General features: G+C 64.8%; 56 protein-coding genes, 1 pseudogene and 1 riboswitch (1 of these 58 cut by a window edge). Of the genes and pseudogenes, 28 read left to right on the forward strand and 29 right to left on the reverse strand.

Translation table 11 applies throughout. From position 1 onward, the window contains the following. Window positions 1-296: 296 nt before the first annotated feature. The 6 genes from FMZ75_RS02390 to FMZ75_RS02410 all read right to left on the reverse strand — a co-directional run bounded on the left by FMZ75_RS02390 (window position 297) and on the right by FMZ75_RS02410 (window position 3,953). Window positions 297-509, reverse strand: coding sequence for a hypothetical protein (locus FMZ75_RS02390; RefSeq protein WP_166141179.1), 213 nt, complete (start codon window positions 507-509; stop codon window positions 297-299). Window positions 510-583: 74 nt separating this feature from the next. Next, window positions 584-862 carry a hypothetical protein gene (locus tag FMZ75_RS02395; RefSeq protein WP_166141180.1) on the reverse strand — a complete coding sequence of 93 codons (279 nt, stop codon included), beginning with the start codon at window positions 860-862 and terminating at the stop codon, window positions 584-586. A 9-nt stretch (window positions 863-871) separates the two neighbouring features. Beyond that, entirely contained in the window at window positions 872-1,876 is a 1,005-nt protein-coding gene (locus FMZ75_RS02400) for a DUF2806 domain-containing protein (RefSeq protein ID WP_166141181.1), read from the reverse strand. Window positions 1,877-1,909: 33 nt separating this feature from the next. Beyond that, a complete protein-coding gene (locus tag FMZ75_RS21860; protein ID WP_255461768.1) occupies window positions 1,910-2,041 on the reverse strand; it encodes a hypothetical protein in 132 nt (43 codons plus the stop codon). Window positions 2,042-2,754: 713 nt separating this feature from the next. Continuing rightward, the gene (locus FMZ75_RS02405; RefSeq protein WP_166141182.1) at window positions 2,755-3,447 is read right to left on the reverse strand and encodes a site-specific integrase; all 693 of its coding nucleotides are present in this window, start codon (window positions 3,445-3,447) and stop codon (window positions 2,755-2,757) included. Between the two features lie 131 nt (window positions 3,448-3,578). Continuing rightward, complete coding sequence (locus tag FMZ75_RS02410; RefSeq protein WP_166141183.1) at window positions 3,579-3,953, reverse strand: integrase arm-type DNA-binding domain-containing protein; 375 nt, start codon at window positions 3,951-3,953, stop codon at window positions 3,579-3,581. Window positions 3,954-4,388: 435 nt separating this feature from the next. Here FMZ75_RS02410 and FMZ75_RS02415 point away from each other — a divergent pair, with 435 nt between their 5' ends. From FMZ75_RS02415 to FMZ75_RS02430, 4 genes are all read left to right on the forward strand, one after another. Beyond that, window positions 4,389-5,357 carry a hypothetical protein gene (locus tag FMZ75_RS02415; RefSeq protein WP_166141184.1) on the forward strand — a complete coding sequence of 323 codons (969 nt, stop codon included), beginning with the start codon at window positions 4,389-4,391 and terminating at the stop codon, window positions 5,355-5,357. After that, window positions 5,354-5,566 (forward strand): hypothetical protein, encoded by a 213-nt coding sequence (locus FMZ75_RS02420; RefSeq protein ID WP_108918327.1) that lies wholly within the window; start codon window positions 5,354-5,356, stop codon window positions 5,564-5,566. The genes FMZ75_RS02415 and FMZ75_RS02420 overlap by 4 nt, the downstream gene beginning before the upstream one ends. 98 nt (window positions 5,567-5,664) lie before the next feature. Then, complete coding sequence (locus FMZ75_RS02425; protein ID WP_108918328.1) at window positions 5,665-5,976, forward strand: hypothetical protein; 312 nt, start codon at window positions 5,665-5,667, stop codon at window positions 5,974-5,976. Window positions 5,977-6,102: 126 nt separating this feature from the next. Further along, window positions 6,103-7,194, forward strand: a complete 1,092-nt coding sequence (locus tag FMZ75_RS02430; RefSeq protein ID WP_108918329.1) for an Mrp/NBP35 family ATP-binding protein — start codon at window positions 6,103-6,105, stop codon at window positions 7,192-7,194. A gap of 54 nt (window positions 7,195-7,248) precedes the next feature. On the opposite strand, the gene FMZ75_RS02435 is transcribed toward FMZ75_RS02430, so the two are convergent. Next, window positions 7,249-8,574, reverse strand: coding sequence for an OmpP1/FadL family transporter (locus FMZ75_RS02435; RefSeq protein WP_166141185.1), 1,326 nt, complete (start codon window positions 8,572-8,574; stop codon window positions 7,249-7,251). A 228-nt stretch (window positions 8,575-8,802) separates the two neighbouring features. Then, window positions 8,803-8,904: riboswitch (TPP riboswitch) on the forward strand. Between the two features lie 71 nt (window positions 8,905-8,975). On the opposite strand from FMZ75_RS02435, the gene thiC reads away from it, so the two are divergent. From thiC to cysG, 9 genes are all read left to right on the forward strand, one after another. Further along, window positions 8,976-10,808: a phosphomethylpyrimidine synthase ThiC gene (gene thiC / locus FMZ75_RS02440; RefSeq protein ID WP_166141186.1), complete on the forward strand. Its 1,833-nt coding sequence runs from the start codon at window positions 8,976-8,978 to the stop codon at window positions 10,806-10,808. A gap of 55 nt (window positions 10,809-10,863) precedes the next feature. Then, complete coding sequence (locus FMZ75_RS02445; protein ID WP_166141187.1) at window positions 10,864-11,826, forward strand: tetratricopeptide repeat protein; 963 nt, start codon at window positions 10,864-10,866, stop codon at window positions 11,824-11,826. Window positions 11,827-12,040: 214 nt separating this feature from the next. Continuing rightward, window positions 12,041-12,283, forward strand: a complete 243-nt coding sequence (locus FMZ75_RS02450; protein WP_108918333.1) for a hypothetical protein — start codon at window positions 12,041-12,043, stop codon at window positions 12,281-12,283. A gap of 331 nt (window positions 12,284-12,614) precedes the next feature. Then, on the forward strand, window positions 12,615-13,157 hold the full coding sequence (gene mog, locus FMZ75_RS02455) for a molybdopterin adenylyltransferase (RefSeq protein WP_108918582.1): 543 nt from the start codon (window positions 12,615-12,617) through the stop codon (window positions 13,155-13,157). A 106-nt stretch (window positions 13,158-13,263) separates the two neighbouring features. Then, window positions 13,264-14,079, forward strand: a complete 816-nt coding sequence (dapB, locus tag FMZ75_RS02460) for a 4-hydroxy-tetrahydrodipicolinate reductase (RefSeq protein ID WP_166141188.1) — start codon at window positions 13,264-13,266, stop codon at window positions 14,077-14,079. Between the two features lie 39 nt (window positions 14,080-14,118). Next, window positions 14,119-14,739, forward strand: a complete 621-nt coding sequence (locus tag FMZ75_RS02465) for a 2,3-bisphosphoglycerate-dependent phosphoglycerate mutase (RefSeq protein ID WP_108918584.1) — start codon at window positions 14,119-14,121, stop codon at window positions 14,737-14,739. 32 nt (window positions 14,740-14,771) lie between these two features. Then, window positions 14,772-15,395, forward strand: a complete 624-nt coding sequence (locus tag FMZ75_RS02470; RefSeq protein ID WP_166141189.1) for an alpha-ketoglutarate-dependent dioxygenase AlkB — start codon at window positions 14,772-14,774, stop codon at window positions 15,393-15,395. Between the two features lie 166 nt (window positions 15,396-15,561). After that, the gene (locus FMZ75_RS02475; protein WP_166141190.1) at window positions 15,562-15,960 is read left to right on the forward strand and encodes a cytochrome c-554; all 399 of its coding nucleotides are present in this window, start codon (window positions 15,562-15,564) and stop codon (window positions 15,958-15,960) included. Between the two features lie 202 nt (window positions 15,961-16,162). Next, window positions 16,163-17,569 carry a siroheme synthase CysG gene (gene cysG, locus FMZ75_RS02480; protein WP_166141191.1) on the forward strand — a complete coding sequence of 469 codons (1,407 nt, stop codon included), beginning with the start codon at window positions 16,163-16,165 and terminating at the stop codon, window positions 17,567-17,569. Between the two features lie 4 nt (window positions 17,570-17,573). On the opposite strand, the gene FMZ75_RS02485 is transcribed toward cysG, so the two are convergent. The 3 genes and pseudogenes from FMZ75_RS02485 to recQ form a co-directional block, all read right to left on the reverse strand. After that, a complete protein-coding gene (locus FMZ75_RS02485; RefSeq protein WP_166141192.1) occupies window positions 17,574-17,777 on the reverse strand; it encodes a TonB-dependent receptor in 204 nt (67 codons plus the stop codon). Between the two features lie 448 nt (window positions 17,778-18,225). Further along, a pseudogene (locus FMZ75_RS21450) lies at window positions 18,226-18,618 on the reverse strand (PepSY domain-containing protein); the annotation flags it as partial. Continuing rightward, the gene (gene recQ / locus FMZ75_RS02495; RefSeq protein ID WP_166141193.1) at window positions 18,507-20,312 is read right to left on the reverse strand and encodes a DNA helicase RecQ; all 1,806 of its coding nucleotides are present in this window, start codon (window positions 20,310-20,312) and stop codon (window positions 18,507-18,509) included. The gene recQ and the pseudogene FMZ75_RS21450, both read right to left, overlap by 112 nt. A gap of 165 nt (window positions 20,313-20,477) precedes the next feature. Between recQ and FMZ75_RS02500 the strand changes: the two genes are divergently transcribed. From FMZ75_RS02500 to FMZ75_RS02510, 3 genes are all read left to right on the forward strand, one after another. Beyond that, window positions 20,478-22,718 (forward strand): multicopper oxidase family protein, encoded by a 2,241-nt coding sequence (locus tag FMZ75_RS02500; protein WP_166141194.1) that lies wholly within the window; start codon window positions 20,478-20,480, stop codon window positions 22,716-22,718. A gap of 154 nt (window positions 22,719-22,872) precedes the next feature. Further along, window positions 22,873-24,423 carry an NAD(P)H-hydrate dehydratase gene (locus FMZ75_RS02505; RefSeq protein ID WP_166141195.1) on the forward strand — a complete coding sequence of 517 codons (1,551 nt, stop codon included), beginning with the start codon at window positions 22,873-22,875 and terminating at the stop codon, window positions 24,421-24,423. 159 nt (window positions 24,424-24,582) lie between these two features. Further along, window positions 24,583-25,101: a DUF1269 domain-containing protein gene (locus FMZ75_RS02510; protein ID WP_166141196.1), complete on the forward strand. Its 519-nt coding sequence runs from the start codon at window positions 24,583-24,585 to the stop codon at window positions 25,099-25,101. A 25-nt stretch (window positions 25,102-25,126) separates the two neighbouring features. Here FMZ75_RS02510 and FMZ75_RS02515 read toward each other — a convergent pair whose 3' ends face one another. From FMZ75_RS02515 to FMZ75_RS02525, 3 genes are all read right to left on the reverse strand, one after another. Continuing rightward, window positions 25,127-27,133, reverse strand: coding sequence for a DNA/RNA non-specific endonuclease (locus tag FMZ75_RS02515; protein WP_166141197.1), 2,007 nt, complete (start codon window positions 27,131-27,133; stop codon window positions 25,127-25,129). Between the two features lie 86 nt (window positions 27,134-27,219). Beyond that, window positions 27,220-27,996: a glycerophosphodiester phosphodiesterase family protein gene (locus FMZ75_RS02520; protein WP_166141198.1), complete on the reverse strand. Its 777-nt coding sequence runs from the start codon at window positions 27,994-27,996 to the stop codon at window positions 27,220-27,222. 3 nt (window positions 27,997-27,999) lie between these two features. Further along, window positions 28,000-28,485: a RidA family protein gene (locus tag FMZ75_RS02525; protein ID WP_166141199.1), complete on the reverse strand. Its 486-nt coding sequence runs from the start codon at window positions 28,483-28,485 to the stop codon at window positions 28,000-28,002. 263 nt (window positions 28,486-28,748) lie between these two features. Here FMZ75_RS02525 and FMZ75_RS02530 point away from each other — a divergent pair, with 263 nt between their 5' ends. Next, on the forward strand, window positions 28,749-29,612 hold the full coding sequence (locus tag FMZ75_RS02530; protein WP_166141200.1) for a cell envelope integrity EipB family protein: 864 nt from the start codon (window positions 28,749-28,751) through the stop codon (window positions 29,610-29,612). Between the two features lie 49 nt (window positions 29,613-29,661). Here FMZ75_RS02530 and FMZ75_RS02535 read toward each other — a convergent pair whose 3' ends face one another. Then, entirely contained in the window at window positions 29,662-30,012 is a 351-nt protein-coding gene (locus FMZ75_RS02535; RefSeq protein WP_166141201.1) for a hypothetical protein, read from the reverse strand. A 36-nt stretch (window positions 30,013-30,048) separates the two neighbouring features. Next, window positions 30,049-30,996, reverse strand: a complete 948-nt coding sequence (locus FMZ75_RS02540; protein ID WP_166141202.1) for an aspartate carbamoyltransferase catalytic subunit — start codon at window positions 30,994-30,996, stop codon at window positions 30,049-30,051. A 179-nt stretch (window positions 30,997-31,175) separates the two neighbouring features. Between FMZ75_RS02540 and FMZ75_RS02545 the strand changes: the two genes are divergently transcribed. Then, window positions 31,176-31,667, forward strand: a complete 492-nt coding sequence (locus FMZ75_RS02545; RefSeq protein ID WP_166141203.1) for an SH3 domain-containing protein — start codon at window positions 31,176-31,178, stop codon at window positions 31,665-31,667. 54 nt (window positions 31,668-31,721) lie between these two features. Here FMZ75_RS02545 and FMZ75_RS02550 read toward each other — a convergent pair whose 3' ends face one another. Next, window positions 31,722-32,558: a bifunctional 2-polyprenyl-6-hydroxyphenol methylase/3-demethylubiquinol 3-O-methyltransferase UbiG gene (locus FMZ75_RS02550; protein WP_158271797.1), complete on the reverse strand. Its 837-nt coding sequence runs from the start codon at window positions 32,556-32,558 to the stop codon at window positions 31,722-31,724. Between the two features lie 370 nt (window positions 32,559-32,928). Here FMZ75_RS02550 and FMZ75_RS02555 point away from each other — a divergent pair, with 370 nt between their 5' ends. From FMZ75_RS02555 to nadC, 6 genes are all read left to right on the forward strand, one after another. Continuing rightward, the gene (locus tag FMZ75_RS02555; RefSeq protein ID WP_166141204.1) at window positions 32,929-33,852 is read left to right on the forward strand and encodes a class I SAM-dependent methyltransferase; all 924 of its coding nucleotides are present in this window, start codon (window positions 32,929-32,931) and stop codon (window positions 33,850-33,852) included. Then, window positions 33,849-34,916 (forward strand): glycosyltransferase family 4 protein, encoded by a 1,068-nt coding sequence (locus tag FMZ75_RS22090; RefSeq protein WP_108917207.1) that lies wholly within the window; start codon window positions 33,849-33,851, stop codon window positions 34,914-34,916. The genes FMZ75_RS02555 and FMZ75_RS22090 overlap by 4 nt, the downstream gene beginning before the upstream one ends. A 232-nt stretch (window positions 34,917-35,148) precedes the next feature. Next, window positions 35,149-36,240, forward strand: coding sequence for a quinolinate synthase NadA (gene nadA / locus FMZ75_RS02565; protein ID WP_166141205.1), 1,092 nt, complete (start codon window positions 35,149-35,151; stop codon window positions 36,238-36,240). A gap of 51 nt (window positions 36,241-36,291) precedes the next feature. Further along, the gene (locus FMZ75_RS02570; protein WP_108917205.1) at window positions 36,292-36,927 is read left to right on the forward strand and encodes a DUF4202 domain-containing protein; all 636 of its coding nucleotides are present in this window, start codon (window positions 36,292-36,294) and stop codon (window positions 36,925-36,927) included. Window positions 36,928-36,931: 4 nt separating this feature from the next. Continuing rightward, window positions 36,932-38,452 (forward strand): L-aspartate oxidase, encoded by a 1,521-nt coding sequence (locus FMZ75_RS02575; protein ID WP_166141206.1) that lies wholly within the window; start codon window positions 36,932-36,934, stop codon window positions 38,450-38,452. 85 nt (window positions 38,453-38,537) lie between these two features. Next, a complete protein-coding gene (gene nadC / locus FMZ75_RS02580) occupies window positions 38,538-39,395 on the forward strand; it encodes a carboxylating nicotinate-nucleotide diphosphorylase (protein WP_142861561.1) in 858 nt (285 codons plus the stop codon). 79 nt (window positions 39,396-39,474) lie between these two features. Here the strand turns inward: nadC and FMZ75_RS02585 are convergent, their stop codons facing one another. The 3 genes from FMZ75_RS02585 to FMZ75_RS02595 form a co-directional block, all read right to left on the reverse strand. Then, window positions 39,475-40,056: a carbonic anhydrase gene (locus FMZ75_RS02585; RefSeq protein WP_142861562.1), complete on the reverse strand. Its 582-nt coding sequence runs from the start codon at window positions 40,054-40,056 to the stop codon at window positions 39,475-39,477. A 108-nt stretch (window positions 40,057-40,164) separates the two neighbouring features. After that, window positions 40,165-41,811 carry a copper resistance D family protein gene (locus FMZ75_RS02590; RefSeq protein WP_166141207.1) on the reverse strand — a complete coding sequence of 549 codons (1,647 nt, stop codon included), beginning with the start codon at window positions 41,809-41,811 and terminating at the stop codon, window positions 40,165-40,167. Between the two features lie 3 nt (window positions 41,812-41,814). Continuing rightward, complete coding sequence (locus FMZ75_RS02595) at window positions 41,815-42,186, reverse strand: copper resistance CopC family protein (RefSeq protein WP_142861564.1); 372 nt, start codon at window positions 42,184-42,186, stop codon at window positions 41,815-41,817. Between the two features lie 150 nt (window positions 42,187-42,336). Between FMZ75_RS02595 and FMZ75_RS02600 the strand changes: the two genes are divergently transcribed. Together FMZ75_RS02600 and FMZ75_RS02605 are read left to right on the forward strand one after the other, a co-directional pair. Next, the gene (locus FMZ75_RS02600; protein ID WP_142861565.1) at window positions 42,337-43,263 is read left to right on the forward strand and encodes a glycine--tRNA ligase subunit alpha; all 927 of its coding nucleotides are present in this window, start codon (window positions 42,337-42,339) and stop codon (window positions 43,261-43,263) included. An 80-nt stretch (window positions 43,264-43,343) separates the two neighbouring features. Further along, window positions 43,344-43,745, forward strand: coding sequence for a hypothetical protein (locus tag FMZ75_RS02605; protein ID WP_142861566.1), 402 nt, complete (start codon window positions 43,344-43,346; stop codon window positions 43,743-43,745). Between the two features lie 4 nt (window positions 43,746-43,749). Here the strand turns inward: FMZ75_RS02605 and FMZ75_RS02610 are convergent, their stop codons facing one another. From FMZ75_RS02610 to FMZ75_RS02625, 4 genes are all read right to left on the reverse strand, one after another. Next, window positions 43,750-44,307, reverse strand: a complete 558-nt coding sequence (locus FMZ75_RS02610; RefSeq protein ID WP_166141208.1) for a gamma-glutamylcyclotransferase — start codon at window positions 44,305-44,307, stop codon at window positions 43,750-43,752. 164 nt (window positions 44,308-44,471) lie between these two features. After that, the gene (locus FMZ75_RS02615; protein WP_166141209.1) at window positions 44,472-45,761 is read right to left on the reverse strand and encodes a capsule biosynthesis protein; all 1,290 of its coding nucleotides are present in this window, start codon (window positions 45,759-45,761) and stop codon (window positions 44,472-44,474) included. A gap of 76 nt (window positions 45,762-45,837) precedes the next feature. Next, window positions 45,838-46,872, reverse strand: coding sequence for a hypothetical protein (locus FMZ75_RS02620; RefSeq protein ID WP_142861569.1), 1,035 nt, complete (start codon window positions 46,870-46,872; stop codon window positions 45,838-45,840). A 268-nt stretch (window positions 46,873-47,140) separates the two neighbouring features. Then, entirely contained in the window at window positions 47,141-47,398 is a 258-nt protein-coding gene (locus tag FMZ75_RS02625; RefSeq protein WP_166141210.1) for a hypothetical protein, read from the reverse strand. Window positions 47,399-47,744: 346 nt separating this feature from the next. Between FMZ75_RS02625 and phaR the strand changes: the two genes are divergently transcribed. Then, window positions 47,745-48,359, forward strand: a complete 615-nt coding sequence (gene phaR, locus FMZ75_RS02630) for a polyhydroxyalkanoate synthesis repressor PhaR (RefSeq protein WP_166141302.1) — start codon at window positions 47,745-47,747, stop codon at window positions 48,357-48,359. 63 nt (window positions 48,360-48,422) lie between these two features. Here phaR and FMZ75_RS02635 read toward each other — a convergent pair whose 3' ends face one another. The 3 genes from FMZ75_RS02635 to gloB form a co-directional block, all read right to left on the reverse strand. Beyond that, window positions 48,423-50,267 carry a bifunctional diguanylate cyclase/phosphodiesterase gene (locus FMZ75_RS02635; protein ID WP_246659681.1) on the reverse strand — a complete coding sequence of 615 codons (1,845 nt, stop codon included), beginning with the start codon at window positions 50,265-50,267 and terminating at the stop codon, window positions 48,423-48,425. Window positions 50,268-50,385: 118 nt separating this feature from the next. Next, the gene (locus FMZ75_RS02640) at window positions 50,386-50,841 is read right to left on the reverse strand and encodes a cupin domain-containing protein (protein WP_142861570.1); all 456 of its coding nucleotides are present in this window, start codon (window positions 50,839-50,841) and stop codon (window positions 50,386-50,388) included. Then, on the reverse strand, window positions 50,838-51,611 hold the full coding sequence (gene gloB / locus FMZ75_RS02645) for a hydroxyacylglutathione hydrolase (protein WP_142861571.1): 774 nt from the start codon (window positions 51,609-51,611) through the stop codon (window positions 50,838-50,840). The genes FMZ75_RS02640 and gloB overlap by 4 nt, the downstream gene beginning before the upstream one ends. A 96-nt stretch (window positions 51,612-51,707) precedes the next feature. Here gloB and FMZ75_RS02650 point away from each other — a divergent pair, with 96 nt between their 5' ends. Further along, complete coding sequence (locus tag FMZ75_RS02650) at window positions 51,708-52,466, forward strand: class I SAM-dependent methyltransferase (protein WP_108917190.1); 759 nt, start codon at window positions 51,708-51,710, stop codon at window positions 52,464-52,466. A gap of 7 nt (window positions 52,467-52,473) precedes the next feature. On the opposite strand, the gene FMZ75_RS02655 is transcribed toward FMZ75_RS02650, so the two are convergent. The 3 genes from FMZ75_RS02655 to FMZ75_RS02665 form a co-directional block, all read right to left on the reverse strand. Continuing rightward, window positions 52,474-53,166, reverse strand: coding sequence for an alpha/beta hydrolase (locus FMZ75_RS02655; RefSeq protein ID WP_142861572.1), 693 nt, complete (start codon window positions 53,164-53,166; stop codon window positions 52,474-52,476). 41 nt (window positions 53,167-53,207) lie between these two features. After that, window positions 53,208-54,116, reverse strand: coding sequence for a hypothetical protein (locus tag FMZ75_RS02660; RefSeq protein WP_166141211.1), 909 nt, complete (start codon window positions 54,114-54,116; stop codon window positions 53,208-53,210). Window positions 54,117-54,253: 137 nt separating this feature from the next. Continuing rightward, window positions 54,254-54,400, reverse strand: the final stretch of a protein-coding gene (locus tag FMZ75_RS02665) for an outer membrane protein (RefSeq protein ID WP_142861574.1). The gene runs 870 nt beyond the window's last position; the window shows 147 of its 1,017 coding nt (coding positions 871-1,017); its start codon lies beyond the right edge, outside the window — the gene reads right to left on this strand; its stop codon occupies window positions 54,254-54,256.

Below are 54,400 nucleotides of genomic sequence, written 5' to 3' on the forward strand. Positions count from 1 at the left end.
TTCTCGTTCATCTTCGGATCCTTCCAGAGACATGGCTGTCCCTCCGAAGAATCTCACATCCGAAAATCCTTCCGAACCCAAAGAATCAATGGGGTCGCGACGGCGCTTACGCAGAGACGCCGCGGGGTCGCGTGCAATTATTGGCGACGACGAGGGCTCGCGGCGACGTCGCCTCGCCCCAGGGCGGGGAGCACGGCGTCTCACTTTAGCCGCTTGGAGGCAGGGGCTAGGTTTGCAGTCGCGCGAGGTTGCGTGACAAGAGTGTAAGGGCAGGGGGCGTAAGAGCGCCTCTCGGCTCAACGTATCCGTTCGCGCGCGGCGGCCAAAAGCTTGTCGAGTTTGGCACCTTCTATCGTGGTGTTGTTCGGCCCAATGATCGCCCTCGGCTCGCCTTCACGCATATTCATTGCGGCCGCGCGACTTATCGCGCTCTCTTTGCTTTCCAGTTCTCGAGACGACACAACGTCTCGCAGATCGAAATCATAGTATCTGACAACCCATTCGCTCATTGGCTCGACCTTCCGCAGTTGGCCGTTCGAATACAACGTCGGCGCGTCTACGCCTTCACAACGAGGTCGGCATGTTATAGAACGAAGGCAGAACAGGCAAGGGGAGCCACGCCCATGGTCCGGCGTTCAACGCGCTCGACGCCTTTATAAACAAGGAAAAGGTGCTTCAGGCGATCGGCGCATGTCGTGAGATGTTGTGCCAAGAGACGGCGCGCGTCGAGTCGTTCGGCGTGCTCTATCACGCGATAGGGAAAGTCACGGTGGCGATTGACGCGCTGGCCTTTATGCTGACGGGCCGGCGCGACTATTTCCACGATAAAAGAATGGGCCATCGAAGTGGAAAAACGATTCATCTAGCGTACTCAGACTTCCCGTATAGAGCTTGGGTCAATGGTTCCGTCTGATTTCAACAACGTGCGCGTAACGTTCGTTATTCCGTTCGCCTTTAAAAAAATGATGAAATCATTTTCGTAATCTATGTTTCGTTCGAATGCTGCTGACAATGACAGTAGCTCTATTCCGAAACGAGAAAGAGGATAACAGGGAATATCTAATTCACGTTCTGTCGGTGATGTGATTGTTAAAAAAGTTCCGCTCATTTTAAAAAGAATGGGGGCCGGAGCTGCCGGTATTTTATAATTTGTGTGTAAGAACCCAGATGTTCCAGATAGAACGTTATTATCTTCGCATTCTATGAATATATTAATGTCTTTGAAATTAGGTGACGTGAAAATGAAATTCGATGATATGGTATATGATAACGCTTTGTGAATTATGTTTCCATCTCGTGTATCTATCATTGATAGTAAGTGAAGCGAGCGTAGGCTGAAACTTTGTGGGTTTCTGATTTTTCCAGACAGAATGCGAGCCCACAACATTTGAATGTCGGCAGACCCCTTTTTCTCCGATAGGTGGCTGTATTCATTTAACCAGTCGTCATCTATTTCTGTCGGCGCGTCGGTGGTTTGGTTGGGACATTTTTCGTGTAAATCAGTTATTGCTAGTCTGGCTATTTCCTCTCTATTTGTTTGTCTAAGTATGCTTTCCGATAGCGAAAATTCGAGTGCGCGTTCCGCGAGGTTGCTATTTGTTTCAAGCCGATTTGGGAGTCGTTTGGAAGCTTCTTCGATCAACCTAAGGTCGGCGCTTGTCTTTGCTTGACGGATAAGCGTGCCTCGTTCAAAACGACCCGTTAGATTGTCCGAGCCGGCGAGCAATAGACGGCTTACCGCTTTGTCGAGGTTTCTTGCCGTCTGAGGCAGCGGTATCGTCGGAATCTGGAAACCGAGTAACGTGGAAAGCTTGTCGCTCAACGTCGGAAGGGCAGGCGTTAGATTTTCTGGAATGTGATTGGTTTCATCGGACATTGAAGCGTCAACCTTTGATTGGTCACGAAAGGTTCAGTTCCCGCGGATTTCCCGGAAAAGATCGTAGGCGAGCTTCACAGCGCCAAGCGCACTAGCAAGCCTTTTCCAGTCAACGCGGCGATGCCACTCGACGAAACGCTTACACAGGTAGGCGGCGATTTTCATGGAGTCGGTCTCCTCAGCAAGAAAAGTTGAAAGGCTGTTCTTGCGAAGGCACGCTTTATGTCCGCCAACTCTCCGAGGGCGTCAAGAGGGTTACGTGGGACCGACGACCCTCTGTGCATAAGTTCTTAGTCTGGTCGATGGTTGTCGCTCGGCTGTTGGCTTGCTCAGAGCTTAACCGGAATACGCTTTCAGGTTTCGATCATTCGACGGCCTTGGTCGTGGGGCCTTGAAGAGTTTTGCCCGTTTGTCCAGTACGTCGCTATGCTCGTCCTCATACGCCGTAAGGTTATAGGGACGCCGGCGTCATGCTCCAATGGGTATGTGACATCGGCGGATTTGACCTGTCGACATCACACTTCGTTTCCGGCAGATTTTATTCTGCTATCGCTATACAGCTTGCGCTATTTTATTGCGTGTTTTGATGCCATGTCGAGCAGAGCCCAAACGCTTCTAATAAGTTGGGCTATAGCAGTGGCCAATCTTAAGAGCATACTCAAACGCTTCATGCTTTCACCTTTGTTGTTGCAAGCGCACGCGGATTTGATCGCGATTTGCTGACGAAGGCAAGCGTAACAATGTTGAATAAATTATCCGACAATATATTGTTAATCACGAAGAGGCGCTTTTGACTTCAGCATTCGAGGCTGCAAGTGCCTGATATTGCTAACTTCGCTTGCGAGGTTTGATAGCCGTGCGGGGTCGGGCGCTCGACGTTATCCGATGATGCGCGCCACGCGTTTCGCTAACAGCTCGACAACCTCGCGTTTCTCTTTGAGCATGTCGTAGCGATCATAAACCCCGGTAACGTCCGAGCGTGTGTGATTCAGAAGTGCGCTTACGGCGTCACGTTCGGCACCTTCGGCGCGTGCGAGCGTCGCACCTGTCCGCCGGAGATCATGAGGCGAGAATGGTTTCGCCGAGTCCGGCTTTGCCTCATTCATCGCGGCAATGATGCGTTTGACGGCTTGCGACATGCTGTGCCGCGCTATCGATTCGGCGGCCTCATATCGCGAACAGAAGACATAGACGCCACCGCCGATCTTATCGCTATGCGCCATTGCCTCTCGTATGCAGGCGACTGCCGTCGCAGAGAGCGGGACCACATGCAGGCGACCATTCTTCGTCCTGTCACCCGGTATCGTCCAGAGAGCGCCATCTTTGGCGTCGAGGTCTAATTCGTCCCGGCGCATGGCGGCGACCTCCCCAGGGCGCGCACAGGTCAATAGAATGGTCCGCAGGGCGAGCTTGATAGATGGCCCGACGCTCGTCTCTAGGGCTTCCCACAGAGCTTTGACCTCGGCGTCAGACAGGACGCGATCTTTCGACCGTTCCGTTCCGCCCCGTCGTTTGGCCCCGGCGAGCAAGTTCTCGCCTATGAGATCGTTCTCGACGGCGAAGCCGAGCATAGTCCGTAGGCAGGCCTGTATACGATTTGCGCTCACGGGGGACGTCGTCGCTATCCCGTCCAGAAAGCCGAACAGGTCGGGCCGCCGCATGGCGGACAGTCTCTTTTCGCCCAGTTCCGCTACTGCCCTCGTCAAGAGCGCCTTATCGGCCTCCCATGATTTCTTCCGCGGCTTGATCCAATCGACATATTTATTGACGAGTTCGGCGAACGTCTGACCCTCCCGGTCTCGCCCGGAGCTGGCGGACGCTCCCCCGCAATCACCTTGGCGCGCACGGCGGCGCAGGCGGCTTGTGCTTCCTTCAGCTTCATGTCGGGCCAGCGTCCGAGCTTCACGCGCTGGGGTTTGGTCGATCCTTTCGGAGCGCCGAAGAAATAGAACGTCCGATCGGTCGGGCTGATTCGCAGGCGCAACCCCCGGCACCCTTCGTCCGATATCTCGAGGCGATCTTTGCCGGACGGCAGAGCAAAGGCTTTGATGAATGCTTCCGATAGCTTTTCGCCCATGGCTTTAGGCCCCTTGTCGTATGTGGAGCAGATTTAACCCATGGGTTAGAAATCTCCAAACGACGACCGACGAAGGGAGGCTAGGCGTGCCGATTAATGGCTAAAAAACAGCATATTACGGCTGCTGTCGGCTGCGCTCGGGAGATTAAATGAGACTGGGAGACAAGGGGTCGTGGGTTCGAATCCCGCCACTCCGACCATTTAACTATAAGATTCGATGTTGCTACCGCTCGTTTCAGAGCTGCGACGCTTCGGGTCGTCGCTCGCCGAGGAACGCGTCGGCGGATGGCCGGCCGCTCGCTCCCGCGCGACGCTGGAATCTGTATCGAAGCGCCTTCGCTCGGGCGTCGAACAGCGGCGGATGCTTGCATTCGGCTTCGCTCACGCTACTCTTCCGCGCGTTGGGCGAGCAGTCATATTCTCGAAAGCCGTTTTATGACGTCGAATATTGCGGATCACCGAAAATGGCTCAAAGAGCGGACCATCGGCAGCCTCACGAGATTTTCGAAGTGGCGCAAAGGCATAAAGATCGGTCTCGTGATCGGCGGCGGCTTCATCGCGGCCATAATGGGGGCCTCGGCCAATCTCGTCGAAGCCGACCACAAATGGCTCTTGTATAGTTTTCAGATATTCGGCGGCGTTTTGGTTCTCGTCGGCGGCGGCGTGCTGGAAATCGTCGACGAAGGCGCGGCCGATGCGATAGAGCGCGCCGACGCGCTCGCCGATCTCGTCGATGAGAGAGATCGGCAGATCGCCGATCTCGGTGTCGATTTCGAGTGGTTTACGCGACTCTATTCGACGGCCGCCGCGCTGCGTGAGGTCGTGGAAAGCGTCCTCGTCGCCGGCGCCGGAGACGAAGACGAGCAGCGCCGACGATTCGGCATGATGCTGGACATCGTCGTATCCGAAAAGGACATCCTCTTCGGAATGAACGCCGATCGTTGGAACTTCGCGATCTATATCTATTCTTTTCAAAGAGAGCTTCTGCAATGCGCCGTCTGCCGCAGGCCGATGCGCGTCGAGGAGATGGCCCCGCATCGATCCTGGAAGCCGGGTGAGGGGCATGTCGGAATAGCTTTTCAGACGCGTCGAGAAATCGTCGCCGGCGATACGTCGGGGCCGGAGGCGAGGGCCTTGTTCGACGGTCCGGACCCGAATCGGCGCGAGGAAGACCTCGCGAGATATCGCTCGATCGCTTCCATTCCCATCGGGGCGAGCGCGGATGAAATCATCGGGGTCGTCGTCGCGACCAGCGATGTGCCCGGCCGGTTCTGGATTCGGCGAGGTGAGGACGAGCGGGCGAGCGATCCGGTCGAGCCGTTGTGGATTCTCGCGAACGCCCTTGCCATGGTCGCGAAAATTGCCGATCTTCAATGCGAGCGAACAGAGGCGATCGAGTCATGAAGAAACCATTGGCTCAGAATTGGCCGAAGCCGGACCTGGAAACACTCGACCGGGAAATCGGGAGCAGGATGCATCGGCTTTCGGCCGGCCGGGCGAGCGCGCAGGACGCCAGCGAGGCGAGCAAGCTCATTCGTGACCGCGCCGACTTCATGATGCCCGGGATTTTCCAGCGATTGAGCACAGGCGGACAGAAAAAGAAGGCGGGCTGAAAAGGCGCTGGGCGGCTCGGCGGCTGCGCCAGGGTTGATTATCTCCCGCCGCGCGCGAGTTCGTTACGGTCGTTAACCGTGGACGAAAGGCGCAGCCCATGTCGGAGACGCTCATCAATCTCATTATCCAGCTCTTCGCCGGCGCGGCCGGCGGCTCAGGCGTCGCCAAGGCCAATAAGAATTTCGATCTCGGCCCCATCGCGAACGCCATTGTCGGCGCGCTCGGCGGCGCGGGCGGCGGCTCCATACTCACCTCACTCGTTCCGGCGCTGGCCGGCGCGGCGGGCAATGGCGGCTTCGATATCGCCGTCTTCGCCGGACAGCTCGTCGGCGGCGGCGTGTCGGGCGCGATCGTCACCGCCATCGTCGGCCTCATCCGCAACGCTCTCGTTCAGAAGCAGCGGGCGTGACGCCGCTTCGCGCGGACCCGTAGACGCATCGGCCGAATATCGGCATACCGATTGCGTAGAACGCTTCCAAAAGACGCCCTCCTCGCGAGGGCGTCGGATGCGGGTTCGTGCGAAAGGGCGAAGACAGTGGCCGATGAAGCATCAGTCTTGAAAGCGCTGGAGAGCGTCGCCGGTCCAGACGGCAAATCGATTGTCGCGGCCGGCCTCGTCAGCGGAGTCAATGTGTCGGGGGCCAAGGCCTTCGTCTCGCTCACCGGCGATCCGGCGCGGGCCAAGGAGCTCGAGGTGCTGCGCGTCGCCGTGGAGGGCGCCGTGAAGACCGTGCCGGGGATAGAGTCGGCGATCGTGACGCTGACCGCCGAGCGGGCGCCGGCGCCCGCCGCTCCGCCTCCGGGTCAGGCGCCGCAGCGCAAGACGATCGCCGCGATCGAGAAGATCAAATATATCGTCGCGGTTTCCTCGGGCAAAGGCGGCGTCGGAAAATCGACAACCTCCGCCAATCTGGCGCTCGGCCTCGCGGCGCAGGGCTGGCGCGTCGGCCTTCTGGACGCCGATATCTACGGCCCCTCGGCGCCGCGGCTGTTCGGCCTCAAGGGCCAGCCGGAGGTCGTCGGCAACAAGATGATTCCGCTCGAGGCCTATGGGCTCAAGATCATGTCCATAGGATTTCTCGTCGAGGAGGACGTGCCCATGGTCTGGCGCGGGCCGATGGTGGCGCAGGCGCTCGGCCAGATGCTCGGCGAGGTCGCCTGGGGCGAGCTGGACGCGCTCGTCGTCGACATGCCGCCCGGCACCGGCGACGCGCAGCTGACCATGGCGCAGCAAGTGCCGCTCGCCGGCGCGGTCGTCGTCTCGACGCCGCAGGATCTGGCGCTGATCGACGCGCGCCGCGGCGTGGCCATGTTCCAGAAGGTCTCGACGCCCATTCTCGGCATCATCGAGAATATGAGCTATTTCCTCTGCCCGCATTGCGGCGGCCGCACCGACATCTTCTCGCATGGCGGAGCGCGGCAGGACGCCGAGGCGCTGGGCGTGCCTTTCCTCGGCGAGGTGCCGCTCGATCTCGCCATCCGCCAGACCTCGGACGCCGGCACGCCGGTCGTGGCCTCCGCGCCGGACGGGCCCCATGCGGCGATCTACAAGGAACTCGCCGCCAAGGTGAAGAATTTGCTGGAGACGCAGTCGCGTCGCGCGCCGCCGAAAATCGTCGTCGGCTGATCGCCCGAACAGAGGCTCCGTCCGCTGAGGCGGCGGAGCCTCGCGAGCCCCCTGTCAGAGATGGGTCGGGATGAAGGAATCGTCGCCGAGGTCGAACTTGTAGTTCCAGCCGATGGAGACTTCGGTTCCGCGGAGCCAGAGATTGACATTGGCGGCCTGATTATAGGCGCCGAACGGCGTCGATGGCGTCTGCGGCAGAGCCTCGCGCCCGCGGACGCTGTTCTTGAAGCCATAGACGAAGGCGAGATCGATCGTCGAATTCTTTGTGATGGCGTAGCTCAGGCCGGCGCTCGCATGATGCGCATTGATGATCGGCGCGAGCAGGTTGAGGGTCACGCTGTCCGTCGGGATCGGATTGGTCGCATAATGATAGCCGAGGCGCAGGGCGAGGCCGGGCTGGACGCGCCATTCGACGCCGAAGGACGCCGAATCCGTGTCCTTCCAGCCGAAGCCGGGGCCATTCGAAGAGCCGAGGGTCCGATAGAGAACCGGGAAGCTCGGATTGCTCACCGAGGAGACGCCCGAATAGAAGATATGGCGCCAATCGGCCATCACGGTGAGGTCGGGCGTCACGTCATAGGCGACGCCGGCGACGATCGACGCCGGAATGTCGAAGCGGCCGCCATCGGCGAAAAGCCCCGCATATTTGGCGAAGCGCGTCATGAACATCGGCGTCGAGGCGGCCGCGCCGATACGAAACTGATCGGTCACGCGCCATTGCATACCGAAGCGGACGCCGCCGCCGAAGGACCAGTCGTAGCCATTGTCGGACAGGCGATACATGTCGCTCGAATAGGGCGAGAAGGATTTGAGGCCCTGGAGATTGATCATCTGCACCGCGAGCGTCGGCGCTATGCCGATCGCCAGCGAGCCGAATTTCTGCGCATAGGCGAAGCTGGTGAAAGACTGTTCCAGATTGACGCCGGCGTAGCCGCCGCCGAAGGGGCCGCCCAACGGCGGGTGATAATGGCCGAAATCGAAAGAAGTGGCGATGCCGCCATTGCCGTAGGAGGCCGTGCCCCAGGACGAATTGGCGTCGATCGGCGAGACATAGGCGCTGTTGGGCACAGGGAAGATCGGCCGTCCGCTGCGAATGTCGCCGGGCGCCACCACTTTGGGCAGGCCTTCGGTCGAATAGCCCCGCTCCGGCATGACGGCGCTTATGCCCAGATGCATCTGGCGCTCGAGATCGACGATGCCGGCCGGATTGACGGAAAGCGCCATGGACTCGCGCGAATCGGCGACGCCGGCGCCGCCCAGCGCCTTTTGGCGCGGACCATAGCCGATCAGAAAATAGCCGTCCGCGGCGAGCGCCGGAGTCGCGAGCGAGGCTGTGAGAGCCGCCGTCGAGACGAGATTACGCCAGGAATATCCGCTCATTTATCGCCCCGCCCCAGATCGGTCGCCGTTCACACGCCATTTAGCAGCACTCGGCAACCCCGGCGGCGTTCGTATCCCACGACTCACTATTGTTTTCGACCCTATCAGAGCGAGGGGCTCGCGACAGCGCTATCGCCCGGACGCCCGTGAATATTTCGGGGCCTGTCACGTTTTTGCCACAGCCGCGGCCTGCGGGCTTGCCGCGATACGAGGCCGCGGATAAAATTGGCCGATGGCGAGGGGCGCCGCTCCGCTGAGGAGAGGCTGAGAAGCACCCATCGAACCTGATCCGGGTAATGCCGGCGCGAGGGAAGGCCAGCAGGACGCGTCATCCGATTTTTCGGAGCGGCGCGCCCGACTTCGTCGCCCGCCGCCCATCCGTCCAAGCAGGGAGCGCGACGATGAACGTGCAGGACAAACGCCCCACGACTCCTGAGAGCGTGACCACCGGGCCGATCGGCGCCTCGCGCAAGCTCTATTCCTCCCCGCGCGGCCGCGAGGATATTCGCGTCCCCGTGCGTGAAATCGCCCTTCATCCATCCGCCGGCGCCGCGCCTTTGCGCGTCTACGATCCTTCCGGCCCCTATAGCTGCGCCGGTTTCACGCCCGATCTTTCGGCCGGCCTGCCGGCGGCGCGCCGCTGGCTCGAGAGCCGCGCCGGGCTCGAGGCCTATGACGGCCGCGCGGTGAGGCCGGAGGACAATGGCTTCGTCGGCGAGGATCGGCTGGTTCCGCCTTGTCCCGCGCCGCGCGCCATCCGCCGCGCCGCCGGCTCGGCGCCGGCGACGCAGCTCGAATTCGCGCGCGCCGGAATCGTCACCGAGGAGATGATCTATGTCGCGCATCGCGAGAATCTCTGCCGCGAGCGCGCCTTCGCGCAGGCGGGGGAGCGGATCGAGGCGGGGGAGGGCTTCGGCGCCGCGCTTCCGGCTTTCGTGACGCCGGATTTCGTGCGCGAGGAGATCGCCCGCGGGCGCGCCATCATCCCTGCCAACATCAATCATCCGGAAGCCGAGCCGATGATCATCGGCCGCAATTTCCTGGTGAAGGTCAATGCCAATATCGGCAATTCGGCCATCACCTCTTCGGTCGCCGAGGAGGTGGAGAAGATGGTGTGGGCGATCCGCTGGGGCGCCGATACGGTGATGGACCTCTCCACCGGGCGCAATATTCACAATATCCGCGACTGGATCATCCGCAATTCGCCCGTGCCGATCGGCACAGTGCCGATCTATCAGGCGCTGGAGAAGGTCGGCGGCGACGCCACCAAGCTCGATTGGGAGGTGTTCAAGGACACGCTGATCGAGCAGGCGGAGCAGGGCGTCGATTACTTCACCATTCACGCCGGCGTGCGTCTCGCCCATGTGCCGCTCACAGCCGATCGCGTGACCGGCATCGTCTCGCGCGGCGGCTCGATCATGGCGCGCTGGTGCCTCTCGCGACATTCGGAGAGCTTCCTCTATGAGCGCTTCGACGAGATCTGCGACATCATGCGCCGCTATGACGTCTCCTTCTCGCTCGGCGATGGATTGCGTCCGGGCTGCATCGCCGACGCCAATGACGCAGCGCAATTCGCCGAGCTGGAGACGCTCGGCGAATTGACCAAGATCGCCTGGGACAAGGGCTGCCAAGTGATGATCGAAGGCCCCGGCCATGTGCCGATGCACAAGATCAAAGTGAATATGGAAAAGCAGCTGCGCGATTGCGGTGAGGCGCCCTTCTACACGCTCGGGCCGCTCGTCACCGACATAGCGCCCGGCTATGATCACATCACTTCCGCCATCGGCGCCGCGATGATCGGCTGGTTCGGCACGGCTATGCTCTGCTATGTGACGCCCAAGGAGCATCTCGGCCTGCCGGATCGCGAGGATGTGAAGACCGGCGTCATCACTTATCGCATCGCGGCTCATGCGGCCGATCTCGCCAAGGGCCATCCCGCAGCGCAAGAGCGCGACAATGCGATGAGCAGAGCGCGTTTCGACTTCCGCTGGGAGGATCAGTTCGACATCGGGCTCGATCCCGACACGGCGCGCCGCTATCATGACGAGACCCTGCCCAAGGAGGCGCATAAGCTCGCGCATTTCTGCTCCATGTGCGGGCCGAAATTCTGCTCCATGCAGATCACGCGCGATCTGCGCGAGGAGGCAGCCGCCATCGCCGAGCGCGACAAGGGCTTTGCCGAGAAGAGCGCGGAGTTTCTCGAGAAAGGCGCAAAAATCTACGTGGCGGAATGAGCTTGTCGCGCGCTTCGTTCGATTCTACGGTCGCGGCGGCGGGCGGCGTTTCGACATGCGACTTGTTGTCATTCTTTTCCTCGTGATCTTCTCGGCGCCTGCCGGCGCGGACGTCGGCATGGGGGACGCCGCCGCAGCGGCGTTGGCGGCGAAAGCCGCGCGAGACGACGCGGCGTCGCTGGCCGCTTTGGAGCGGGCCGCAGAGGGCGGCGACGTCGACGCGCAGTTTCGACTCGGCGCCCTTTATCTCGAGAGCGGGCCTCGGCAGAATTTCTCCGAGGCGATGAGATGGTTTCGGCGAGCGTCCGATCAGGGGGATGCGGTCGCGGCCTATAATATTGGCGTTCTCTATCTGCAGGGGAACGGAGTCGATCCGAACGACGAGGCCGCCGCCGAATGGTTCTTTCTCGCCTGGGCAAGAGGAAGCGTCGATGCGCGATACAATCTGGCGCAAATGTGCGCGCGAGGACGCGGCGTCGCCTGCGATCGTCGTGATCCGATCAATTGGCTCATAGAGGCCGCAGAGCGCGGACATTTGGGCGCGCAAAGAGATTTGGGCAGACGTTACTATGAGGGCGACGGCGTCGCGCGCGATGGCGTGAAAGCGCGGAAATGGCTGGGCGAAGCCGCCTCGCGCGACGATGCGCACGCGCTGAACGCGCTCGGCGTGATGATGGCGGCCGGCGATGGAGGCGCGCGAGATTCCCGAGCGGCCTGCGCGATTTTCGAGAAAGCGGCGAAGCAAGGCCTGGACGCCGCGCAATATAATTACGGCAATTGCCTTTTCAGCGGAACGATGGGGCGAAAAGACGCGCTCGGCGCCGTCGACTGGTTCCGCCGGGCGGCCGAGCAAGGCTTCGCCCAGGCGCAGTTCAATCTGGGCGTCGCTTATCGAAACGGGGATGGCGTCGCGCGCGACGAGAGGCTCGCGCTCACCTGGATCGAAGAGGCGGCGAAGCGCGGTCATGAACCGGCGAAGGAATATCTTCGTGGATCGAGCGCCTCTCCGCCGCGATAGAGAGGCGCGCCAAATCCGAGGCGCCCAAAGTCTCATGCTGCATTGCAAAAATAGCGGCCTGCCGCGCGCGTCTCGCTCTGTTCACATCGGCGCCAAAGAACTGTCAATTACATTGACAGGCGCAGCGAAAACAGCCTATTTGCCCGCGGGACGATGCGCCCTGTAACAAAATAAGGGACAAATGCTCCCTGCGTCCAAAAGAGGGAAACGGCAAATGAACATTCGCGCCATTGTGACGGCCGCTGCTCTGTCGCTCGGCATGGTCGGTCCGGTTTTCGCCGGTTGCGACATCAAGGATGAAGATGCGAAGGGCGTCTGCGTCGACAAGTGCTTCTTCGAATATGTCTCCATCAAGAATCGCTTCTCGTCGACCCCCGCTTCCATCGAGAAGGCGAAGTCCGACAAGGACGCCTGCTACACGAAGTGCGGCTGCGAGCCGGCTTCGGTGAAGGAATAATCCTTATCGAATCGACGCGAATTCGGCGGGAGCGTCTCCCGCTGCCGCGATCGTGACGCCGCCGGGCGCGCGATATTTCGCGCGCCCAGGACGGCGTCCATCGTCTCGGACCCTGTCGAGCGGATTTTAGAGTCCATCTGGACATCGCATCGATCGGCCGTCGCGCGTCGATGTTCGAGCATCTCATAAATCGCTGCATCACAGCCGATGTCGCGATGGACGGCCGCCCCCCCAATTCGAAACGAGCGCAATTCGAAACGAGCGCCGCGCCCCGTCACAATCGACGGAGCTTTCGGTTGTCTCGCGTCCCGGACCCGCTATTGTGCGGGGCATGACAGAAAAGCAGGAAGCCGTCATCGGCGTCGTCACCGCCTCCGATCGCGCCAGCGCCGGCGTCTATGAGGACATCAGCGGACCGGCCATCGCCGCCTATTTCGAGAAGGTGCTGACGACGCCCTTCCGCATCGAGCGGCGGCTCATCCCCGATGGTTTCGAGAGCGTGCGCGACACGCTCATCGAACTCGCCGACAATTTCGGCTGCGACCTCGTCGTCACCACGGGCGGGACAGGACCCTCTCCCCGCGATCTGACGCCGGAGGCGACGCTGGCCGCGGCGCCGCGCGAATTGCCCGGCTTCGGCGAGCTGATGCGCAAAGTGTCGCTGGCGCAGACGCCGACCGCCATCCTCTCGCGGCAATTGGCCGCGCATCGCGGCAAATGCCTCGTCATCAACCTGCCCGGAAAGCCGGCCGCCATAGAGCTGTGCCTCGACGCCGTGATGCCGGCCGTGCCCTATTGTCTCGATCTCATCGGCGCGGCCTATATAGAGACCGATCCGGCGCGCGTCGTCGCCTTCCGCCCGAAAGGCAAATAGCCGCCCGATCGGGTGGGGCGTCTCCCCTTCTCTTTCGCGCATCGGGGCTGTATAGACTGGCCGCCGGCCCGAGTGAGGCCGCGCGGATTCAAGGGGGGCGAGCGTCATGAGCGATGTGCGGCTGGTCGTCGTCGGCGCCGCCGGCCGCATGGGCCGGATGCTGATCGCCGCCGCCGGCGAGACGAAAGGGGTCGCGCTGACCGGAGCGGTCGTGTCGCCCAATTCGCTCGTCCTCGGAGAGGACGCCGGCCTGCTGGTCGGGCGGCCCGCCAATGGCGTGCGGCTCTCAGCCGATGCGGCGGCCGCGCTGGCGACCGCCGATGTGGCCATTGATTTTTCGACGCCCGCGACGACAGTGGCGGCGGCCGGCCTCGCTGCGGCGCAGGGCGTCGCCCATGTCATCGGCACGACCGGCTTTTCGAGCGACGATCTCGCTGCGCTCGCCGTGGCGGCCGAGCGCGTTCCCGTGGTGCGCTCCGGCAATATGAGCCTCGGCGTCAATCTTCTCGCCGTGCTGGTGGAGCGCGCCGCCAAGGCGCTCGGCCCGGCGTGGGACATAGAAATCGTCGAAATGCACCACCGCATGAAGGTGGACGCCCCTTCCGGCACGGCGCTGCTTCTGGGCGAGGCGGCGGCGCGGGGGCGGGAGGTTTCCCTCGCCGAGCATAGCGCCCGCGCCCGCGACGGGCTCACCGGCGCGCGCCGCGAGGGCGACATAGGCTTCGCCTCGCTGCGCGGCGGCACTGTGGTGGGCGAGCATTCGGTGATTTTCGCCGGGGCGGGGGAGCGCATCGAGCTCGCCCATCGCGCCGAGGATCGCGGCATTTTCGCGCGCGGCGCCATCGCCGCCGCTCTTTGGACGCGAGGCCGGCCGGCCGGCCTCTATTCCATGGCCGATGTGCTCGGCCTCGCCGGCGCCTGAGCGCGCGCCGCATCGTTCGATTCGAGGGACATAGCCCGCATGGACCGTATTCTCGTCCTCCTCCGCCATGGCGAAAGCGAGTGGAACGCCAAGAACCTGTTCACGGGCTGGAAGAATCCCGATCTGACCCCCAAGGGGATCGACGAGGCGCGGCGGTCCGGACGCGAGCTCAAGCGCATGGATCTGCGCTTCAACATCGGCTTCACCTCGCTGCTGCTGCGCGCGCAGCATACGCTCGATCTCGTCTTTCAGGAGCTCGGGCAGAAGGATGTGCCGGTCATTCGCAGCCGCTCGCTGAACGAGCGCCATTACGGCGACCTCTCCGGCCTCAACAAGGACGAGGCGCGCCAGCAATGGGGGGAGGAGCAGGTGCGGCTGTGGCGGCGCTCCTATGACGTCGCGCCGCCCGGCGGCGAGAGCCTCAAGGATACGGTGGCGCGCGTGCTGCCCTTCTACTGCCAGGAGATTTTGCCGCGCGCCATGCGCGGCGAGCGCGTGCTGGTCGCCGCGCATGGCAATTCGCTGCGCGCGCTGGCCATGGTGCTCGATCGGCTGACGCCCGAATCTGTGTCCTCGCTCGAGATCGCCACCGGCGTGCCGATCGTCTATCGGCTCAATTCCGATTCGACCGTCGCGACCAAGGAAGTGCTCGACCGGTGACGCGCGGCCGCTCCGCGTCCGAGGGAGCGATCATGGCGGAGATGGAGCCGGGCGTTCGCCTCTATCGCGGCTATTTCGACGAGGCCGCGCAGACGGCGCTGCTGCGCGAATTGGAGAGCGTGATCGCCGCCGCGCCTTTTTTCACGCCGACCATGCCACGCACGGGACAGCCCTTCTCCGTGCGCATGACCAATTGCGGTCCGCTCGGCTGGCTCAGCGATCAGTCGCGCGGCTATCGCTATGAGGCGCGCCATCCCGAAACCGGCGCGCCCTGGCCGCCCATGCCGCAAATGCTGCTCGACGCCTGGGCCGCGCTGGCCGAGCATCCGCATCCGCCGCAGGCCTGCCTCGTCAATTTCTATGCGCCGGATGCGCGAATGGGACTGCATCAGGATCGCGACGAGGCCGATTTTTCGGCGCCGATCCTCTCGGTTTCTCTCGGCGCCGATTGCCGATTTCGTCTCGGCGGCGCGAGGCGCTCCGATTCGTCGCGCGTCTTCGCGCTGTCGTCGGGCGATGTGCTGACGCTGGGCGGGCCGGCGCGGCTGCGCTTTCACGGCGTCGATCGGCTGCTGCCGGAACTCGCGCCGAAGCTCGCCTCGCCGCTCTTTTCCGCGGGCGGACGCATAAATCTGACGCTGCGCCGCGTTACATAATGAGATTTCACGCTGCGTTCAGCGAGCGGAGCATATTGTCACCAATAGCGCTCCGATATAGTTTCCCGGCCGCGGGATGAACGATCGGCGCTGGCGTCACGCCTGGGGCCGGAAAGACCAAGACAGTCGGTTCCCAGGGGACGACGCTTCGAGGAAAGGAACGAGGATGCATATCATTTCCAAACTGGCGCTCGCTGCGAGCGTCGCTTACGTCGCCACGGCCGGCCAGGCGATCGCCGCCGGCGATCCCGCGGCGGGCGAGAAGGTCTTCAACAAGTGCAAGGCCTGCCACCAAGTCGGCGAGACGGCGAAGAACGCCGTCGCTCCCGAGCTCAACGGCATCAACGGCCGCAAGGCCGCTACGGTCGAGGGCTACACCTATTCCGACGCGCTCAAGGGCTCCGGCATCACCTGGGACGAGGCCGCCTTCAAGGAGTTCGTCAAGAATCCGAAGGCCAAGGTCGCCGGCACCAAAATGGTGTTCCCGGGCCTCGCCTCCGAGGCGGACCAGGACAATGTCTGGGCCTATCTCAGCCAGTTCGGCGCGGACGGCAAGAAGAAGTAATCCGAATCTTTCGTTCGGTTGGCGAAAGCGGCCCTCGCGGGCCGCTTTTTCTTTTGCCGGATAGAGGCTAAATGCCCTCGTGATATGGTTTCCGACCGGCTCGCGCTGCGCTCGCCGCTTTCCTTTTCCCCGCGAGTGGGGAGTGGGGGAGGCGCCGAACGCTCGGCCGGAAACCTGATGACAGCGTGGAGAGAGAGCCGAGTTGACGCGCAAGCCAGACGAAGTCCCAGCCGAGCTGATGCAGGAACTCGCGACCCTGCCGGTGTTCTACGCTCTCGAAGGGCGGCGCGTCGTCGTCGCCGGCGGCTCCGATGGCGCGGCGTGGAAGGCGGACCTCGCCGCCGCGGCTGGCGCGCAGGTCGATGTCTTCGCGACGGAGCCTTGTCCGCGCCTGAAGGCGGTCGCCGCGGCGCGGTCGCATCTCACGCTGATCGTGCGTGGCTGGCGCGCCGATGATCTCGCCGGCGCGGCCATGGCGCTCGCCGTCATCGAGGACGACGCCGAGGCGCAAGCGTTCCGCGACGCCGCCAAGGCGCATGGCGTTCCCGTCAATCTCACCGATCGGCCGGCGCTCAGCGATTTTCTGATGGGCGCCATCGTCAATCGCTCTCCGCTCGTGATCGGCGTCTCGACCAGCGGCGCAGCGCCGGCTTTCGCACAGGCGGTGCGCGCCCGCGTCGAGACGCTGATTCCGGCGAGCTTCTCCGCCTGGACGAAAGCGGCGCGCGCATGGCGTCCGCGCGTGATGGCCTCGGGGCTCGATTTTTTCGCGCGCCGCGATTTCTGGCGGCGTTTTACGCGCGAGGCTTTCGCGCGCATCGAACATGCGCCGCAGGACAGCGACCTCGACGCTCTGCTCGAGGAGACGCGCCGCGCCGACGAAGCTTCCGCGCGGGGCCGCGTCACACTGGTCGGCGCCGGGCCGGGCGATCCCGAGTTGCTGACGCTGAAAGGGTTGCGCGCGCTGGTCGGCGCCGATGTCGTTCTCTTCGACGATCTGGTGCCCGCCGCCGTGCTCGATCTCGCGCGGCGCGAGGCGGTGCGCATCAATGTCGGCAAGCGCGGCTATGCGCCTTCGGTGAAGCAGGAGGAGATCACCGCTCTCTTGGTGAAGCTCGCCAAGGAAGGCAAGAATGTCGTGCGCCTCAAGGGCGGCGATCCGATGATTTTCGGCCGCGCCAATGAGGAGATCCAAGCCATTCGCGCCGCCGGCCTCGAGGCGGAGATCGTGCCCGGCGTGACGGCGGCGCTCGCCGCGGCGGCGGCGCTCGAAGTTTCGCTCACCAATCGCGACACAGCGCGCCGCGTGCAATTCGTCACCGCGCATACGAGCGACGGCAAATTCCCCGAGGACATAGATTGGCGCGCGCTCGCCGACAGCCGCGCGACGACGGCCGTCTATATGGGCAATCGCACGCTTCCCGCTCTGTCGAAGCGCCTGCTCGAGGAAGGGATGGACCCTGCGACGCCGGCTTTTCTGGTCGAGCGCGCCAGCACGCCGCAGCAGCGCATCATCGCCGGCACGATCGGCGATCTGCCGCAGCGCGTCGCGCAGGAGACGCTCGAAGGACCTTGCCTCGTTTTGATCGGCGCGACGCTGCGCGGCTGAGCCGTCAATATTTGAACGACAATGTCGCCGAGATCGAGCGCGGCTCGCCACGAAAGAGCGCGCCGCCGGAAGTAAAATTCAGCCGATCGGTGAGATTGCTGGCGCTCACATCGAGCTTCCAATGCTCGTCGAAACGATAGCCGAGCGTGGCGCCGAGCATCTGCTGCGGCGCGAGGTGGCTGCGCCACGTCTTGCGTGCTGAAGCCATGCGCGGCGCCGTCGAACAGAGTGAGCCCGCCGGGAAAGCCGCGCATCACGAAGCCCGGCGAATAGCCGGAATCGGCGACCGACGCATTGACGAAGACGCCCGCGACGTCCTTGCCGAGACTCTTCGCCTTGGGCGCGCCGCTGTTCTTGGCGTCGTCTCGCGCGCGCGCCTGCGCGGTAGCGCTATCTTCCGTCTGCTCTTCGCCGAGAGCGAGCGCCGGTAGCGCGAAGACCGAAATCATCGCCATGTCGCGCAGGCTTCGACGCAGACGATAGGATGAAAGCGCGTTCGACAGCGCGCCTCGCCCTTCGCTCAGAGCCGAGAAAAACAATGGTTCTGCGCGCGTCGCCGGAGAATAGGCGTCGGAACGAAACCTCACATGAACCTCACGACGACGCTCGCCCCGAACAGAGCAGCCGCTCTCTTATAACGCACTCTATTTCGACTCCTATCGCCAATCTGTCATGATACTTTCGCGAGACTTCTCTGGAGGTCGTGCGCGGACGAATGCGCTTTGCGCGCGCTTCTTCCACCAGATATAGACGCCGGTGACGGACAGCATGGCGATGACGAGGCCGAGCGCGCAGACGAAGATGCGATAGGGCAGGCCGAACACGCTCGCCATATGCAGAGCGACGAGCCGAGCGGTGATCGTGTTGCCGGAGCGCCGGCCGGTCAGAAGACCCGCGATCGTCGTCGCCGATCTCGTCGATAATGCGGTCGGTCGGCTCAGCGCAGCGCGTCGGACAGCGCCTCGAGGAAAGCGTCGCCATATTGCGCGAGCTTGTGCTCGCCGACGCCTTGCACGCGGCGCATCTCGTCGAGCGTCGCCGGGCGGCGCGACGCCATCTCGATCAGCGTGCGATCGGGGAAGACCATATAGGCGGGCAGGCCGGCGTCGCGCGCCAGCTCCAGGCGCTTTTTCTTCAGCGCCGCCAGCACGCGCTCCTCCTGCTCGTCCAGCGGCGTCGCGCGCGGCGCCTCGCCGCGCTTGCCGCGCGGCGCCTTCGCTGTCAGCGGATCGCGGCGCAGCGAAATCTGCGCTCGGCCGAAGAGAATATCCTCGCCCTTTTGCGTCAGGTGAAAGCCGCCATGCTCCGTGCTCGCCAGAGCGCGCGCCGCGAAGAGCTGCCGCAGGATCGCGCTCCAATCCTGCTTGGAGCGATCCTTGCCGACGCCGAAAGTCTTTATGGAGTCATGGCCGTTGCGGCGCACCGCCTCGCTCGCCTCGCCGATGAGAATATCGGCGAGATAGCCGGCGCCGAAGCGCTGGCCCGTGCGCATGGCGGCGGAAAGCGCCTTTTGCGCATCCACCGTGCCGTCATAGACCTGCACCTGGCCGAGACAGACGTCGCAGCGTCCGCAGGGCGGGCTCTCCTCGTCGAAATAGGCGAGCAAGGTCTGGCGCCGGCAGGAGGGCGTCTCGCAGAGCATTGCGAGGGCGGAGAAGCGGTCGTGCTCTATGCGCTTGCGCTCATCGGCGACGTCTTTCTGATCGATCTGCCGGCGGCGGAAGGCCATGTCGTCGAGACCGTAGAGCGTGAGCGTGTCGGCCGGCAATCCGTCGCGGCCGGCGCGGCCGATCTCCTGATAATAGGATTCGACGCTGGACGGCATGTCCGCATGCGCGACGAAACGCACGTCCGGCTTGTTGACGCCCATGCCGAAGGCGATCGTCGCGACGGCGATGATTCCGTCCTCTTGCAGGAAGCGATCCTGATTGCGATTGCGCAGCGTCTGCTCGAGCCCGGCGTGATAGGCAATGGTCTCGTGGCCCTGCTCGGCGAAATAGGCGGCGAGCTTTTCCGTCGCGTCGCGCGAGGAGCAATAGACGATGCCGCTCTCGCCGCGATGCTTGTCCAAAAAGCGTTGCAGCTGGCGGCGCGGACTGTCCTTGGCGGCGAAATTGAGCGCCAGATTGGGCCGATCGAAGCTGTGAAGAAAAACATGCGGATTGGTCTTGAACAAGCGCTGGGCGATATCGGCGCGCGTCGCCTTGTCGGCGGTGGCGGTGAGGCCGACGACTTGCGCGCCGAGCGTCGCCGCCGTCGCTCCGAGCTCGCGATATTCCGGGCGGAAATCATGACCCCATTCGGAGACGCAATGCGCTTCGTCTATGGCGAGGCGCGCTGCGCCGGCGCGTTGCAGCTCGGCGATGAGGCCGGGCATGACCAGCCGCTCCGGCGAGACGAACAACAGCCGCAATTCGCCGGAGCGAATGCCGCGGCGCGCCTCGTCATTCTCGGCGGCGTCGTTCATGGAATTGAGCGTCGCCGCCGGCACGCCATAGGCGCGCATCTGCCGCACCTGATCGCGCATCAGCGCGATGAGCGGCGAGACGACCACGGTGAGCTTGCCGTCGACGAGCGCCGGCAGCTGATAGCACATGGATTTGCCGCTGCCCGTCGGCATTATGGCGAGCACAGGCTCGCCGGCCAGCACGGCGGCGATGATCTCCGCCTGGCCGGGCCGGAAGTCCTCATAGCCGAACACGGATTTGAGCAGCGCGCGCGCCTGCGGGGGGAGGGAGGGCATGGGGAGGAGTTAGCACGCCGGGGGACGGGGCGCGAGGGCGGTGCGGCGGGAGTCCGATTTCGGCCAAAGGAGACGATCCGTCACATTGTTCGCCACAATATGGGCGATCATTCTCCTGACCGCGGTTTCGCGTTCGATTTGCTTGCTTCTCGAGGATTTTGTTTCATGCTCATGAAATTCGACAATCACCTGCCGCTCGCCGCCCTCGACGTCATCGGCGCCGGCCAGACCGGCGGCTGGGGCAAGATCGCTATTTCGGTCGAGGCGCGCAGCGTCAAATATGCCGATGCGGTCGCCGCGCCGGCTTCGCCCAACGCCTGGTGCTATATTCGTCAGGGCTCGCCGCAGGAGCGCGCCGCCAGCCTGGAGAATTATCTCGGCCCCATCGTCAATGTCACGCGCGGGCGCCCGCTCGAGGTGGTCTGGATCAACCGAATCGGCTCCATGCCGGCGGAAAAGCCCGGCGACGCGCGCTCGCTCGCCATGCCGCCGATCGATCCGCCGCCCATGGATCTCGCCGAGGACATAGACCAGTATAAATCGATGAATTATCCGGTCGGAGTCGTCGCCCATCTGCACGGCGCCAAGGCGCGGCCGGATTCCGACGGCTGGCCGCTGAGCCCGGCGAGCTTCGAGGGCAATCCTTATGGAATGCCGGCCTATCGTTCCTATTGCTATCCCAACGACCAGCGCGCGGCCATGCTGTGGTTCCACGATCATGGCATGGACAATACGGCGGTGCAGGTGCACGCCGGCCTCGCGGGCCTCTATTTCGTGCGCGACAATTCGGACACGGAGCTCTTTCATCTCATCGGCGACGAGACGCAGGAATTGCCGCTCGTCATTCAGGACCGCTGCCTGAACGCCGACGGCGCCGGGGTGAGCTATCTGAAGGGCGTGCCGCTGCAAAAGGATCCGGCGACCGGCAAGCGCTCCTTCATTCGGCCGGAATTTCTCGGCGACACAATTCTCGTCAATGGCCGGCCGTGGCCGCACGCCCACGTCAATCCGAAGATCTATCGCCTGCGCATCCTCAACGGCTCCAACGCGCGCAGCTATGCGCTGACGCTCGCCGATCCCGACGGCAAGATCGGCGGCAAGATCTGGTATGGCGATCTTCTCACCGCCATCGGCAATGACGGCGGCCTGTTCAGCCGCGGCGAGAAGCTCGAGGAGCTGGATTATCTGCTGCTGGCGCCGGGCGAGCGTCTCGACGTGCTGCTTGATCTCACGCAAATCGACAATGACGTTCTCGGCTCTCTCCATCTCGTCAATCTGTCGATCGCGGGCTATGACCCGGCGCAGCCGGAGCAGGAGCCGATCTTTCAGAACGACGCCAATTCCGTCTTCGCGCCGGGAACGCCGGAGGCGCTGAAGGCGATCGCCTTCACGCAAAAGAGCGACGGACCGCATGCCGATCTGCCGCTCGCCAATGTGATGGAGTTCCGCATCGTCGACGCCGCGCATACGCATGGGGCCGGGGGCGCCGCTGCGCCGGCGGCGCATCACGCCGTGACGCAGCCGCCGCTCGATCGCGTCACGCTCGACAAGATTTTGCTGCGCTACGCCGATGACGAGAGCTTCCGCTGGGACGCCAGCAAGCCCGCATTGACGCGCGCCAACGCCGATGCGTCCGTGGTGCGCAATCGCTTCGTGCTGCTGATGAATGACACCGCCGGCAAGGCCGATGTCGAGCCGGTCAGCCCGATCACCGGCGGACCCTGGCGCGACACGCAAATGTGGGAGCTGCGGCCCTCCACCGCGCCCATAGGCGACGCCAGCGCCTTCACCGTGCCCTTCGACGCCAAGCTGGCGACGCCTTGGGAGGAGGGCCAGCCCGCGGCGGGCGTCGCCTATCAGGTCTCGCGCGCCTTTTTCTTCGAGCCCGCCGATCCCAATCCGCCCCATGCGGCGCGTCACGCCGATCCGCTATGGCCGCTCGCGACCGACAATGTCGATCCCGCCGGCTATCCGCCCATCTATCGCTACGCGCATCTCTATCGGCACAATCCGGCGGCGGGGCGCGCCGTCATCCGCCCGCGAGAGGGCAGCTATGAGCGCTGGTATGTCGCCAATATCGGCAATAATCAGGCGCATCTCGCCGAGGGCGTGCCCGATATGCATCCGTTTCACATGCATCTGGTGAATTTCGTCGTGCTGCGGCGTTTCCGCCTGCGCAAGGACGCCGCCGAGAACTCGGTCTTCGCGCGCATAGAGCGGCGGCTCGATTTCGATGGCGTCGTAAGGCACGATACTGTGCGGATCCAATCCAACGAGCTGGTCGAGCTGCTCGTGCATTTCCCGCGCGGCTATACCGGCGTCTATCCCTATCATTGCCATCTGGTGGAGCATGAGGACATGGGCATGATGCTGCATTTCGACGTGCAGCCCCAAGGCGCGCCCTGAGCCTCGCCTCGGCGCGGCGCCGATTCGGGCGCCGCGCTCTCGAGGCGAGACGCCCGGCCGCCCCGCTGGCGCAAACGCGTCAAAAAAGCGCGGGTTTCCGCCGTAGCGGGGAAAAGGCGTTGCGGAGCGGGGCGGTTTCGCCCACCATCGCGCCATGCCGCTCGGACCCTATCCGCCCGAACTTTTGACCACAGCGCAAATGGCGCGCGCCGACCGCCTCACCATAGAGAGCGGCGTCGCCGGCATGGCGCTGATGGAGAAGGCCGCCGCCGCCATAGCCGCGGCCGCCACCGCCTTTCTGGTGAAGACGGCGGGACGGCGCGTGCTGGTGCTGTGCGGGCCGGGCAATAATGGCGGCGACGGCTATGTCGCTGCGCGCATATTGCGCAGCCAGCGCTTCAAGGTGCGCGTCGCCGCGCTCACGCCGCCGGACACGCTCAATGGCGACGCGCGCTTGGCCGCCGCGAGCTGGGACGGCCGCGTCGAGGACGCCGCCACTTGCGATTTCAAAGGCGTCGATCTCGTCATCGACGCTTTGTTCGGCACCGGTCTCGCGCGTGATCTGGACGGGCCGACGGCGGAGCTGATCCTGCGCCTCAACGCTTGGCGCGAGGAGACCAAGCAGAAGATCATCGCCATCGACATTCCGTCCGGCGTCGACGGCACCAGCGGCGCCATTCGCGGCGTCGCCGTGCAGGCCGATTCGACGGTCACTTTCTTCCGGCTGAAATGCGGGCATCTGCTGCTGCCGGGCCGGCTGCGCTGCGGGACCATCTCCTGCGCCCATATCGGCATAAGGTCGAATGTGCTGGAGAAGATCCAGCCGCAGACCTTCGTCAACGAGCCCGCCGCCTGGCGCGACGCTCTGCGCCTGCCGAGCGTCGAGGGCCATAAATATGCGCGCGGCCATGCGGTGGTGGTCTCGGGCGGCGCCTCGCATACGGGCGCGGCGCGGCTCTCGGCGCTGGCGGCGCTGCGCGGCGGCGCCGGGCTCGTCACTCTGGCGACGCCGCAGGAAGCTTTCGCCATCAACGCGCCGGCGCTGACCGCGGTGATGCTGCGCGTCGCCGACGGGCCTGCCGGGCTTGCCGCTCTGCTCGAGGACAAGCGCAAGAATGTCGTCGCGCTGGGGCCAGGGCTCGGCGTCGGCGAGGCGAGCTGCGCTCTGGTCGAGGCCGCGCTCGCGCCGTCGAAGGAGCGCCGCGCGGCCGTGCTCGACGCCGATGCGCTGACCAGCTTCGCGCTCGCGCCGGATCGTCTGCGCGAGGCGATTCGCGCTGCGCCGGGCCCGGTCGTGCTGACGCCGCATGGCGGCGAGTTCGCGCGGCTCTTTCACGGCCAGCGCTGGGAGCGCACGATCAGCGGCGCGCCCATCTCCAAGCTCGAACGCACGCGCGACGCCGCGCGCGATATCGGCGCCACCGTGATTTTCAAAGGGCCGGACACTGTCGTCGCCGCGCCGGACGGGCGCGCCTCCATATTGGCGGAGGCTTCGCCCTGGCTCGCCACAGCCGGCTCCGGCGACGTTCTCACCGGCATTGTCGCGGGTCTGCTGGCGCAAGGCATGGAGCCTTTCGCCGCCGCCTCCTGCGCCGTGTGGATGCACGCCGCCGCGGCGGATGATTTCGGCGCCGGCCTCATCGCGGACGATATTATCGATCGCCTGCCGGCGGCTTGGCGCCGGCTGGTTTCGATTCAGCCCTAGCTCCCTAGATAGAGAGAAGCGGAAACGATGCGCGCATTCGCGCGTTTCGCCGGGTGACGGCGGAGTGCGCATCGTCGTCTCGCATTCGCACGGTCGTCGCAACGACACGTTCACGCGCTTCAATGAGGATGCGCGTCTACCGACAAGAGGAGAGCTTTCATGTCCGATCTCGTTGTCATCGTCTATCCGACAGAAGCCAAGGCCGAGGACATTCGGCAGAAGCTGTTCGAGCTGCAGAAGGAATATGTGATCGAGATCAGCGACGCCGTGATCGCGGTGAAGGAGCCGAGCGGCCATGTGAAGCTGAACCAGCTCCTCAACACCACCGCGGCCGGCGCCGTGAGCGGCACCTTTTGGGGCGCGCTGATCGGGCTCATCTTCCTCAATCCGCTGCTCGGCGCGGCGATCGGCGCGGGCGCGGGCGCGCTCAGCGGCGCGCTCACCGATTACGGCATCAACGACGCTTTCATGAAGCAGCTCTCGGAGACGCTTCAGCCCGGCAATGCCGCTCTCTTCGTGCTGATCCGCAAGCTGACGGCCGACAAGCTGCTCGATGCGGTGAAGGGCACCGGCGGCATCGTGCTCAAGACCTCGCTCGATCACAATAAGGAGCAGGCGCTGCGCGACGCGCTCGCCGCGCATGTGTCGACAGCGGTCACCGCGCCTTCGACGCCTTGAATGCTCCGCAGCATCCGAGACGCGGTCAGCGTCTCGGATGCTGCACGTCGGCCAGCGTGCGCAGCCGTCGTCCGGCGACCGGGCCGGTGAAGACGTCGGCGCTTCTCACCACATCCGGGAAACGCAGTCCCGTCTCCGCTTCGATTTTCGTCACCGGAACCTGAAAGTTCTGGCCGGGCTCCGAGCTGTTCGGGCCTACCGGCAGCTGCTCGAAAGGAATGTTCAGAGCATAGTCCTGCTGGCTGACGATATAGGCGCTCGAGTAGAGCGTGCCCCTGCGGTCGGCGACAATGACGATTTTCCAGAAGAACTGCGGGATCAGCACGCCGCGATGCTCTTCGTCGTCGGATCGGAACAGGGGGCCGGTGAAGACGCTGGCGCGGATATCTTCCTCGTCGGTATTGTAGAGAATGAAATTCTCGAGACCCTGCCAGAGGTCGGCGCCTTGATTGAAGCCCCAATATTGGGGCGAGCAATTGGTCCAGTGGAAGGTGTCGTCGTTCGCCTGCTTGGCTTCGCGAATCGCGCCCCAGACCGGGTCCAGCCGGCGCACCAGATGGCCGCGGTCGAAGTAGTTCTTCCCCGGCACGGGCTCGTTGCCATAGAGCTCGTCGCCGATCTGCAATTCCTCGGGCAGGCGCGGGTCATAGTACCAGGCGTCGGCGCCGCGATCGAGATTGACCCATTTGGCGCCGTCTATGTTGACGGCGGTGAAGAAGGCCAGCTTACGCTTGGGATCGCCGTTGAAGACCACCGAAAAGTGCAGATAGCGCAGCACGTCGTCCGACGCGCCGGCGATCTTGGCCGGACTGCCGAAGCGCAGCGCATTGGGGCCGAGCGTCGGCAAGGGCGCGGCCACGGGGAGGAAATTCGGATCATAGCCTTTTCGGCCGTCGAAATAATTGGCCGGATGCGTGCGCCGCTTCGGAGCGCGCGCCGCTTCCAGCGCGGCCGATTGCGCGACGAGGATCGCCGGGGCGCCGATGATCGGCGGGCCGACGATGCTCTGCAAGGGCTGCGCGCCAGGAAAGGGCGCAACGCCGGATGCGTCGGCGAGCAGGTCTCCAATCAGCGTCGAGTGCGGCGTCGCAGAGGATTTGACCTGCTGCTCGAGGTCGGCGAGCAGCTTGGACACGCGCACGCCCTCATTGGCGATCCATTTGATCTTCTCGCCCGCGAGCCGCCGCGCCGCCGTCGCCGGGGCGGTCGATCCGTCGGCGAGCGTCCAATGCTCGACGCCATCGACGATCAGGCGCTCCGGCACGCCGGCGTGATGGAGGCAGACGACCTGCCAAGCGTCCGTGCACACGGGCGCGCCGGAGGAGCCGGGCGCGGTGTCCGACGAATACCAGAGGAAGTCGTCCTTCGAAGAATCTCTCTCGTCGCCATATTTGACGATCTTGTTTTCTCGCAGCGAAATGCGCTTCGTGCGCGCGTCTGGATGCTGGATGATCGTGACGTAATTGCCAGTGTCGATCTTGCCGGTGCGCGCGTCGAGACGCAGATAGCCGAAATCGGCGAGCGCGGCGCCGTCCTCGCTTCGCTCGGCGACGACGACGATCGTATAGTCGAGACGATCCCTCCGACTGGTGATGAAGCCGTCCTGCGGCGACAGGGCGAAGCGGGTGCTGCGGCGCAGCCGGCCCGAGCCGTCGAGCTCGTAACCGAACTCGATCGTCGCGCGCAGCGCGTCCTCCGGCGTGGGCAATACGTGATTATTGGTCAGCAGCAGGCGCGGGCCGATCAGAAAGCCCGTTCCCCATTCGCTCCCATTGCCGACGAGGGCCGGGGCGTTGATGCGGCACACGGCGCGCGCAGCCATGAGGCCGCGTTCGAGATAATTGATCTCGACGAGATCATTCGCGCCGATCAGCGCTTCATAGGCGTCGAAATCGACGCCCGCGCCGGCGCGCACGCGATGCACGATCTGGTCGACCACACGGGCGGGATCCGGCGTCGGATGCGGGGCGGCCTGTCCAGATCGGATCTGGTCGCGCAATTCGGCGTCGTCGAACTTCGATTCGATAATCATTTCGAGCTCCAAATAAATTTAACGATCGATATTAGCGCGAGCTCGACGATAGATTTATGACGGAAGACGGCGTCGGACGGGGCCGCTCAGGGCGCAAAGCCTTCGAAGACGATCTGATCGGCGAAGGTGAGCGCCGTCTTCGCCTGTTCCGCGCCGCGCACGGTCCATGTCGTCACCGGAATGCCGAGGTCCTCGCGGCAGCGGCGCGGAATCTCATGCGGCAGATCATGGACATTCCACGATAGAAAATCCGGCCGCGTGCGTTCGACATGGGAGAATTGCGCGAGCTCCTCGCGCTGCGCGGCGGAGAGAAAGCGCCAATCCTCGCCCTCATAGGACGCCTGCGCGACGACGCCGAGCGGCGCGCCCGCTATGCCCAGCGCGCCGAAATGCGCGCGCAGCTCCGCGATCGGCGCCGGATCGAAACTTTCGATCGCGGCGACGCCGCGATAATGCGCGACGATTTCCGCGACGCTGCGGGCGAGGGCGAGATCGCCGTCGAAACGGCTTTTGATCTCGATGAACAGCGGGACGTTTCCGCCGATCGTCGCGAGAAAATCACGGAGCGTCGGAACGCCTTCTCGCGTTCCGCGCAGGGTGAGGCGGGCGATCTCGAAATGATTCAGCGCGTCGAGACGGCCCGTCGCGTCGGTGAGACGCTCCAACGTCTCGTCGTGGAAGACGACGACCTCGCCGTCGGCGCTCGCCTGCACGTCGCATTCTATGGCGTAGCCGGCGCAGACGGCGGCGCGCGCCGCCGACAGCGAGTTCTCGACTATGCCTTTGGAGCGATCGTGCAGACCTCTATGCGCGATTTTATGCTCGGTGAGCCAGTGATAGGGAACGCCGCCGCCGCGCGTCATCGCCTACTCCACGATTTCGAAGGTTCCGTCCACTTCCACCGCCGCGTCGAGCGGAAGCTGCGCGACGCCGACGGCGAAGCGCGCATGGCGTCCATTCTCGCCGAGCACGGCGGCGACGAGATCGGAGGCGCCGTTCAGCACTTGCGGGATCTGCCCATAATCGCCGGCGCTGTTGACGAAGCCGCCGAGCCGCAAGACGCGCAATTTGGCGAGATCGCCGCCCGCCGCGACGGAGGCTTGGGCGAGAAGATTGAGCGCGCAGACGCGCGCCGCCGCCTGGCCGGCCTCGAGCGCAACCGATGCGCCGAGCTTGCCCTTATGCGCGGGATCGATCGCGCCGCCGGGGCCGACCGGCAATTGTCCCGAGACGAAGACGAGATTGCCGGAGCGCGTCCAGGGAACATAATTGGCGACGGGCGCCGCCGGGGTGGGGAGGGGGAGCCCTAGAGCCTCGAGCTTTTCGAGCGGTGTCTTCGCTGTGTCGGACATTGCGCTTTCCTTTCGTCGATCTTCGAGCGATCTCGCGTCTTCGTCCCCGACCGTAATTTGGCCAAGGTCGGGAGGCAATGCGTCGAGCGAGACTTCGCCTCGACATCTCGTTCGTCCGAGATAGACTGGTCGAGCGAGCGCAACGCGCAGCGACGACAGCCGGAGCGAAGCGAGGCGGCTCCCCTTGTCGAAGTCGACGCGAAGCGCCGGGAGACGCCGGACCCGTAACCAAACCGAGCTCGACAGAGGGAGAAAGACCCCACATGGCTCCAAAAGCGATTATCGGCGCGACGCTCGCCTGCGCCTCCTTTCTCGCGCTCGCGGCTCATGCGGCGCAGACCGACACGACCGCCACGATCGCGGCCGTCGCCGCTCAGCCACAGCTCGCGCCGCATCGCGCCGTCTATGATCTGACGCTGGCGCAGGCGACGGGCAGCAAGGCTCCGACCTCGGCGCGAGGCCGCATCGCCTTCGATTTCACCGGCTCCTCGTGCGAAGGCTGGGTGCAGAATTTCCGCCAGATCACCGAATTGCAGCCCGCGGAAGGTCCGCCGCGCCTCTCCGACATGCGCTCCGCCACTTTCGAGGCGGGCGACGGCAAGGATTTCCGTTTCCGCATCGAGACCAAGCTGGACAATGTCCAGGCCGAGGACATAGACGGCAAGGCCAAGAAGAAGATCGGAACGCCGCTCTCGGTCGATCTCGCCCGGCCCAAGCAGTCGACGGTCTCGCTGGACGGCGGCGCTCTCTTCCCTACCGAGCATTTGCGCCATATCCTCGCCGCGGCGGTCGCGGAGGAGCGCATTCTCGAGGCCAAGGTTTTCGACGGCTCCGGCGACGGCGAGAAAGTCTTCGACACGATGAGCGTGATCGGCAAGCCGAGCAATGGCGCCGTCACCGAAAAGGCCGCGCAGATCAAGGAGCTGGAAGGGCTCAAGCGCTGGCCGGTGTCGATCTCCTATTTCGAGCCGGGCAAGCGCGACGAGCAGCCGGTCTATGTTCTGTCCTTCGACCTCTACGAGAACGGCATCTCGCGCGCGCTGAAGCTCGACTATGGCGATTTCGCGCTCACCGGCGAGATGACCGAGCTCTCGCTGCTGCCGAGCCCCGCCAACTGCAAGATGTGACGCGGCCGCTCTCCCTCTTCCCGCCGGGGAGCGGGAGAGCGAGGCGTTTTCAGCGGATAGGGGGCTTTTGCGGAGCGGCCTTGCCGCGGCGCTCCAGATGACGCCGGCCGAAGCGCCCCGTCCAATAAGCGACGAAGACGATGAAGACATAGATCAGCAGCATCCAGGGCCAGCGCTCGCTGGCGCTTTCGGCCTTATCGGAGAATTTGATCCAGCCTTCGAAGAGATATTCGACGCCGAAACCGAAGATAAAGGTGAGGATCAGCACGCTTTTCCACCAGGAGAGGCGAAAAAAGCCGGCGGTGAGCGCGACCATCGCGGCGGCGATGCCGACGCCATTGACGAATTGCTGCAAGAGCCCTTCGGAAAACAATGTAATCAGGCGAACGACAAAGACCATCCGGCGCCCCTCTGCGATCTGCGAAATCGGCTCATACTACACATTCGGCAGGTGCTGCGCGAGCGCCTCCAGCACCGCCATGCGCACGGCGACGCCCATTTCCACCTGATCCCTTATGAGCGAGCGGGCGCCGTCGGCCACGCTCGAGTCGATCTCGACGCCGCGATTCATCGGGCCGGGATGCATCACCAGAGCATCGGGCGCGGCATAGGCGAGCTTCTCCTCGTCGAGGCCGAAGAAATGGAAATATTCGCGGCTGCTCGGCACAAAGGCGCCGTTCATGCGCTCGCGCTGCAGCCGCAGCATCATCACTATGTCCGCGCCGGCGAGACCCGAGCGCATATCATGGAAGACCTCGACGCCGAGGCGCGAAAGCGAATCGGGCGCGAGTGTCGAGGGGCCGACCGCGCGCAGCCGCGCGCCCAGCGCGCTCAGGAGAATAATATTGGAGCGGGCGACGCGCGAATGCAGCACATCGCCGCAGATCGCGACCGTGAGCCCTTCGATGCGGCCCTTGTGGCGGCGGATCGTCAGCGCGTCCAGCAGCGCCTGCGTCGGATGTTCATGGGCGCCGTCGCCGGCGTTCACCACCGCGCAATCCACCTTGCGCGCCAGCAGATGAACCGCGCCGGCGCGGGCGTGGCGCACGACCAGAATATCCGGCCGCATGGCGTTGAGCGTCATCGCCGTGTCGAGCAGCGTCTCGCCCTTCTTCTCCGACGAATTGGCGACCGACATGTTCATGACGTCGGCGCCGAGCCTTTTGCCGGCGATCTCGAAAGACGCCTGCGTGCGGGTCGAGGATTCGTAGAAGAGATTGACCTGGGTGCGGCCGCGCAGCGTGGCGCGCTTCTTCTCCACCTGGCGGGAGACCTCGATCGCCTCCTCGGCCATGTCGAGCAGAGTGACGATGTCGATGCGCGACAGCCCCTCTATGCCGAGAAGATGGCGATGCGGAAAGACGGGATGCGGTTTTTGCAGCATGGCCGTCGTCTATAGCAGTTTCTCGCGCGCTGGCCAGCCTCGCGCCCTCATGGTTGAGAAATCCTGGACAGGATCGCTCGAAAGCGACGGCGGAACCAAAGAGGATGAAAAAGAGTTCAAGAATTGCCCGAGATGGAGCGTTTCTTTCCCGCAATTCTTCGCGAAACAGGAGATCGTCAATGCAACTTCGGCTCGGCTCGCCGCTCCTCGCGGCGGCTTTCTCGCTTTGCGCCGCCACGGCCATGGCGGCTCCCCGCGTCGCCACGGATTTCTCCAATATGCGCTCCGGCCCCGGCGCGCGCTGGCCGGTCATCGCGCAAATCCCGGCCGGCGCCAAAATCAGGCTCGACAATTGCGGGCCGGGCTGGAAACACGACTGGTACCAGATTCGTTACAAGGGCAAGCGCGGCTTCGTCGCCGCCAACACGCTGGAGCCGACGATGAAGAATGTCATCGTCGCCCCGCTCGTCACCCGCGACACGACCGCCGTTCGCTCGGGCCCCGGCGAGAGCTGGAAGGTGGTCGCCAAAATTCCTGCGGGCCGAAAGGTCGTCTCCTCCGGCTGCCAGAAGGGATGGATGACCAATTGGTGCAAGGTCGCCTATGAGGGCAAGTCCGGCTATGTCGACCGCAATTATCTGAAGCGAAAGGGCGCCGTCTTCGCCCGCTAGCGCGCTTCCGGCCGAGAGCCCGAGACCGCGGCCCACTCCGCTGGGCGCGCGGTCTCACATTCGAGCTTTCTCGATCTCGACGACGAGACAGGCTTGCCGCCGCAGCCCCTTGGCCAGGAGATGCAAGGGCCAGGAGAGGAGCGCGATCGCCTTCTCCTTCGCGCTGCGAAGCAGGCGCCCGGCAAGATCTGGCGCTTCCGACGGAGCGCCGCCATAGGCCGGCTCCGCCGCCGTGTCGGACCCGGAGCGCCGCAGCTCGCGCAGACAGTCGCGGACGGCGACCATGAACGTCGTCAACACCTCGCTCTCATACTCGGTCGTCCGCCATCTGCAATTGGCGTCGGACGGCGCAATGAAGCGAAGGGCCGAAGGCGTGATCATGCTCACATGATCGACCGGCTTGAACATCGGCCAGAAGCGGCCGCTGATTCGGCTCGCGAGACTCGCGGCGTTGGGGGTGATCATCAGCAGAACGCCGCCCGGCCGAAGAACGCGCAGGACGTCGGAGACAAACGCCCGCTGGTCGTAAATATGCTCGATCACATGGCTGAGCATCACCAGATCGAAACCCGCGTCCTGGCAATCGGCCGAATTGAATGGCGCGACGCGAATGTCGAGACCGAGTGAGCGGCCGATGCGAGAGTGCGGCTCGCTGGGGTCGACGCCGATCGCCTCCCACCCCAATTCCTTCGCGGCCAGCAGATATCCGCCGGCTCCGCAGCCGATGTCGAGCATACGAATTTTTTCACAATTCGGCGGCGCATGGCGCCTGAGGACCGCGATCTTTTCCTCCACGCCGAGAGTGCGCCGAGCCGATCGCAGATCGGCGGATTCGATCCATGAGCCGAGATCATAGGAAGGAGCCAGCGCGAGATATTGCTCGGCCGTCATATCCGCCGTGACCGAATGGCACTCGTCGCATTTCCAATAGCGTCTGCCCTGCCGATGAAACGCGAATCTCGCTTTGGCGGAACCGCAAACTCTGCAATGAGCCATGGATCGACGCGCGCCTCCCGCGAAAGGGCGATGCGCGCTCCCTGGTTGAATCGCTCGTCGCATCCGCCCGGTCGGCGCTTCTCGCGGAGCAATTGGTTGACGAATGGTGAAACGATAGCGGTTCGTCGCCGCAGCGACCAGTCCCGTCGCTCACCTAGGCGCCGCCGATGCGCGAGAGGGCAATGGGTCTTTTTCCGCATGGGGAGATTCGCGCATTGCGGCCGATAGCGTGGCGAATTAACCATGGAAAGGAGCTTTCTCCATCATGGAGAAGCTCGAGCGCTCCTTTCGCGAACGCAGCTTTTTAGGACTGGGGGATCCGATGGTCTATGCCGAGAAGCGCATCGACGCTCTCGCCGCGCCCGACGTCCAGCAGGGAAACAAGAAATGGTGGACGTCCAACACGATGAGCTACGACTGGAAGGACCGGGTGCGGCTGGAAAAATTCAGCCGGCAATGGTTCGACGAGATCGATCGGCGATTTCTCGCCGGAGCGAGGCTTTTTTCGGCGCAAGAGAATCCATTCTATGAATTGATGGAAACGTCCTCGCTCGAGGGCAAGCGCGTCCTCGAGATCGGCTGCGGCATGGGCTTTCATGCGGAATTGCTTTCGAGGGCAGGGGCGGTTTTGACGACGGTGGACATTTCGCCCACTTCGGTCGAGGCGACGCGCGCGAGATTCGCCGTGAAAGGGCTCAACGCCGACATCTTCGAGATGGACGCGGAAGCGCTCGCTTTTCCCGACGATAGTTTCGATCTCGTATGGTCGTGGGGCGTCATCCATCACTCGTCCAGAACGGGGCGCATCGTTCGAGAAATCGAGCGCGTATTGAAGCCGGGCGGCAGCGTCAAGCTGATGGTCTATAATCTCGGCGGCATGTCGGCCTATCTGACGATGATGATGCGCTACAGCTTGAAATTCTGGTCTGGATCATCCGTCGACGAAGAGCTCTGGCGGTCGAGCGACGGATTCACCGCCCGCTTCTATTCCAAGGATTTGCTCGCCGATCTGCTCTATACCTTCTTCGAGCATGTCGACATCGAGACCTTCGGACAGGAGGCCGACGCCATTCCGCTGCCGAGACAGCTGCGGCCGATAGCGCGATTGTTCATCTCGAACGCGAAGCAGCGCGAGCTGGCGCGCCAGCGCGGCGCCTTGCTGTTCGCCGCAGCGCGGAAGCGGTCGTGAGAGGCCGCGCGCCGTCGATTCTCCTCTGTTCGCAATTTCTCGACGAAGGACGCGGCGGCATTTGCGAAGTCGCGCGATTGACGATGCAGGCGCTTTGCGGAAGGCATGACGTCTCCGCGCTGGCCTGCATGGAAAAGGCGGATTTTCGCATCGGCGCGACGCCTGTCCGCGGCTTTCGTGGAAGTCGCGCGCGTTTTGTTTTCGACCTCGCGATGCAGGCGCGGCGCGCGACGCACATATTCTATGATTTCGCGGGAACGGCGCGCGCTCGGCAATTCGTGAGATTGCCCGCCCGTCCATATGCGGTATGGGCGCATGGATGGGAGGTCTGGGGCGAGCCGAGGCGCGATTACGAAGAGGCTATAGCGCGGGCCGATATCGTGCTCGTGAACAGCGTCTACACGATGGAGCGGGCGTATCGGATGCTCGACCGCTCGAAAGCGGTGCGATTGTGCCGGCTCGCGACCACGAGCGACGAAAGGCCGGATTTCGTGGGGCCGTCCGAGGGGAGGCCGACCGTCCTTCTGCTCGGGCGCATGGATAATCTGCTGGCCAAAGGACATGACATTCTGATCTCGATTTGGCCGAAGGTCGCCGCAGCCGTTCCCGGCGCCCGGCTCGTTTTCGCCGGCGGAGGAGAAGCCGCGGAGCGCGTGCGCGCGCTGGCGCGAGCGTCTCGAGCGGCGCGATCGATCGAAATCATCGATTTTGTGCCGGCCGACAAGATCGACGAGCTATGGCGTTCCGCGACGATTTTCGCGATGCCCGGATTCGCCGAGGGTTTCGGGCTCGTCTACATCGAGGCCATGCGGCGCGGGCTTCCCGTCATCGCCTCGCGTGAGGACGCTGGGCAGGAAATCAACATAGACGGCGAGACGGGTTTCAATATTTCGCGAGATTCGCCGAGCGAGATCGCCGACGCTCTCATCGAGCTGCTGCGTGATCCCGACCTCGCGCAGCAGTTCGGCATGGCGGGCTACGCCAGATGGCGCGATCATTTCCGCTTCGCGCATTTCGAACGGCGCTTCGAAGAGGCGACGGCCGATTTTCTGGCCGCGTCTTAGACGAGAGCGTTTCGGCCGCGCAGCGCCGCGATGCGAGGCTCTTGTTTCTGGGCGCGCATTGGGCATATACTCATTACGAGCATATATCGGCGATGGGACGAATCGGCCAAGGGTTGCCGAAACGTCACATCGCTTCTAAGCTGAAAACCATTCTCTGTCGGGAGCGCCCGGTGGAGTTTTTGATTGGCCCTCTTATGCTCCAATTGAGCATAAGTGAGTTCGGAGGAAGCCAATGGGCATCCCGTTCCAGACAGGCGACAAAGAGCGAGCGCCCGCTCATGCTTTGGGCGCGCTCGAGGGCGCGGCGCAGCGCTTTCCCGTGCTGCCCATGCCCAATCTCGCCTGGAACAGAGAGGTCGAGGCCGCGACCGCCCATCTCTATGAGCGCGTCGCCAAGGTCATGCCGGCGATCGAATGGGCCTATCATGCGCCCTATGTGAAGGCGATCAACGAGCTGAAGCGGGAACGCAACGCCGTCATCCTCGCCCACAACTACCAGACGCCGGAAATCTATCATTGCGTCGCCGATTTCGTCGGCGACAGCCTGCAGCTCGCCAAGCTCGCGGCCACCTCCGACGCCGAGATCATCGTGCAGGGCGGCGTGCATTTCATGGCCGAGACCTCCAAGATTCTGAGCCCCGAGAAAGTCGTGCTGACGCCCGATCTCGAGGCCGGCTGCTCGCTCGCCGCCTCCATCACCGCCGCCGACGTGCGCGCGCTGCGCGCCGAATATCCGGGCGTGCCGATCGTCGCTTATGTCAACACTTCCGCCGATGTGAAGGCGGAGGTCGATATTTGCTGCACTTCTTCCAACGCGCTGAAAGTTGTGGAGAGCCTCGGCTCCGATCGCGTCATCATGCTGCCGGATCGCTATCTCGCCGAGAATGTCGCCGCGCAGACCAAGGTGAAGATCATCGCCTGGCGCGGCGCCTGCGAGGTGCATGAACGCTTCACCGTCGAAGAGCTCGAGAGCTATCGCGCCGATCATCCGGGCGTGAAGATCATCGCCCATCCCGAATGTCCGCGCGAGGTGGTGGAAATATCCGATTTCGCCGGCTCGACGGCGGCGATGATCGATTATGTGCGCGCCAAAAAGCCGGCGCGCGTGCTGCTCGTGACCGAATGCTCCATGGCCGACAATGTCGCGGCGGAGACGACCGGAACCGAGTTCATCCGCCCCTGCAATTTCTGCCCGCATATGAAGCGCATCACGCTGCCGAAGATTCTCGACGCGCTGGTGCATATTCGCGAAGAGGTGACGGTCGATCCGCTGATCGCCGCGCGCGCGCGCGTCGCCGTGCAGCGGATGATCGATCTGGGTTGACGGACTCCCTTCTCCCGCGGGCGGGAGAAGGATTTTTCAAGGAGCGCGGCCATGACGGCGCGATACGAGGCTCTGATCGCAGCGATCGACGCCGCCAATGCCGACGATCCGCGCAGAGTGACGACCGACGGCGCCGAGCGCGCTTTCGAGATCGTCTATGCCGAGCGCATGACGGCGCGCCTTGCCGCGCTCTATCCCGAGGCTTCGGAGTTGCTGCAAATCGCGACCCGCGCGCAGCATTTGCGCCGCTGGGACATTCCGCGCGAGAATTTCCCGCTCGGCCGCCATGGCTACAACGACTGGCGCAAGGAGTGCCGCGCCCATCACGCCCGCCTCGCCGGCGAGCTCATGAGCGCGCAGGGCTATGCGGAAGACGAGATCGACCACGTCGGCGCGATCATCCGCAAGGAGAAGCTGAAGAAGGATCGCGACTCCCAGGCGCTGGAGAATGTCGCGGCGATCGTCTTCCTCGAGCATTATTTCGACGACTTTCACGAGAAATACAAAGATTACGACGATGAGAAGATCGTCGACATCCTCGGCAAGACGCTCTGTAAAATGTCGCCCAAGGGCCATGGCGCCGCTCTCGCCCTGCCTTTGCCGGAGCGCACGCGCGCGCTGGTCGCTGCGGCCATCGCCAAGGAGAGCGAGGCGCTCGCCAAGCTCGCAGCCGTAGCGATCGATTAACGCCATGCCTGCGCCCATCCTCATCGTCGGCGGCGGCCTCGCGGGCTTGTTCTGCGCATTGAAGCTGGCGCCGCGCCGCGTCGTCGTGCTGACGCCGGGCTCGATCGATGAAGGGGCCGCCTCCTTCTGGGCGCAGGGCGGCGTCGCCGCGGCCGTGCTCGACACGGATTCGCCGGAGCGTCACGCCGAGGACACGCTGAAGGCCGGCGCAGGAATCGTCGACGCCCGTGTGGCGCTGGGCATGGCGCGCGAAGCCCGCGCGCGTATCGAAGATCTTCTCTCCTATGGCGTGCCCTTCGATCGCGCCGGCGGCAAATTCACGCCCTCGCGCGAGGCCGCGCATTCGGAGCGCCGCGTCGTGCGCGTGAAGGGCGACACGGCCGGTCGCGCCATAATGGAGACGCTCGTCGCCGCCGTTCGCGCGACGCCCTCGATCGAATTGTTGGAAGGCTTTTCCGCGCAAGAATTGCTGACCCGTGACGGCGGCGTCATCGGCCTGCGCGCGCGCGGCCGCGATGGGCTGCTGCGCGATTTTCTCTCGCACGCGACAGTGCTGGCCACGGGTGGAATCGGACATCTCTATCGCGTCACCACCAATCCGAAAGAGGCGCGCGGCCTCGGCCTCGCAATGGCGGCGCGCGCCGGCGCGATCATCGCCGATGCGGAGTTCGTGCAGTTTCATCCGACCGCGATCGACATAGGCGTCGATCCGGCGCCGCTGGCGACGGAATCGCTGCGCGGCGAAGGCGCGATCATCGTCGATCGCTTTGGCCATCGCTTCATGGCCGATATCGATCCGGGCGCCGAACTCGCGCCGCGCGATATCGTCGCGCGCGGCGTCTTCGCCTCCGTCGCCGCAGGGCGGGGCGCTTTTCTCGACTCGCGCGCCGCCGTCGGCGCGGAGTTCCCGACGCGCTTTCCGACCGTCTATGCGAGCTGCATGGCCGGCGGCGTCGATCCCGTGACGGAACCGATTCCGATCGCGCCCGCCGCGCATTATCACATGGGCGGCGTCGCCACCGACGCGCAGGGGCGAACCGCGCTCGCCGGCCTATGGGCGGCGGGGGAAGTGGCTTCGACCGGCGTGCATGGCGCCAATCGCCTCGCCTCCAATTCCCTGCTCGAGGCGGTGGTGTTCGCGGCGCGCATCGCCGCTCATATTCCCGCGACGCAGGAAGAAGCCGCGGTTCCGCCCTCCGCGCGCGATGAAGCGGCCGCCCCGCGACAAGACCTCGTCGATGAGCTGCGCCATGTGATGGCGCGCGACGTCGGCGTCATTCGCGACCGCGCCGGGCTCACGCGCGCGGCGGCGGCGATCTTGCGCATAGAGGCGGCGACGACAAACGTCGAATTGCGCAATATGGCGCTGACCGCGCTGCTGGTGACGAGCGCGGCGCTGGCGCGGCGCGAGAGCCGCGGCGCGCATTTCCGCTCGGACTTTCCGCGCGCCGAGGACGCGCTCGCGGATCGCTCCTATATGACCGAGGCGCAAGCGCGCGCCATCGCCGCGGAGGCGCTGAAATGATCTGGTCTCAGCGCCGTCGATGCGAGCCTGAAGGCGCGCGCTCTGGACCGCGAGCCTTCAGGCTCGCTTCTATGGGGACGCCGCGATGACAGCTCCCTGGACCCTTCCCGCCCCTCATGTCGAAGATGTCGTGCGCGCCGCTCTCGCCGAGGATTTCGGCCGCGCCGGCGACATCACCACTCAGGCGACGATTCCAGAGACCGCCAACGCCCGCGCCGTCATCGCCGCGCGCGAAGCGGGCGTCGTCGCGGGCCTCGCCGTGGCCTCGACGGCCTTTCGCCTCGTCGATCCTTCCGTGATGTTCACGCCCGCGACGCAAGATGGCGCGCATATCGGCGAAAGCGGGATCATCGCGCGGATCGAAGGGCCGGCGCGCGCCATCCTCTCGGCGGAGCGCGTCGCCTTGAATTTCCTCGGCCGGCTCTGCGGAATCGCCACGCTCACGGCGCGCTACGCCGAGAAAATCGCGCATACGAAAGCGAAGGTCTGCGACACGCGCAAGACGACGCCGCTGCTGCGCGCATTCGAGAAATATGCGGTGCGCTGCGGCGGCGGCGCCAATCACCGCTTCGGCCTCGACGATGCGATTCTTATCAAGGACAATCACATCGCCGTCGCCGGCGGCGTCGGCCCCGCTCTGCGCGCGGCCAAGGCCTTCGCCGGCCATATTGTGAAGATCGAGATAGAGGTGGATACGCTCGCGCAATTGCGCGAAGTCCTCGCCGAAGGCGCCGACATCGTGCTGCTCGACAATATGCCGCCGGATGTTTTGCGCGCCGCGGTGGCGCTGATCGGCGACAAAATGCGTGTAGAAGCCTCCGGCGGCGTTACGCTGGAGACGATCGCGACAATAGCCGAGACGGGCGTCGATCTCATTTCCGTCGGCGCGCTCACCCATTCGGCGCGCACGCTCGACCTCGGCCTCGATATCGAGATCGGCTGATCTTTCGGTGATAGCTTTCCGGCCGACCGCTGCGCGCGATGCGCGCGCGAAGCGGCCGATCGTCATGCGTTTCGTCTCGTCAGGCGGCGGCGCGGCCGGCCTCGGTCGCCTTGGGGACGTCGATCAGCTTCCCGCTCTTCACATCATAGATGAAGCCGTAGATGGGAATATTCTTCGGCGTCAGCGGATGCTCGCGGACGCGCTTCACATCCTGGTAGACGCTCTCCTCCTGCGACTCGATGGTGAGCCATTTCACGAAATGGCCCGCCGTGCAGCCGCCGCCATGCTGCGGATTGGACCAGGCCGTTCCATCGAAGGCCGCCGTCGCCAAGCTGTCGTCGAGCAGATCGGCCATCACCTCGTCGCAGAACAGCTCCATGCCGCAATCGGAATGGTGGATCACGAACCATTCGAGCGTGCCGAGCAGCTTGTGCGAAATGATCAGCGAGCGGATCGCATCGTCGGAGGCGCGTCCGCCGGCGTTGCGGATCACATGCGCGTCGCCTTCCGAAAGGCCGGCGTATTTGGCCGGGTCGAGGCGCGCGTCCATGCAGGTCAGTATCGCGAAACGCCGCGCCGGCGGCAGAGCGAGCTGCGCCTTGTCTCCGAAATCGGCGACATATTTGTCGTTCGCCGCCAAGACTTCCGCGAGAATCGTCATATGTTCCTCCCATTGGGCTCTTCGCCGTCGGGATTTCTAAGGCGCGGGCTAGAAGCGTCTGAAATGCAGAATTTTCATGCGCTCATGAACATTGTGCATGAAGTCGAATCATGCCTCCCGATAGGCGAGCAGCATCAGCCCCGCAAAAGTGAAGGCGATCGGCCAGACGATTCCCGCGATGCGCGCGCCCGGGCCGTCGAGGCGAATCTCCAGCCAGCGGGCGGAAGAGGCGAGGAGGCCGACCAGCGCCAGCGGCGTATGTGTGACCTCGATGAGAAATTCCTCGCGGATATTCGAGAGACCGTGCGAATGGGCCAGCAGCAGCGCGCCGCCGACGCCGGTGATGAGCGGAAAGGCGAGGGGCGCCCATTGCGCCTTCACTCGCTGCGTCCGCACCCGCCATTCGAAGATTCCAAAGCCGATGATGAGCGCGAGGAAAATGCGATGCTGCGCGATCTCGGGGTCGCGCAGGCTCTCGATGAGGCCGAGCTGGCCGAGCGGCCAGACGGCTTCGTCCGCGCGCAAAAAGAGGAAGCCGGCGAGGCCGAGCATCAACATGGGCCAATGGCGCGCGACAGGCGACAGGCGCCGCCAATGCTCGAGCAGCGCCAGCAGCCCCATGGCCGTCACGAACAGGCCGGCGATGTGGTGATTATATTCCGACCAGGCGATGTCCTCGGCGTTGCGCTGCGCCGCTATGGAGGCCGTGACGGCGTCGCTCGTCTCCGTCGGCGTCGCCTTGTCGGCGCGCGCGGTCTGGATCGGCGGCAGCGAAACGGATAGGGTGGAATGGTCCGGGCTCTCGAGCCGCGGCGGCCATTGCGGCGTCAGCCGCTCGACGATCTCGGCGAGGCTCACCCAATCGCGCGCGAGATCGACGGCCGGCGGCAGCGAGGAGAGCGATGCGGCGGCGAAAACGATCGTCCAGCCGATTCCGATCTCCACTTCCGCGAAACGGCGCAGCCGCGCGAAGGCGCGCGGATCGGTCGGCTGGCGGCGGACGGCGAAGAAATTGAGCGCGCCGAGCGACAGCAGGCCGGCGAAGAGAATGGCCTTGGCGCCGACCATGACGCCATAGGCGGCGCCATAGAAATTTTCGACCGCGCCGATATAGACGGCCGACATTGCGACGCCGCCGGCGGCGATCATCGTCACGGCGACGATCGAGAGATGCGAGAAGCGCAGGCCGATGGCGCGCTGCGCCGCGCCCTCCGGAGCGCGCGCGAGCGCGATGAGAAAATAGGGAATGCCGCCGATCCACAGAGCGACGCCGGTCAGATGCGCGAGCTCGGCGGCTATGAGGCCGGGCGGATTGTCGAGCCGGCTCACCGCATGAGTGGCGCCGAGCCGCGCGCAAACGAGCGCGGCGGCAAAGATGGCGAGGGGCAGGGGCGCAATCGCCGGCCCGCGAATGGCGAAAGCGAGCGCGAGGGCGGGCGCGGCCGCGAGGGCGTCGGACCTCACCGCATCGGCGGTCAGCGCATCGGCGAATGAGAGTTCCAGCGCGCCGACCAGCATTGTGGCGAGCGTGGCCGCGTCGAGGGCGATGAGGAGAGCGAGCGCGATCGCGCTCCAGAAGACGATGGCGCGGGCGCGTGCGGCGATCGGCTCCGCCGCCGCGCCGAGCAGCGGCGCCAGCGGGCGGGCGACGAGCAGAAGAAATGCGACGCCGCCGACGGCGAGCGACAGCGCTCCTGAAATGGAGCCGCGCAATATGACGCTCAGAAAGCCGTAGATTTCGATGAATTGCTGCATGGCTCAACGGCCGACGCGAAAGGAGACGTCGCCGCGGGTGATGTGCCCGTCGACGCTCAGCACCTGCCAATGCAGCCGATAGGCTCCCGGGCGCAAGTCGCGGAGCGCAGCGCGCATTTCGTCCGCGGCCTCCGCCTCCAGCAGCGGAAGCACGGTCCCGTGCATGTCCGGCGTGATCAAGAGCAGCCGCGAGCGGCGCGCGTCGATGCGGCAGTTGAATCGCAGCGCCACCTCGAGATCGGGGCCGGAGATGGTCTGCGCCTCCCGCGGCGTCGATTCCGAGAGGACGGCGTGCGCCTGCGCTGGCCTCGCCCCTTCGATCCAAATTGCCGTCGCCGCCCCGCCGATCGCCAAGACGATGTCTCGCCCCCTCATTCCAGCCCCTGCACTCCTTCATGTTCGCCGGCGGCGGGACAATAGCGCGGGACGTCGGGGGGCGCGCGGCTTTTTTGCGGGCGCCTCGCCGCGTTGACCGGCGCGCGCGCGGCGACTAGCCTGCCGGCCGCAGCATGAGGATCGATGCAAATGACCGCGCCAGACCGACTTTCTCCCGCCCGCTCGTTCCAGGGACTCATTCTGACCCTGCAAAATTTCTGGGCGGCGCAGGGCTGCGTCATTTTGCAGCCCTACGATATGGAGATGGGCGCGGGCACGTTTCACCCCGCCACCACTCTGCGGGCGCTCGGCCCCAAGCCTTGGAAGGCCGCCTATGTGCAGCCGAGCCGGCGCCCCAAGGACGGACGCTATGGCGAAAACCCCAATCGGCTCCAGCACTTCTATCAATATCAGGTGATTCTGAAGCCCTCGCCGCCGGATTTGCAATCGCTCTATCTCGCCTCGCTGGAGGCGATCGGCGTCGACACCAGGCTGCACGACATTCGCTTCGTCGAGGATGATTGGGAGAGCCCCACTCTCGGCGCCTGGGGGTTGGGCTGGGAATGCTGGTGCGATGGCATGGAAATCTCGCAATTCACCTATTTTCAGCAGGTGGCGGGCTTCGATTGCGCGCCCGTCGCCGGCGAGCTGACCTATGGGCTCGAGCGGCTCGCCTGCTATCTGCAGGGCGTCGATTCGATCATGGAGCTCAATTTCAACGGCGGCGAAGAGGACAAGGTCACTTATGCCGATGTGTTCCTGCAGGCCGAGCAGGAATATTCGCGGCATAATTTCGAGGCCGCCGATACGGAGAAGCTGTTCTCCGATTTCCGCGCCGCCGAGTCCGAATGCCGCAAGCTGCTCGCCTTCGGCGACAGAGGCGAGGGCGAGCGCCATCTGATGGCGCTGCCGGCCTATGACCAATGCATAAAGGCCAGCCACGCCTTCAATCTTCTGGATGCGCGCGGCGTGATCTCCGTCACCGAGCGGCAGAGCTATATTCTGCGCGTGCGCGAATTGGCGCGCGCCTGCGGCGCCGCCTGGCTGCGCACCGAGGGAGGCTCCGCAGCGGCGTAGATCGCGCGCGCTCGGAGAGTTTGACAAAAGTTCTTTTTATGTTCTAATTTTGTTCCAGTTCTTGATTAGGTGAGGTCGTCATGTTCGTCGTCGATCGGGTCGAGCGCCGAGAGGCGAAGCCGGGGAGGGCGGAGGCGTCGCCCATTCGCGGGCGGGGATTGGCCGCGCTGCATTCCACGCCGCTGCGCGAGCGCTTCTATTCCTGGCGCGCCGGCCGCGACGAAAGCTATGTGTGCACGATATTTTCGGCCGAGGAAGAGGCGCTGGTGGCGCGATTCGCGCGCGCCGTCGTCATCGGGGTCGCGCGGGAGGGGGCGGAACGCCGGCCGGTCTGCGTGCTCGTCAGCGAGGATTTCGACACGAAGAGCGGTCGGCTCGCGCGCGTCGCCGCGGGCGCGCTCGGCGTGAACGAATGGCATGTGCGCTTTTGCGCGCTGCCGGGAGAGGTCGCGCGCCACCTCGCGCGCGCCTTGCTGAACTGAGGCGTCAGGCGCTCTCGGCGAGCGGCGCCTCGCGCGCGGCGAGCCGGCGCACGATTTCGGCGAGCGCCGGATCGTGAATGTCGAGCTGCTGGAGATGCGCGTGCGTGTTGCGGACGTAGGAGGGATTGTCGCCCGAGGCGCCGACTCCGCCTTCGACGAGCCGGGTCATCTCGTCGATCGACAGGCGTCCGGCATATTGCTCATGGGCGCGGTCGACGATGAAAGCGAGCGCGCGGGCCGAGCCGCCCTCGGCGAAGCGTAGCCCCACATTGCGCTCGACATAGACCGAGGTCACCAATTCGCGGGCGCGAAGATAGGCGATCGTCTCCTCGCGCGCCGCGCCGCGGACGCGAAAGGCGACGCCGAGACAGGAGCCGCCATAGTCGAGGCCGAGCACGAGGCCGGGACGCTCTCGCGTTCCGCGATGGACATGGGAGAAGACGCAGAGCGAGCGGTGATAGCCATGCACCCAGGCGAGGCCGCTCTCGAGAAATTCGAAACCCGGCCGCCACATCAGCGAACCATAGCCGAAGACCCAGAAATCGCCGTCCATCGTCGCCATCGATCGCCGACCTCTCCTTTCGTGCGTCGAGAGCGTTTCCGGCCGCAGCGGACGCTGGTTCGGCGTCGAAAACGCGTCGAAGCGAGGGGCGAGATTCCTGCGAATCCGCCGCCGGGTAAAGCCTTTTGTGGCGCTGGCCGCCGCGGCGTCGCCGGGCCTTCCGCTCAGAGCCGGTGGTCCTCGATCGTCGCGAGAAGCAGGACGAAAATGCTCCACACGACGGCGAAGGCGAGAAAGATCAGCACCGGATAGGTCACCCGGTGCGGATAGCGCGCGATCTCCGGCTCCGCGGGCGGGACGAAGACGGTGAGATAGATGCTCTGCCGGTTGGCGCGCAACAGCGCGCGGTCGTGATCGGCCTTGGAGAGCGCGTAGAAGCGTTCGGCGAGCGCCTTGCGAACTTCGAGCTCCTCGAATTTCGCCAGAATCCCGGACATTGTAGAGCTCGACGGGCTCTTCCCGTCGCTGGAGGTCAGGCGTCCCTTCAGCTCCTTGATCTGCTTTTCGGCCGATTCGAGCTGCTCGCGCAGGACGCGCACCGTCGGCGCGTCCGCCGACAATTCATGGCCGGCGACGAACAGCTCGCCTTCGAGCTTGATCTTCTGCGCGACCAGCGGCGCCAGCAGCGCGACGATCTCGCCGCCTGTCAGGCTCGGATCGATCACGCCGAACTCGTCGCGGAACTTGTGCAGATCGGCCAGCGCCGCCTGAACCGATTCGAAAGCGCGGCGCACATCCTTTTCCGCCATTGCGGTGGCGTCCCGCCGCGCGCGTTCGGAGATGCGATTGACCAGCGATTCACTCGCCGCGACGATCGCCGAAGCGAGCGCGAGCGCGTCGCCCTTGCGGAAGGCGCGGACCTTGACGGTGACGAGGCTGGAATTGGCGTCGACCGTTGTCTCGACCATGGATTGCCAATAGTCGGTCAGCGCGTCGATCGTGGCGTCGCGGCGCAGGCGCGCCCAGAAATCGGCTTCCGGCCGGCGATAGATCGCGCGCAGATCGAGCTTGGACGACACATCCGTGACGATCGCCCTGCTGCGGATATAGCTCGTCACGATATAGGCGTTCTGGCCGGAGGGGGTGAAGGTGAAGGCGGCCGATTCCCCCTTGGGCGTCGCCATCGCCTCCATTTCTATGGCGCGCACCGCAAAACGGGTCTCGACCACGAATTGTTCGGCGGCGAAAAAGGCGAAATAGACCGCCCCCGCGAAGGAAGGGACGATCACGAAGGCGATGAAGCTCAGCCAGAGCGGCGGAATGCGCGTGCGGCTCTCCAGCGCGCGATTGGCCTCGGTCGCGATCCGCTCGACACGGCCCGCGAGCTGACGCGCGGCCTTTGGCGCATGGGCGAGCGGCCGCAGCCATGCGGCCGGAACCAGCGAGCGCGAGGACCTCTCCTCGGCGCGCAGGCGAAGGCGGTCCTCCTCGAGCGGCGGCTTGGTCTCGATCATCGGCGCCGGCCGGGAATTCGCGGCGAAGGCGGCCCGCAGAGGAGCGCCGGAGTTGCCGCAGCCTGTCGATTTTTCGTCAAATGGCCTCCTCGATCGCCGTCTTGGCGGTGTGGTAGATTTCGAGGTCCTGCTCGAGCAGCAGCTCGACTTCCGGCAGAAGGCGCAGCTCCCGCGCCAAGTCGCCGACGGCGGCGAAATGGGGAAGCGTCGGCAGCGTCGCCGGTTCTATGTCCAGCAGGGCTTCCACCTCCTCGAGAAAACGGTCCTGGCTGTCGCGCAGCCCCACAACCGAAAAGCTCGCGAGCGCGGCGAGCGCCTTGGCGACGCCGTTTTTGGGCGGCGGCTCTTCCAGCGAGTCGGAGGAGAGCTGCCGCGTCAGCGGATTGGCGAAGACGCCGATGACGTCGCGCGGCATGGCGTCGAAGGCGCGGCGCAGCCCGCTGCCGTCCGGCTCGATCTGCTGCGCGAATTCGATCGCCCGCTGATAGGAGATCATGTCTCTCGCCCCGAGCAATTCGTCGCCGAACCGCGAGACATGCTTCAAGGTCAGCAGACGCTCGGCGAGCTCGAGATAGGGGTCGTGCAGCAAGACGATGGTCTTGAACTTGTCGTGAATATGATTGGAATAGCCGGCGAAAGTCAGCCGGCCGCTCACATAGAGCGAGGAGACGTTCTCGAGCATGAAGACTTGCTGCGCGGTCTCGCGTCCGTGCCGCTCCACGCCTTTGTGGAAGAACTGAAACTTGTGCTCCACCTTCTCGTCCAGCCGCCACAGCGGGAAGAGATGCGTCTCCAGCCGAAAGACCCGCCGATGCGTGACCTCCGAGCCGTTACGCCGCCGGTAGATCAAGATGCCGGATTCGGCCTCGCGAATCTCGAGGCTCTGATTCGACACGAGATCGGGGACGATCGAGCTGTCGACGGTGAAGCCGCAAAGACCCGTCGCGTGCCGGCCGGCCGCCACCAGAGACGGGCGCGCCTCGCGGCAGAGCAGTTCCGCGATCTCGGCGCCGCCCTGAATGATGCGAAGCGTCGGCGAGATAGAATAATCATCCGGAACGACATAGCCGACGATCTGGTCGCCACGGTCGGCTTCTATGTTGAACAACATGAGCCCAATTCCGTTTTCGGCCCGTCTCGCTCTCGCCAGCGTCCGCGCGGGCGCCGGCCCCGCTCGGCGAATCGACCGCCGTTCGTGTCGCCCTCGCGCGCTGTTTCGCACATGGGCGGGGCCGTCTCAAGCGAGGGGCTCGAAGCCGCGTCTCGCCTCTCTTACATTAATTGCCGCGCTGCGGGAAACGGCGCGCTGCGCCGCGGTGAACAATCGTGGATTCGCCCGGTTTCTGTCGGATTTCCGTCGTCATCGCCGGATCCGCGCGTCACCACCAGCCGCGGCCCCAATAATAGCCCCGCGGGCCGAAGCCATAGGGATAGTCGTAGCGGGCCGCGCGCCGGTCGGCCGAACGATCGAGATCGACCTGCAGCAGGCATTTCGAAAACGGGTCCGATCCGGGTCGGAAGCCATAGCTTCGGCAGCGCGCCTCGTCGGCGGCGCGCTGCTCGGCCAGATTCGTGGTGTTGCAGGCCCCGACGAGGAGCGCCGCGGCCGCCGCCAGCAGCAGCTTCGTGATCGGCATATCGTCCTCCTGTCGCGCTCGGGCTCGCGCCAGAGCGTTCGATCCCGGGCGTTCGGCGAATAATGTCGCCAATATAGCCGAGGCCGCGTCGCCGAGCGAGAGGCGGTTGCCTCAAAAACGGCTCTCGGCGCGCACAAACCGCCTTTTCGCGACGAATTTATTGCGGGATGCGGGCGGTTGCGGCTATCGTTCGGGGGAGAGCTGCGGTCGCTCTGCGCGTCGCGGGACGAAAAGCGAGGATATTTTGCTACGCACGCCGAAATATGAGAAAGGAGCCGGCGCTCAGCTCGCCGGAACCGAGAAGATCGTGGCGGCGCGCCAGGACGACGGAGGCGGCGGGCGGAACATGGCCACCGAGAAAAAGCCGACGACGATCAAGAAATACGCCAATCGCCGTCTCTACGACACCGGCACGAGCACTTATGTCACGCTCGAGGATCTCGCCGCCATGGTCAAGCGCGGCGAGGATTTCGTCGTCTGCGACGCCAAGACGGGCGAGGACATCACCCGTCCCGTGCTGACGCAGATCATCTTCGAGCAGGAGAGCAAGGACGGGCAGAGCCTGCTGCCCATCGCCTTCCTGCGCCAGCTCATCCGCTTCTATGGCGATTCGATGCAAATGCTGGTGCCGAGCTATCTCGAGTTCAGCATCGACCGGCTGACGCGCGATCAGCAGAAGTTTCGCGATCAGGTCTCGCAGGCGCTGGAAGGAGCGCCTTTCGGCGAGCCGACGCGGCAGGCTTTTCAGTCGCTCGAGGAGCAGGCGCGCAAGAATATGGCGGTGTTCCGCCATGCGCTGACCATGTTCAATCCCTTCGGCCTGCCGGCCGAGCCGCCCGCCGCCTCCGCCGAGGCGGCAGCTGCCCCCGCCGCCGAGCCGCCGCGGTCCGATCTCGACGAGATGAAGCGTCAGCTCGACGAGCTGAACAAGCGCATCGACCAATTGTCGAGCAAGAGCTGACAGGGCGTCCTCGCCGCCCTGCGCGAAGGCTTCGCGCCGAAGACAATTCGGCGTGGACGGCGCTCAGGCGCGGCGGGCGAGATCGAGCGTCTCGCCCGGCGCCGAGGCCATCATGGCGGAGCCGAACAGCGAGCCCTGGAAAAAGTCGACGCCCCAGCCGCGCAGCAGCCGCGCCGTCGCTTCGTCCTCCACCCATTCCGCGACGATCTTCAGGCCGAGATGTTTGGCGAGATCGGTGAGCGTGCGCACGAAGAAGCGATCATCTTCCGATTTGATGATGTTCTGAATGAAGACGCCGTCGATCTTGACGAAGTCGAAGTCGAGCAGACGCAGATTGCGGAAGGATGTGTGCCCGGCGCCGAAATCGTCCATGGCGAATTTGATGCCGAGGCGCTTGCAATCGCAGATCAGCTGCCGCGTCTTGTCGAAATCGTCGATCAGCGTCGTCTCGGTGATTTCGATCGTGAGGCGATCGGCGACGCCGGCGTAGACATGCGTGGCGTTGGCGAGCCAGTCCGGCCATTCCGGGTCGTGCAGAGTGGCGACGGAAGCGTTCACCGAAATGCGCAGCGACGGATCGGCGCGCAGGCGCGCCAGCGCCAGCTCCAGCACGCGTTGGTCCAGCAGCCGGACGAGGCCGGATTTCTCGGCGATCGGCAGAATGTCGCCGGGGACGACGATGGCGCCGTCGGCGAGCCGCACGCGCAGCAGCGCTTCATAAAAAGCCGTGTCGCCCGTTTGCGCGTCGACGATGGGCTGAAAGGCGAGCTCGACGCGGCGCTCGTTGAGCGCGGAGACGACGCTGTCGGAAATTTGGAGCGCGTGCAGCCGTCCATTGTCGCGCGCGAGCGAAGTGGCGTAGCAGACGAGCCGCTGCGCATTGCGCTGGCGCGCGGCGTCGAGCGCTTCTTCCGCGTGCTGGAACAGAACGGCGGGCGATCTGCCGTCGCGCGGCGCGACGACGGCGCCGATGCGCGCCGAGACGGAGACCACGCCGATCTCGGTCGCGAAAGGCGAATGCGCGATGACCTCGATGAGCCGCTGGCCGCTCGCTTTGGCCTGCTCCACGTCGCAATTCTCGAGCAGCACGGCGAATTTATTGCCGGCGTAGCGCGCCACGAGATCATTGACGCGGACATTGGCGCGCAAGCGCGTGGCGAGGCCGACGATGATCTCGTCGCCGGCGTCATATCCGTAGGTGCGGTTGAGCGCGAAAAGGTTTTCGAGCGCGACCAGCAATATTGTGAAAGGCTTGCGCGTCTTCTCGGGCTGTCCGAGCAGGCGCAGCGAATGTTCGGCGAGCAGAGCTCGGCTCATCGCGCCGGTGAGCGCGTCGAATTGCGCGCTGCGGGTGAGCCGGCGCTCCATCTCATGGCGCTCGGTGATGACGCGAACGACGCCATGGGCGCGGCTCGGACGGCCGTCGCGGCCGGCGAACCATTTGCCGCAATCCTCGATCCACACGAGAGAGCCGCCGCCGGTCTCGCGCGGCGGCGCGAGGGCGTAGATCGCATTGTACAACACGCCATGTCCGTCGTCGCGGCCGGCGCTGGTGACGATGGCGTCGAAGCGCGACGTCGCGCTCTGCGCGCCGAGCCGCTCGCCATAGGCGCGCCCGGTCGATAGATCGACGTCCGCGAAAGTCGCGAGCACCTCGCGGAGATTTTCGCCCCAGCTCAGCCGATCGGTCGCTATGTCCCACTCATAGGCGAGCATGCCGATCGAGGCCGTGACGCTGCGGAGATCGGGGCCCGCCGGCGGTTGCTGCTCCGGCGCGGCGAGCGCTGCGGAGGGGGAGGAGGCCGGCTCCTGCAATCCCGTGGAAACCGCCTTGTCGGCGAGATGGCGCAATTGCATCGGCTGGGCCTGATCGTAGGAATGCGGATGACGCAGAGTATTGGGGCCCAAAAGTAAACGGGTCGTTTAGCGGGGGCGCGCAGGTCGCGCGCTTTGCGCGGGTCCGGACCCGGCCCGCGCGGAAAAACGCCGATTTCGGATCGGCGCGAGCGGAATCGGCGGGATGCGCCTATTCTGCGCCGGTAGGGGAAAAATCCACCGGCGCGAGCTCGAAGCGGGAGAATTCGAAGCCCGGCGCGACGGTGCAGCCCACCAGCGTCCAGGCGCCGAGGCTGCGCGCGCTCTGCCAATGGCCGGCCGGCACGATGATCTGCGGACGTTCGCCCTGCGACAGTCGCGCGCCGAGGATCTGCCGCGCGCTCGTCTCGCCGTTCGTCGAAATCTCGATGGCGAGCGGCGCCCCGGCGTAGAAATGCCAGATTTCCGCCGCGTCGACCCGATGCCAGGCGGAGACCTCGCCGGCGCCGAGCAGATAATAGATCGCCGTCGAGGCGGCTCGGCCGTCCTTCGTCGCGCGCACATCGCGAAAGGTTTCGCGATAGAAGCCGCCTTCGGGATGCGGCGCGAGGGAGAGCAGCCGCGCGATCTCCGCCGCCGAGGGCGGGGCGCTCGAGTCCGTGGTCATCGGAACACATTCTTCCTTTCGCGCATTTGCGCGAAGACATGGACGGGATCGTCCGTCTCCATGCCGAGCGCCTGCCGCAGCTGCGGGTCTTCCGCGCGCAAAAATGGATTGGTGGCGAGCTCGAGCGCGATCGTCGTCGGCAGAGTGGGCAGTCCCTCGGCGCGCAGCGCGTCGACCTCGCGGGCGCGCTCGGCGAGCAGAAGATTGCGCGGGTCGACGGTCAGCGCGAAACGCGCATTGGCCTGCGTATATTCATGGCCGCAATAGACGCGCGTCTCGGGCGGCAATTCGGCGATCTTCTCCAGCGAGGCGAGCATGACGTCCATCGGCGTCTCGAACACGCGGCCGCAGCCCAGAGAAAACAGCACGTCGCCGACGAAGAGAATCTCGTCTTCGGCGAAGTGATAGAGAATATGTCCGGTCGTATGGCCCGGCGCCTCCATGACCCGCGCCGTCGCCGAGCCGACAGCGACGAGGTCGCCCTCGCCGACCTCGAGATCGAGGTGGGGAAGGCGTCCGCGATCCTTGCGCGGGCCGACGACGCGCGCCTGCGGATAGAGTTTTTTCAGCCCCGCCACGCCTTGAATATGGTCGGCGTGATGATGGGTGATCAGAATATCGGTGAGCAGCCAGCCGCGCCGCGACAATTCGCCCGCGATGGCGCGCGCGTCCGGCGCGTCGATGGAGGCGACGGCGCCGGTCGCCTCGTCCCGCAGCAGCAGGCCGAAATTATCGGCCAGGCAAATGAATTGAACGACCTCCACGCTCATTGCGCCGCTCCTGTCGCAACCCGCGCCGCTCTCCGGTCGCGGCCGCGGCCGTTTCGCACGCTTGCGTCGCGCCGAAGATATTGCGAAAAAGTAGATATGTCTCTCGACGTCGTCGACCTGCGGAATTTTTACGGTTCGCCGCTCGGCCAGGTGGCGCGGCGCCTCGTCGGACGCATGGCGCGGAGCCGCTGGGAGGATCATTCCGGCCTGCGCGTGCTCGGGATCGGCTACGCCACGCCCTATCTCGTCGATTTTCAGGAGCGGGCGCAGCGTGTGCTCGCCTTCATGCCGGCGGCTCAGGGCGTCGTCCATTGGCCGAACGGCGGCCGCTCCGCCTCCTCGCTGGTCGAGACCACGATGATGCCGCTGCCCGACGCCAGCATCGACCGCGTCCTGGTCGTCCATGCGCTCGAGGTCGGCGAATCGCCGCGCGACATTTTGGAGGAAATTTGGCGCATCCTCGCGCCGGGCGGGCGGGTGATCGTCGTCGTTCCCAGCCGTTCCGGCCTGTGGGCGCGGGTGGACACGACGCCTTTCGGCCATGGCCACCCCTATTCGCGCGGCCAGCTGCAGAGCCTGCTGCAGGAGACGCTGCTGCTTCCCGTCTTTTGGGGCGAGGCGCTCTATGTTCCGCCCTTCGCCCGCGCCTCGCTGCTGCGCTCGGCTCCGGCCTTCGAGCGGATCGCCGGCCGCTTCTCGCTGCCGGGCGGGGGCGTTCACATCGTCGAGGCGACCAAGCAGCTCTATCGGCCGGCGGGCTTGCGCCGCGCCGTGCGCCGGGCATTGCCGCCGCTCGACGAAGTGCTCGCGCCCGTGGGGGCGGGGGCCGGCCGCGACGGCGCCCCGGCGCTCTGAGCGCGGCTCAGCGGGCTCCGCGGCCGAATTCCACCGGAACGCCGAAGCTTCTCGCCAGAAACAGCCCGCCATGCAGCAGGCCGGCATTGTCTATGCCATGGTCGAGTCCGGCGGAGAGATGCCATTGAGTCGGCACATCGGCCTTGGCCAGCGCATTGGCGGAGAGCAGCAGCGCATCGGCCGGGATCATCGAATCCTCTTCCCCATGGACGAGCAGCACCGGCGGCGGCTTGGTCCCGAATTGCGGCGGTATCTCCGCCGGCTCGCTTCCCGCGACCAGAATGCCCGAATAGCCGAGAATGGCCGCCGGAGCCCGGCGCAGCCGCAGGCCCACATGCAGCGCCAGCATCGTCCCCTGGCTGAAGCCGACCAGCGCCAATTTGCTCTCGTCGAGGTCGTTCTTGGCCAATTCCTCGGCGAGGAAGCTCTCGAGCAGCGGCCGCGTCGCCACCACGCCGCGCCAGCGCTCGCCGGGATCGCGCATGGTCAGCGGAAACCATTGCCGCCCGGCGGGGGAGAGCGCGCAGCGCTCCGGCGCGTGAGGAGAGACGAAAGCCGCATCCGGCAGGAAGGAGCGCCATTGCCGGCCGATCTCGATGAGATCATTGCCGTCCGCGCCATAGCCGTGGAGGAAGACGACGAGCTGCTTGGCCTTGCCGGCTTTCGGCTGAATTCGGGGGCCGTCGATCTGGGACGCCATGTCGGATCTCGCAATTCTCGAGGATGCGGCCAGAGCGGCCGCTATCCGCCGTTCAAAACGGCCGCGACGCCGGCGATCAGCATCACCACGCCCAGCCACTCCCGCGCTCCGGTTCTCTGCGCGAACATGCGGCGCGAGACCATTTGCGCGAACAAGACTTCGATCAGCGCCAGCGTGCGCACGCGCGGCGCGGTCTCGAGGGCGAAGGCCAGGAACCAGAACAGCGTCGCCAAGGCGCCGAGCAGCCCCGCGGACAGGGATTCTCGCCATTGGGCGAGGATGGCGGCGAGGCCCCCACGGTCGAAGACGCCCAGATAGAGCAAGATCAGCGCCGTTTGCAAGACGAGGCCGAGAAGGAGCTCGGTCGCGGCCGCGACGACGAAAGAGGCGCCGCCGAGCCTGAGCACGCCCTCGCGGTATAAAATAGTGGAGCCGCCGAACAGCGCGGCCGAGGCGAGGCCGTAGAAAATCGGCCGCCAGCTCGCGTCACGCAGCGCCGCGGCGGGATCGGGCAGCGATAGGGCCATGACGCCGAATGTCGCGCAGACGACGCCGAACGCGAGCGCCGGCGTCGCGCTCTCGCCGAGAAAAACGAGTCCGAAGACGACGATCTGCACCGCCTCTGTCTTGAGCAGCGCCGTGACGATGACGAAAGAGCGCTGCTTCATGGAGACGAGCATCAGCGCCGTCGCGGCGATCTGCAATGTCGCCGCCGCCGCTATGAGCAGCGATATGCGTGCGTCAGGAACGGGCGGCGCCACATTCGTGATCGCGCAGGCGGCGGCGAGAACGAGAAAGGCGAAAGGACAGCCGAAGAGAAAGCGCACGAAGGTCGCGCCTGCGGCGCCGAGCCGATCGGTGAGATCGCGCTGCAGCGCATTGCGCAGCGTCTGTCCGCCGGCGGCGGTCAGCGTGAAAACGGCCCAGGCCCAGGCGGGAGCAAAGATCATTTGCGGCGGAGCTTTCGTTGCGTCGCGTCATTTCTAGCGCGAACGGCTCCGAAATATCCATGCCGAAAGCGGCGCCGAAAGCGAAAAGCCCGGCCGTCACGGCCGGGCTGTCGCGATCTGGCGGCGCGAATAGAAGATCAATATCTGGCGACGACCGGAACCGGCGGCGCCGAAACGAAGTGATAGTTGATGCCGACGCGCGCGATATGGCCGTCGAATTTGACGCGCGTGATGCCTTGGTTGATCGAGGTGAGCAGCGGCGAGGTGAAGCCGAGCACCGTCAC

This window comes from Methylosinus sp. RM1, from assembly GCF_011378635.1.
Lineage (GTDB): Bacteria > Pseudomonadota > Alphaproteobacteria > Rhizobiales > Beijerinckiaceae > Methylosinus > Methylosinus sporium.

Bases quoted from the DNA above. Each gene is read 5' to 3' on its own strand.
- FMZ75_RS02390 (WP_166141179.1), bottom strand. From the start codon at position 509: ATGAGCGAATGGGTTGTCAGATACTATGATTTCGATCTGCGAGACGTT.
- FMZ75_RS02395 (WP_166141180.1), bottom strand. From the start codon at position 862: ATGAATCGTTTTTCCACTTCGATGGCCCATTCTTTTATCGTGGAAATA.
- FMZ75_RS02400 (WP_166141181.1), bottom strand. From the start codon at position 1,876: ATGTCCGATGAAACCAATCACATTCCAGAAAATCTAACGCCTGCCCTT.
- FMZ75_RS21860 (WP_255461768.1), bottom strand. From the start codon at position 2,041: ATGAAAATCGCCGCCTACCTGTGTAAGCGTTTCGTCGAGTGGCATCGC.
- FMZ75_RS02405 (WP_166141182.1), bottom strand. From the start codon at position 3,447: ATGCTCGGCTTCGCCGTCGAGAACGATCTCATAGGCGAGAACTTGCTC.
- FMZ75_RS02410 (WP_166141183.1), bottom strand. From the start codon at position 3,953: ATGGGCGAAAAGCTATCGGAAGCATTCATCAAAGCCTTTGCTCTGCCG.
- FMZ75_RS02415 (WP_166141184.1), top strand. From the start codon at position 4,389: ATGACGTCGAATATTGCGGATCACCGAAAATGGCTCAAAGAGCGGACC.
- FMZ75_RS02420 (WP_108918327.1), top strand. From the start codon at position 5,354: ATGAAGAAACCATTGGCTCAGAATTGGCCGAAGCCGGACCTGGAAACA.
- FMZ75_RS02425 (WP_108918328.1), top strand. From the start codon at position 5,665: ATGTCGGAGACGCTCATCAATCTCATTATCCAGCTCTTCGCCGGCGCG.
- FMZ75_RS02435 (WP_166141185.1), bottom strand. From the start codon at position 8,574: ATGAGCGGATATTCCTGGCGTAATCTCGTCTCGACGGCGGCTCTCACA.
- thiC (WP_166141186.1), top strand. From the start codon at position 8,976: ATGAACGTGCAGGACAAACGCCCCACGACTCCTGAGAGCGTGACCACC.
- FMZ75_RS02445 (WP_166141187.1), top strand. From the start codon at position 10,864: ATGCGACTTGTTGTCATTCTTTTCCTCGTGATCTTCTCGGCGCCTGCC.
- FMZ75_RS02450 (WP_108918333.1), top strand. From the start codon at position 12,041: ATGAACATTCGCGCCATTGTGACGGCCGCTGCTCTGTCGCTCGGCATG.
- mog (WP_108918582.1), top strand. From the start codon at position 12,615: ATGACAGAAAAGCAGGAAGCCGTCATCGGCGTCGTCACCGCCTCCGAT.
- dapB (WP_166141188.1), top strand. From the start codon at position 13,264: ATGAGCGATGTGCGGCTGGTCGTCGTCGGCGCCGCCGGCCGCATGGGC.
- FMZ75_RS02465 (WP_108918584.1), top strand. From the start codon at position 14,119: ATGGACCGTATTCTCGTCCTCCTCCGCCATGGCGAAAGCGAGTGGAAC.
- FMZ75_RS02470 (WP_166141189.1), top strand. From the start codon at position 14,772: ATGGCGGAGATGGAGCCGGGCGTTCGCCTCTATCGCGGCTATTTCGAC.
- FMZ75_RS02475 (WP_166141190.1), top strand. From the start codon at position 15,562: ATGCATATCATTTCCAAACTGGCGCTCGCTGCGAGCGTCGCTTACGTC.
- FMZ75_RS02485 (WP_166141192.1), bottom strand. From the start codon at position 17,777: ATGGCTTCAGCACGCAAGACGTGGCGCAGCCACCTCGCGCCGCAGCAG.
- recQ (WP_166141193.1), bottom strand. From the start codon at position 20,312: ATGCCCTCCCTCCCCCCGCAGGCGCGCGCGCTGCTCAAATCCGTGTTC.
- FMZ75_RS02500 (WP_166141194.1), top strand. From the start codon at position 20,478: ATGCTCATGAAATTCGACAATCACCTGCCGCTCGCCGCCCTCGACGTC.
- FMZ75_RS02505 (WP_166141195.1), top strand. From the start codon at position 22,873: ATGCCGCTCGGACCCTATCCGCCCGAACTTTTGACCACAGCGCAAATG.
- FMZ75_RS02510 (WP_166141196.1), top strand. From the start codon at position 24,583: ATGTCCGATCTCGTTGTCATCGTCTATCCGACAGAAGCCAAGGCCGAG.
- FMZ75_RS02515 (WP_166141197.1), bottom strand. From the start codon at position 27,133: ATGATTATCGAATCGAAGTTCGACGACGCCGAATTGCGCGACCAGATC.
- FMZ75_RS02520 (WP_166141198.1), bottom strand. From the start codon at position 27,996: ATGACGCGCGGCGGCGGCGTTCCCTATCACTGGCTCACCGAGCATAAA.
- FMZ75_RS02525 (WP_166141199.1), bottom strand. From the start codon at position 28,485: ATGTCCGACACAGCGAAGACACCGCTCGAAAAGCTCGAGGCTCTAGGG.
- FMZ75_RS02530 (WP_166141200.1), top strand. From the start codon at position 28,749: ATGGCTCCAAAAGCGATTATCGGCGCGACGCTCGCCTGCGCCTCCTTT.
- FMZ75_RS02535 (WP_166141201.1), bottom strand. From the start codon at position 30,012: ATGGTCTTTGTCGTTCGCCTGATTACATTGTTTTCCGAAGGGCTCTTG.
- FMZ75_RS02540 (WP_166141202.1), bottom strand. From the start codon at position 30,996: ATGCTGCAAAAACCGCATCCCGTCTTTCCGCATCGCCATCTTCTCGGC.
- FMZ75_RS02545 (WP_166141203.1), top strand. From the start codon at position 31,176: ATGCAACTTCGGCTCGGCTCGCCGCTCCTCGCGGCGGCTTTCTCGCTT.
- FMZ75_RS02550 (WP_158271797.1), bottom strand. From the start codon at position 32,558: ATGACGGCCGAGCAATATCTCGCGCTGGCTCCTTCCTATGATCTCGGC.
- FMZ75_RS02555 (WP_166141204.1), top strand. From the start codon at position 32,929: ATGGAGAAGCTCGAGCGCTCCTTTCGCGAACGCAGCTTTTTAGGACTG.
- nadA (WP_166141205.1), top strand. From the start codon at position 35,149: ATGGGCATCCCGTTCCAGACAGGCGACAAAGAGCGAGCGCCCGCTCAT.
- FMZ75_RS02570 (WP_108917205.1), top strand. From the start codon at position 36,292: ATGACGGCGCGATACGAGGCTCTGATCGCAGCGATCGACGCCGCCAAT.
- FMZ75_RS02575 (WP_166141206.1), top strand. From the start codon at position 36,932: ATGCCTGCGCCCATCCTCATCGTCGGCGGCGGCCTCGCGGGCTTGTTC.
- nadC (WP_142861561.1), top strand. From the start codon at position 38,538: ATGACAGCTCCCTGGACCCTTCCCGCCCCTCATGTCGAAGATGTCGTG.
- FMZ75_RS02585 (WP_142861562.1), bottom strand. From the start codon at position 40,056: ATGACGATTCTCGCGGAAGTCTTGGCGGCGAACGACAAATATGTCGCC.
- FMZ75_RS02590 (WP_166141207.1), bottom strand. From the start codon at position 41,811: ATGCAGCAATTCATCGAAATCTACGGCTTTCTGAGCGTCATATTGCGC.
- FMZ75_RS02595 (WP_142861564.1), bottom strand. From the start codon at position 42,186: ATGAGGGGGCGAGACATCGTCTTGGCGATCGGCGGGGCGGCGACGGCA.
- FMZ75_RS02600 (WP_142861565.1), top strand. From the start codon at position 42,337: ATGACCGCGCCAGACCGACTTTCTCCCGCCCGCTCGTTCCAGGGACTC.
- FMZ75_RS02605 (WP_142861566.1), top strand. From the start codon at position 43,344: ATGTTCGTCGTCGATCGGGTCGAGCGCCGAGAGGCGAAGCCGGGGAGG.
- FMZ75_RS02610 (WP_166141208.1), bottom strand. From the start codon at position 44,307: ATGGCGACGATGGACGGCGATTTCTGGGTCTTCGGCTATGGTTCGCTG.
- FMZ75_RS02615 (WP_166141209.1), bottom strand. From the start codon at position 45,761: ATGATCGAGACCAAGCCGCCGCTCGAGGAGGACCGCCTTCGCCTGCGC.
- FMZ75_RS02620 (WP_142861569.1), bottom strand. From the start codon at position 46,872: ATGTTGTTCAACATAGAAGCCGACCGTGGCGACCAGATCGTCGGCTAT.
- FMZ75_RS02625 (WP_166141210.1), bottom strand. From the start codon at position 47,398: ATGCCGATCACGAAGCTGCTGCTGGCGGCGGCCGCGGCGCTCCTCGTC.
- phaR (WP_166141302.1), top strand. From the start codon at position 47,745: ATGGCCACCGAGAAAAAGCCGACGACGATCAAGAAATACGCCAATCGC.
- FMZ75_RS02640 (WP_142861570.1), bottom strand. From the start codon at position 50,841: ATGACCACGGACTCGAGCGCCCCGCCCTCGGCGGCGGAGATCGCGCGG.
- gloB (WP_142861571.1), bottom strand. From the start codon at position 51,611: ATGAGCGTGGAGGTCGTTCAATTCATTTGCCTGGCCGATAATTTCGGC.
- FMZ75_RS02650 (WP_108917190.1), top strand. From the start codon at position 51,708: ATGTCTCTCGACGTCGTCGACCTGCGGAATTTTTACGGTTCGCCGCTC.
- FMZ75_RS02655 (WP_142861572.1), bottom strand. From the start codon at position 53,166: ATGGCGTCCCAGATCGACGGCCCCCGAATTCAGCCGAAAGCCGGCAAG.
- FMZ75_RS02660 (WP_166141211.1), bottom strand. From the start codon at position 54,116: ATGATCTTTGCTCCCGCCTGGGCCTGGGCCGTTTTCACGCTGACCGCC.